At 70.2% G+C, this 57671-nt stretch carries 44 protein-coding genes and 1 pseudogene (2 of these 45 only partly in view); 24 read left to right on the forward strand and 21 right to left on the reverse strand.

The window, feature by feature from the left end:
• From ACH4TV_RS11460 to ACH4TV_RS11470, 3 genes are all read left to right on the forward strand, one after another.
• On the forward strand, positions 1-317 hold the end of the coding sequence (locus ACH4TV_RS11460; protein WP_398396730.1) for a cyclase family protein. 469 nt of this gene lie to the left of the window's left edge; only the last 317 of its 786 coding nucleotides appear in the window; the start codon falls outside the window, past its left edge; its stop codon occupies positions 315-317.
• Positions 314-1954 carry a thiamine pyrophosphate-binding protein gene (locus ACH4TV_RS11465; protein WP_398396731.1) on the forward strand — a complete coding sequence of 547 codons (1641 nt, stop codon included), beginning with the start codon at positions 314-316 and terminating at the stop codon, positions 1952-1954. Before ACH4TV_RS11460 ends, ACH4TV_RS11465 begins: the two co-directional genes overlap by 4 nt.
• A gap of 277 nt (positions 1955-2231) precedes the next feature.
• Positions 2232-6137, forward strand: a complete 3906-nt coding sequence (locus ACH4TV_RS11470; RefSeq protein WP_398397748.1) for a glycoside hydrolase family 2 TIM barrel-domain containing protein — start codon at positions 2232-2234, stop codon at positions 6135-6137.
• Positions 6138-6162: 25 nt separating this feature from the next.
• On the opposite strand, the gene ACH4TV_RS11475 is transcribed toward ACH4TV_RS11470, so the two are convergent.
• Positions 6163-7362, reverse strand: coding sequence for a CdaR family transcriptional regulator (locus tag ACH4TV_RS11475; protein ID WP_398396733.1), 1200 nt, complete (start codon positions 7360-7362; stop codon positions 6163-6165).
• A 208-nt stretch (positions 7363-7570) separates the two neighbouring features.
• Here ACH4TV_RS11475 and ACH4TV_RS11480 point away from each other — a divergent pair, with 208 nt between their 5' ends.
• From ACH4TV_RS11480 to ACH4TV_RS11495, 4 genes are read left to right on the forward strand one after another with little or no spacing between them, the layout of a single operon-like run.
• Positions 7571-8503 carry a substrate-binding periplasmic protein gene (locus tag ACH4TV_RS11480; protein WP_398396735.1) on the forward strand — a complete coding sequence of 311 codons (933 nt, stop codon included), beginning with the start codon at positions 7571-7573 and terminating at the stop codon, positions 8501-8503.
• A 9-nt stretch (positions 8504-8512) separates the two neighbouring features.
• On the forward strand, positions 8513-9277 hold the full coding sequence (locus tag ACH4TV_RS11485; protein ID WP_398396737.1) for an amino acid ABC transporter permease: 765 nt from the start codon (positions 8513-8515) through the stop codon (positions 9275-9277).
• Complete coding sequence (locus ACH4TV_RS11490) at positions 9274-10068, forward strand: amino acid ABC transporter ATP-binding protein (protein WP_398396739.1); 795 nt, start codon at positions 9274-9276, stop codon at positions 10066-10068. Before ACH4TV_RS11485 ends, ACH4TV_RS11490 begins: the two co-directional genes overlap by 4 nt.
• Positions 10065-11342: an NAD(P)/FAD-dependent oxidoreductase gene (locus ACH4TV_RS11495; RefSeq protein ID WP_398396741.1), complete on the forward strand. Its 1278-nt coding sequence runs from the start codon at positions 10065-10067 to the stop codon at positions 11340-11342. The genes ACH4TV_RS11490 and ACH4TV_RS11495 overlap by 4 nt, the downstream gene beginning before the upstream one ends.
• Positions 11343-11359: 17 nt before the next feature.
• Here ACH4TV_RS11495 and ACH4TV_RS11500 read toward each other — a convergent pair whose 3' ends face one another.
• Positions 11360-11764: a DUF5997 family protein gene (locus tag ACH4TV_RS11500; RefSeq protein WP_398396743.1), complete on the reverse strand. Its 405-nt coding sequence runs from the start codon at positions 11762-11764 to the stop codon at positions 11360-11362.
• Between the two features lie 58 nt (positions 11765-11822).
• Here ACH4TV_RS11500 and ACH4TV_RS11505 point away from each other — a divergent pair, with 58 nt between their 5' ends.
• Positions 11823-12614 (forward strand): LysR family substrate-binding domain-containing protein, encoded by a 792-nt coding sequence (locus ACH4TV_RS11505; RefSeq protein ID WP_398396745.1) that lies wholly within the window; start codon positions 11823-11825, stop codon positions 12612-12614.
• On the opposite strand, the gene ACH4TV_RS11510 is transcribed toward ACH4TV_RS11505, so the two are convergent.
• From ACH4TV_RS11510 to ACH4TV_RS11520, 3 genes are read right to left on the reverse strand one after another with little or no spacing between them, the layout of a single operon-like run.
• The gene (locus tag ACH4TV_RS11510; protein ID WP_398396747.1) at positions 12611-13288 is read right to left on the reverse strand and encodes a hypothetical protein; all 678 of its coding nucleotides are present in this window, start codon (positions 13286-13288) and stop codon (positions 12611-12613) included. The two genes, ACH4TV_RS11505 and ACH4TV_RS11510, sit on opposite strands and share 4 nt — an antisense overlap.
• Positions 13289-13312: 24 nt before the next feature.
• Positions 13313-14014, reverse strand: coding sequence for an HAD family hydrolase (locus ACH4TV_RS11515; protein WP_398396749.1), 702 nt, complete (start codon positions 14012-14014; stop codon positions 13313-13315).
• Positions 14015-14062: 48 nt separating this feature from the next.
• Positions 14063-14539 carry an Lrp/AsnC family transcriptional regulator gene (locus ACH4TV_RS11520; RefSeq protein WP_398396751.1) on the reverse strand — a complete coding sequence of 159 codons (477 nt, stop codon included), beginning with the start codon at positions 14537-14539 and terminating at the stop codon, positions 14063-14065.
• 204 nt (positions 14540-14743) lie between these two features.
• On the opposite strand from ACH4TV_RS11520, the gene ACH4TV_RS11525 reads away from it, so the two are divergent.
• Positions 14744-16255: an FUSC family protein gene (locus ACH4TV_RS11525; RefSeq protein WP_398396753.1), complete on the forward strand. Its 1512-nt coding sequence runs from the start codon at positions 14744-14746 to the stop codon at positions 16253-16255.
• Between the two features lie 84 nt (positions 16256-16339).
• Positions 16340-17362, forward strand: coding sequence for a lactonase family protein (locus tag ACH4TV_RS11530; RefSeq protein WP_398396755.1), 1023 nt, complete (start codon positions 16340-16342; stop codon positions 17360-17362).
• A 107-nt stretch (positions 17363-17469) separates the two neighbouring features.
• Here the strand turns inward: ACH4TV_RS11530 and ACH4TV_RS11535 are convergent, their stop codons facing one another.
• Positions 17470-18390, reverse strand: a complete 921-nt coding sequence (locus ACH4TV_RS11535) for a sirohydrochlorin chelatase (protein ID WP_398396757.1) — start codon at positions 18388-18390, stop codon at positions 17470-17472.
• Between the two features lie 379 nt (positions 18391-18769).
• Here ACH4TV_RS11535 and ACH4TV_RS11540 point away from each other — a divergent pair, with 379 nt between their 5' ends.
• The gene (locus ACH4TV_RS11540) at positions 18770-19447 is read left to right on the forward strand and encodes a uracil-DNA glycosylase (RefSeq protein WP_398396759.1); all 678 of its coding nucleotides are present in this window, start codon (positions 18770-18772) and stop codon (positions 19445-19447) included.
• 138 nt (positions 19448-19585) lie between these two features.
• Here ACH4TV_RS11540 and ACH4TV_RS11545 read toward each other — a convergent pair whose 3' ends face one another.
• Together ACH4TV_RS11545 and ACH4TV_RS11550 are read right to left on the reverse strand one after the other, a co-directional pair.
• Positions 19586-20644, reverse strand: coding sequence for a ricin-type beta-trefoil lectin domain protein (locus tag ACH4TV_RS11545; RefSeq protein WP_398396761.1), 1059 nt, complete (start codon positions 20642-20644; stop codon positions 19586-19588).
• A 90-nt stretch (positions 20645-20734) separates the two neighbouring features.
• Positions 20735-22966 carry an alpha-L-fucosidase gene (locus ACH4TV_RS11550; RefSeq protein WP_398396763.1) on the reverse strand — a complete coding sequence of 744 codons (2232 nt, stop codon included), beginning with the start codon at positions 22964-22966 and terminating at the stop codon, positions 20735-20737.
• Positions 22967-23521: 555 nt separating this feature from the next.
• Here ACH4TV_RS11550 and ACH4TV_RS11555 point away from each other — a divergent pair.
• From ACH4TV_RS11555 to ACH4TV_RS11565, 3 genes are all read left to right on the forward strand, one after another.
• Positions 23522-24244, forward strand: a complete 723-nt coding sequence (locus ACH4TV_RS11555) for a FadR/GntR family transcriptional regulator (protein ID WP_398396765.1) — start codon at positions 23522-23524, stop codon at positions 24242-24244.
• A 1089-nt stretch (positions 24245-25333) separates the two neighbouring features.
• On the forward strand, positions 25334-27349 hold the full coding sequence (locus tag ACH4TV_RS11560) for a glycosyl hydrolase (protein ID WP_398396767.1): 2016 nt from the start codon (positions 25334-25336) through the stop codon (positions 27347-27349).
• Between the two features lie 268 nt (positions 27350-27617).
• Complete coding sequence (locus tag ACH4TV_RS11565) at positions 27618-28181, forward strand: MBL fold metallo-hydrolase (protein ID WP_398396769.1); 564 nt, start codon at positions 27618-27620, stop codon at positions 28179-28181.
• 238 nt (positions 28182-28419) lie between these two features.
• On the opposite strand, the gene ACH4TV_RS11570 is transcribed toward ACH4TV_RS11565, so the two are convergent.
• The 3 genes from ACH4TV_RS11570 to ACH4TV_RS11580 form a co-directional block, all read right to left on the reverse strand.
• The gene (locus ACH4TV_RS11570; protein WP_398396771.1) at positions 28420-29385 is read right to left on the reverse strand and encodes a glycoside hydrolase family 6 protein; all 966 of its coding nucleotides are present in this window, start codon (positions 29383-29385) and stop codon (positions 28420-28422) included.
• A gap of 94 nt (positions 29386-29479) precedes the next feature.
• Positions 29480-31522, reverse strand: coding sequence for a non-reducing end alpha-L-arabinofuranosidase family hydrolase (locus tag ACH4TV_RS11575; RefSeq protein WP_398396773.1), 2043 nt, complete (start codon positions 31520-31522; stop codon positions 29480-29482).
• Positions 31523-31575: 53 nt separating this feature from the next.
• On the reverse strand, positions 31576-33210 hold the full coding sequence (locus ACH4TV_RS11580) for a glycoside hydrolase 43 family protein (RefSeq protein WP_398397750.1): 1635 nt from the start codon (positions 33208-33210) through the stop codon (positions 31576-31578).
• Positions 33211-33573: 363 nt separating this feature from the next.
• Here ACH4TV_RS11580 and ACH4TV_RS11585 point away from each other — a divergent pair.
• Positions 33574-34613, forward strand: a pseudogene (locus tag ACH4TV_RS11585) (hypothetical protein); the annotation flags it as partial.
• Between the two features lie 63 nt (positions 34614-34676).
• On the opposite strand, the gene ACH4TV_RS11590 reads toward ACH4TV_RS11585, so the two are convergent.
• From ACH4TV_RS11590 to ACH4TV_RS11600, 3 genes are all read right to left on the reverse strand, one after another.
• Entirely contained in the window at positions 34677-35657 is a 981-nt protein-coding gene (locus tag ACH4TV_RS11590; protein WP_398396775.1) for an HpcH/HpaI aldolase/citrate lyase family protein, read from the reverse strand.
• Positions 35647-36864, reverse strand: coding sequence for a CaiB/BaiF CoA transferase family protein (locus ACH4TV_RS11595; protein ID WP_398396777.1), 1218 nt, complete (start codon positions 36862-36864; stop codon positions 35647-35649). Before ACH4TV_RS11595 ends, ACH4TV_RS11590 begins: the two co-directional genes overlap by 11 nt.
• 123 nt (positions 36865-36987) lie before the next feature.
• Positions 36988-37914, reverse strand: coding sequence for a LysR substrate-binding domain-containing protein (locus tag ACH4TV_RS11600; protein ID WP_398396779.1), 927 nt, complete (start codon positions 37912-37914; stop codon positions 36988-36990).
• Between the two features lie 183 nt (positions 37915-38097).
• Here ACH4TV_RS11600 and ACH4TV_RS11605 point away from each other — a divergent pair, with 183 nt between their 5' ends.
• The 3 genes from ACH4TV_RS11605 (at position 38098) to ACH4TV_RS11615 (ending at position 42534) form a co-directional block, all read left to right on the forward strand.
• The gene (locus tag ACH4TV_RS11605; RefSeq protein WP_398396781.1) at positions 38098-39495 is read left to right on the forward strand and encodes a CitMHS family transporter; all 1398 of its coding nucleotides are present in this window, start codon (positions 38098-38100) and stop codon (positions 39493-39495) included.
• 177 nt (positions 39496-39672) lie between these two features.
• Positions 39673-41067: a prolyl oligopeptidase family serine peptidase gene (locus ACH4TV_RS11610; RefSeq protein WP_398396783.1), complete on the forward strand. Its 1395-nt coding sequence runs from the start codon at positions 39673-39675 to the stop codon at positions 41065-41067.
• A gap of 195 nt (positions 41068-41262) precedes the next feature.
• A complete protein-coding gene (locus tag ACH4TV_RS11615; protein ID WP_398396785.1) occupies positions 41263-42534 on the forward strand; it encodes a discoidin domain-containing protein in 1272 nt (423 codons plus the stop codon).
• A gap of 187 nt (positions 42535-42721) precedes the next feature.
• Here ACH4TV_RS11615 and ACH4TV_RS11620 read toward each other — a convergent pair whose 3' ends face one another.
• The gene (locus tag ACH4TV_RS11620; RefSeq protein WP_398396787.1) at positions 42722-43807 is read right to left on the reverse strand and encodes a WD40/YVTN/BNR-like repeat-containing protein; all 1086 of its coding nucleotides are present in this window, start codon (positions 43805-43807) and stop codon (positions 42722-42724) included.
• A 212-nt stretch (positions 43808-44019) separates the two neighbouring features.
• On the opposite strand from ACH4TV_RS11620, the gene ACH4TV_RS11625 reads away from it, so the two are divergent.
• Positions 44020-44586 carry a hypothetical protein gene (locus ACH4TV_RS11625; RefSeq protein WP_398396789.1) on the forward strand — a complete coding sequence of 189 codons (567 nt, stop codon included), beginning with the start codon at positions 44020-44022 and terminating at the stop codon, positions 44584-44586.
• Positions 44587-44675: 89 nt separating this feature from the next.
• Here ACH4TV_RS11625 and ACH4TV_RS11630 read toward each other — a convergent pair whose 3' ends face one another.
• Both ACH4TV_RS11630 and ACH4TV_RS11635 read right to left on the reverse strand, forming a co-directional pair.
• Entirely contained in the window at positions 44676-45458 is a 783-nt protein-coding gene (locus ACH4TV_RS11630; protein ID WP_398396790.1) for a pectate lyase, read from the reverse strand.
• 32 nt (positions 45459-45490) lie between these two features.
• The gene (locus ACH4TV_RS11635) at positions 45491-46471 is read right to left on the reverse strand and encodes a polysaccharide lyase family 1 protein (protein ID WP_398396792.1); all 981 of its coding nucleotides are present in this window, start codon (positions 46469-46471) and stop codon (positions 45491-45493) included.
• Between the two features lie 437 nt (positions 46472-46908).
• Between ACH4TV_RS11635 and ACH4TV_RS11640 the strand changes: the two genes are divergently transcribed.
• From ACH4TV_RS11640 to ACH4TV_RS11650, 3 genes are all read left to right on the forward strand, one after another.
• Positions 46909-48240, forward strand: a complete 1332-nt coding sequence (locus tag ACH4TV_RS11640) for a PHB depolymerase family esterase (protein ID WP_398396794.1) — start codon at positions 46909-46911, stop codon at positions 48238-48240.
• A gap of 196 nt (positions 48241-48436) precedes the next feature.
• Entirely contained in the window at positions 48437-49729 is a 1293-nt protein-coding gene (locus ACH4TV_RS11645; RefSeq protein WP_398397752.1) for an SGNH/GDSL hydrolase family protein, read from the forward strand.
• A 43-nt stretch (positions 49730-49772) separates the two neighbouring features.
• Positions 49773-52163 carry a SpoIIE family protein phosphatase gene (locus ACH4TV_RS11650; RefSeq protein ID WP_398396796.1) on the forward strand — a complete coding sequence of 797 codons (2391 nt, stop codon included), beginning with the start codon at positions 49773-49775 and terminating at the stop codon, positions 52161-52163.
• A gap of 260 nt (positions 52164-52423) precedes the next feature.
• Here the strand turns inward: ACH4TV_RS11650 and ACH4TV_RS11655 are convergent, their stop codons facing one another.
• Positions 52424-53503 (reverse strand): NADH:flavin oxidoreductase/NADH oxidase, encoded by a 1080-nt coding sequence (locus ACH4TV_RS11655; protein WP_398396797.1) that lies wholly within the window; start codon positions 53501-53503, stop codon positions 52424-52426.
• A gap of 122 nt (positions 53504-53625) precedes the next feature.
• On the opposite strand from ACH4TV_RS11655, the gene ACH4TV_RS11660 reads away from it, so the two are divergent.
• The gene (locus tag ACH4TV_RS11660) at positions 53626-53997 is read left to right on the forward strand and encodes an ArsR/SmtB family transcription factor (RefSeq protein ID WP_398396799.1); all 372 of its coding nucleotides are present in this window, start codon (positions 53626-53628) and stop codon (positions 53995-53997) included.
• Here the strand turns inward: ACH4TV_RS11660 and ACH4TV_RS11665 are convergent.
• Together ACH4TV_RS11665 and ACH4TV_RS11670 are read right to left on the reverse strand one after the other, a co-directional pair.
• The gene (locus tag ACH4TV_RS11665) at positions 53908-55314 is read right to left on the reverse strand and encodes a nucleobase:cation symporter-2 family protein (RefSeq protein ID WP_398396801.1); all 1407 of its coding nucleotides are present in this window, start codon (positions 55312-55314) and stop codon (positions 53908-53910) included. The two genes, ACH4TV_RS11660 and ACH4TV_RS11665, sit on opposite strands and share 90 nt — an antisense overlap.
• A gap of 160 nt (positions 55315-55474) precedes the next feature.
• Positions 55475-56839: an FAD-dependent oxidoreductase gene (locus ACH4TV_RS11670; RefSeq protein WP_398397754.1), complete on the reverse strand. Its 1365-nt coding sequence runs from the start codon at positions 56837-56839 to the stop codon at positions 55475-55477.
• Between the two features lie 194 nt (positions 56840-57033).
• Between ACH4TV_RS11670 and ACH4TV_RS11675 the strand changes: the two genes are divergently transcribed.
• Positions 57034-57507: a DUF6214 family protein gene (locus tag ACH4TV_RS11675; RefSeq protein ID WP_398396802.1), complete on the forward strand. Its 474-nt coding sequence runs from the start codon at positions 57034-57036 to the stop codon at positions 57505-57507.
• Positions 57508-57548: 41 nt separating this feature from the next.
• Here ACH4TV_RS11675 and ACH4TV_RS11680 read toward each other — a convergent pair whose 3' ends face one another.
• Positions 57549-57671 carry the end of a DUF305 domain-containing protein gene (locus ACH4TV_RS11680; RefSeq protein WP_398396804.1) on the reverse strand. 537 nt of this gene lie beyond the right edge of the window, so 123 of the gene's 660 nt are visible here — the last part of the coding sequence; the start codon falls outside the window, past its right edge; it ends in the stop codon at positions 57549-57551.

Raw genomic sequence — 57671 nt, forward strand, 5'->3', positions numbered from 1 at the left:
CGTTCCTCAACGCGGACGAGAACGGCCCGCACACCCCCGGTCTGTCGCCGGAGTGCGCCCGCTGGGTGGCCGAGGAGTCCCCGGTGCTCGGCCTCGGCGTCGAGACGGTGGGCACCGACGCCGGACGCGCGCACTCCTTCGACCCGGCGTTTCCCTGCCACTCCTATCTGATGGGCAGCGACAAGTACGGCCTGACCCAGTTGCAGAACCTGGGCGCCCTGCCGCCGACCGGCGCCGTCGTCGTCGCGGGACCGCTGCCCATCGTCACCGGGTCCGGGGCCCCGGCGCGTGTGCTCGCCCTGGTGGAGCGGTCATGAAGGTCGCGGAAGCGGTCGGACGGGCGCTGGCCGCGACGGGCGTCGACCATGTCTTCGGGGTGGTCGGTTCGGGGAACTTCCACCTGACCAACGCCCTGGTCGCGACGGGCGCGCGGTTCGTCGCCGCACGTCACGAGGGCGGCGCGGCGACGATGGCCGACGCGTACGCGCGAACGAGCGGCAAGGTGGCCGCGCTGAGCGTGCATCAGGGCCCGGGCCTGACCAACGCCGTCACCGGGATCGCCGAGGCCGCCAAGAGCCGCACCCCGCTCCTCGTCCTGGCGGCCGAGGTCACCGAGCCGAGGTCCAACTTCTACGTCGACCAGGCGGCCCTCGCGCAAGCAGTCGGCGCGGTTTCGACGCGGGTCACCTCGGCCGAGGACGCGGTCGACGTCACCTGCGCAGCTGTCCTCCGCGCCCTGCACGAACGGCGCACGGTCCTGCTCAACCTCCCCCTCCACGTCCAGACCCTGGACGTCCCCGACGGAGCCCTGGCACAGGCCGCGCCGCCGCCCGAACGCGAGCCGGTCGTCCCGTCGGCGGCCGACGTGACGGCGTTGGCGGACCTGCTCGGGCAGGCGCACCGACCGGTCTTCGTGGCCGGCCGGGGAGCACGCGACCCCGGCAGCCGCGACGCACTCCTGCAACTCGCCGAGCGGCACGGCGCGTTGCTCGCGACGTCGGCCGTCGCCCGCGGCCTCTTTCACGACAGCCCCTGGTCGCTCGACGTGTCCGGAGGCTTCGCGTCCCCGCTCGCGGCCGAACTGATCCGGGGCGCCGACCTGATCGTGGGCTGGGGCTGCGCGCTCAACATGTGGACCATGCGGCACGGCGCCCTGATCGGTCCCGAGGCGGCGGTCGTCCAGGTCGACGACGAGGCGTCGGCGCTCGGCGCCCACCGGGAGGTGCGGCTCGGCGTCACCGGCGACGTGGAACTCACGGCCCACCGCGTGCTCGACGCGGGCGGCGACGCGCGTCAGGGGTACCGGACGCCAGAGGTCGGCGCGGCGATCGCCGCCCGCGTGCGCATGCGGGACGTGCCGTACGAGGACACGGGCAGCCGGGAGCGGATCGATCCGCGCACGCTGAGCATCGCGCTCGACGACATCCTCCCCGCCGAGCGGGTGATCGGCGTGGACTCGGGCAACTTCATGGGCTACCCGAGCGCGTATCTGGCGGTGCCGGACCAGCACGGTTTCTGCTTCACCCAGGCGTTCCAGTCGATCGGCCTGGGCCTGGCGACCACGATCGGCGCGGCGCTGGCTCAGCCCGACCGGCTTCCGGTGGCCGCGCTCGGGGACGGTGGCGCACTGATGGGTGCCGCCGACCTGGACACGGTACGGCGGCTCGGGCTGCCGATGGTGGTCGTCGTGTACAACGACGACGCGTACGGAGCGGAGGTCCACCACTTCGGCCCCGACGGCCACCCGCTCGACACGGTGACGTTCCCGCCGACGGACATCGCCGCCGTGGCCCGGGGCTACGGCTTCGAGGCGGTCACCGTGCGTGCCCCCGCCGACCTGAAGGCCGTACGGGACTGGGTCGCCGGGCCGCGGTCCGCGCCCCTGCTCATCGACGCCAAGGTGGCCCGCGAGCACGGGTCCTGGTGGCTGGAGGAGGCGTTCCGGGGTCACTGAACGACATCGGAGCCATCAGGATCCAACAGAGTCCGACAGGATCATTGCTTCGACTGTGTGCGAAGTCCTAGGGTGAGCCTGGCTCGACGGCGCCCACTGTCACCAGCAGTTGTGTGCTGCCTCAATATCAACTCCCGCACGGTTAAGGTGAGTTGAGCCGCCACCGATGACCACGGCGCTGCCGGATCCCAGGTTCGGTTTGTCAACAGTATTGAACAGGACCTGACGCCACCCTCGGTCCGTGCAGCGCACTGTCGTACCGAGGAAGGCCACGGACATGCCGCATCCCCACGAGTCCTTCGCCGATGGACCGGCCCGCCCCCGGCAGGCCGTCAGCCGCCGTCGGCTCCTTGAGGGAGGGGCCGCCGTCCTCGGCGCGCTCGCCCTGTCCGGATCGTCCGCCGCACATCCGGCCGTCGCCGCGGACGCCCCGGACACCACTCCCGAGTGGAACGGCCAGATCGACGTCTTCCGCGTCGGCACCGAACCCGCGCACACCACGCTGATGCCGTACGCGAGCGTCGCCCAGGCCCTCGCCGCCGACCGCACCCGCTCCCCGTACCGGCTGAACCTCGACGGCACCTGGAAGTTCGCCTACGTCGACCGACCCGACGACCGGGACACCGACTTCTACCGCACCGACCTCGACGACCGTGCCTGGGACACCATCCCCGTCCCCTCCGCCTGGCAGCTGCACGGGTACGACAGCCCGATCTACATCAACATCGACTACCCCTGGTGGGGCCCCAACGGCCGGGGCGAGAACGCGCAGCCGCCGGTCGCCCCGACCGTCCACAACCCCGTGGGCCAGTACCGCCGCACTTTCACCCTCCCGCGCGACTGGTCGGGACGACGGACCTTCCTCCACTTCGAGGGCGTCAAGTCCGCCCACTACGTGTGGATCAACGGGCAGTTGGTCGGTTACCACGAGGACTCCTACGACCCCTCCGAGTACGACATCAGCCCGTACCTGAAGCCGGGCACCAACCAGATAGCCGTGGAGGTCTACCGCTACTCCGACGGCGACTGGCTGGAGGACCAGGACATGATCCGGCTGAGCGGCATCTTCCGCTCGGTCTACCTGTACTCCACACCTGCCGTCCGCCTGCGCGACTTCCGGATCGACACCCCGCTGAGCGACGACTACTCGGCGGCCGAACTGTCGGTCACCGCCAACGTGCGGGACTACGGCGGCAAGGGCGCCGGCCAGTACTCCGTCGAGACCCAGCTGTACGACGCGGGCGGGCACCCGGTGTGGCCCAGACCGCTCCAGCAGACGGTCGCGCTCGGCGCCGGCGAGGAGAAGTCCGTACAGGCCGCGAAGGCCGTGCCCGCGCCGCGCCTGTGGTCGGCCGAACACCCGAACCTCTACACCGCCGTGCTCCGCCTGCGGGATCCGGCCGGCAAGGTGATCGAGACCCTCTCCCACCGGGTCGGCCTGCGCGAGTTCGCGCTCAAGGACGGGCTGATGCGGATCAACGGCAAGCCGGTCTCCTTCCGGGGCACCAACCGGCACGAGATGCACCCGGTCCACGGCTCGGCGATCACCCGTGCGGACATGGTCGAGGACATCGGCATCATCAAGCGGCTGAACATCAACACCGTCCGCACCTCGCACTACCCCAACAACCCGCTGTGGCTGGAACTCTCCGACGAGTACGGCCTGTACATCGTGGACGAGACCAACCTCGAAACCCACGGCATCCGGGGTGAGTACCCCGGCAACCACTCCGAGTGGACCACCGCGTGCGTGGCCCGCGCCCAGAACATGGTCCACCGGGACAAGAACCATGCCTCGGTCGTCATCTGGTCGCTCGGCAACGAGGCGGGCGGCGGCACCACGTTCAACGCCATGTACGACTGGATCCGCTCCTACGACACCACCCGTGTCATCCAGTACGAGGGCGACGACCGCCCCGGGATCAGCGACATCCGCTCCGAGATGTACGACAGTCCCGCCCGCGTCGAGCAACGGGCGAAGGACACCAACGACACCCGGCCGTACGTGATGATCGAGTACTCCCACGGCATGGGGAACTCCAACGGGAACTTCAAGAAGTACTGGGATCTCGTGCGCCGATACCCCGTGCTCCAGGGCGGCTGGATCTGGGACTTCGCCGACCAGGCCCTCAGCTGGCCCACTCCGACGCGCAAAATGCTCACCGAGACCGGGCCCACCGCGCTCCAGGGCGAGGTCATCGCCCCCGCCGGCACCTTCACCCGTGACAAGGGTGTCTCCGGCGGCACCGTCTTCGCCCGCGACGAAAGCCTCGACCTCACCGGCTCCCTGACGCTGGAGGCGTGGATCACCCCGCACTTCCTCGGTGGCCACCAGCCCGTCATCGCCAAGGGCGACACCCAGTACGCCCTGAAGCAGTCGGACAGCGGCCTGGAGTTCTTCATCTACGGCGGCGGTCAGTGGGTCAGCGCGTACTGGGCGGTGCCCGACGACTGGACCGGTACGGAGCACCACGTCGCCGGTGTCTTCGACGCGACGGCCGGCACCCTGACCCTCCACGTCGACGGCGTGCCCCGGGTCACCAGGACCACCACCCGGCGGCCCAGCATCAACACCACGCCCCTGGCCCTGGCCACCGACGTCGACAACCCCACCCGGGAGTTCAGCGGCACCATCCGGCGGGCCCGGGTGTATGCCCGCGCGCTGAGCGCCGCCGAACTGGCCTCCGACAGCCGTGGCCCCGGCGACGACGGCGTACGGTTCTGGTTCGACGCCGCCGACGTCGGCCTCACCGAGAAGCGGTCCCGCGACAAGACGTTCCACGCCTACGGTGGCGACTGGGGCGACAACCCCAACGACGGGGCCTTCGCCGGGGACGGCATTGTCACCGCCGACCGCCGGCTCACCGGCAAGTCCGCCGAGGTCAAGCGGATCTACCAGGCCGTGCAGGCCACCGCCGGTGCCGCACCGGGCGCCGTCACGCTCACCAACGAGTACCTCTTCACCAACCTCCGTGAGTTCGACGGGCGTTGGGAGCTCGTGAGGGACGGAGAGGTTGTCCGGCGCGGCAAGCTGAGCCGTACGCAACTGGACGTGCCGCCGCTGTCCAGCAAGGACATCACCGTGCCGTTGACGCTCCCGAGCGACCCGGCGCCGGGCGCCGAGTACTTCCTCCAGCTGTCCTTCACCACCCGCGAGAGCACGGAGTGGGCCAGGTCCGGCTTCGAGGTGGCCCGGCTGCAACTCGCCCTCGACGCGGGCAGCCCCGCCGTCACACCTGTGCCGTTGGACCGCGTCCCGGCGCTGAGCCACGCCGATGGCGATGCCTCGGTCACCGTCAAGGGCAAGGGCTTCTCGGTCACCGTCGACAAGAAGACCGGCGTGATCACGTCCTACAAGGCGGGCGGCGCCCAGCTGATCTCCTCCGGGCCCACCCCGAACTTCTGGCGGGCCCCCACCGACAACGACCGGGGCAACGGACAGCACATCCGCAACCAGACGTGGCGCGACGCGGGCACGCGACGCACGGTCACGGGTGTCACCGTCCGCGCCCTGCGGGACCGGGCCGTCGAGATCAAGGTCGCCGGCACACTGCCCACGACGACGACATCGACGTACACCACCACCTACACCGTCTTCGGCAACGGTGAGATCAAGGTCGACAACACCCTGCACCCGGGGGCGAGTTCACTGCCGTACATCCCGGAGGTCGGCACCCTGCTCCTCCTGCCCGGCCGCCTGGAGAAGCTGCACTACTACGGCCGCGGCCCCGAGGAGAACCACTGGGACCGCAACAACTCCACCGACGTGGGCCTGTACTCCGGCACCGTCGACGGGCAGTGGAGCGGCTACCTGCGCCCGCAGGAGAACGGCAACAAGACCGACGTCCGCTGGTTCGCCCTCACCGACCGTCACGGCGTCGGCCTGCTCGTCTCCGCCGAACCGCTCCTGGAGGTCAACGCCTCGCACTTCACCCCGGAGGACCTGTCCGTCGGGGCCCGCCACGACTACCAGCTCACCCCGCGCGACGAGGTCGTCCTGCGGCTGAGCCACCGTCAGATGGGTGTCGGCGGAGACGACAGCTGGGGCGCGCACACCCACAACGAATACAAGCTGTTCGCCAACCGCGACTACGCGTACAGCTACCGGCTGCGCCCGCTGACGGACGTCGACGACGCGACGGAGATCTCCCGGCGGCCCACGGCCGGGGAGTTCGCCGAGTAGCGCGGCGTGCGGAAGGGCTGGGGCGTCACCTCTCGTCGGGGGTGGCGCCCTCGCCCAACTCGTCGGCCAGACAGGCGAGATACAGGGCCATGGTGGTCCGGTGCTCGCGCAGCGGACGGCCGGTGAGCTGCTCGATCTTGTTCATCCGGTAGACGACGGTGTTGCGGTGGATGTGCAGCGCCGTGGACGTCCGGACGAGGCTGAAGCCGCTCTCGCACCAGGCGGTGATCGTGTCGCGCAGCACCGGCCAGTCCGGCTGCGCCCGCAGGTTCGCGGCGGTCAGCCCGATCAGGCGGCGGCGGGCGGGCTGGTTCACCGCGGCCAGGACCTGGTGGACGCGCAGCTCGGCGATCAGGTGCACGGGAGAGCCGCCCGCCGCACGGGCGCCGAGGCGGAGCGCGTCGCGGGCGTCCTGCCAGGAGTCGCGCAGACCCGCGACGGAGACGGCCGGTTCACCGATCCCCGCGCGGGCGGCCAGACCGTCCTGCGCGGCGATGACGTCAGTGATGCGCCGGCAGTCGGCGGCCAGGGAGGCTACCCCGGCCCGGGCCGGCAGGCGGCGCAGTACTCCGATCCAGCCGGGAGCCATGGAGGCGACGATGTCCTGGGGGTCGGCGAAGACCTCACGGACCGTCCGCAGCAGCTCCGAGCGGACCAGCGCCATGTCCCGGGTGGGCCGCGCGCCCGGGCGTCGGGCACCCGCGTCGGGCACGCTCACTTCGATCGCCACCGCGACGCGCTGGAGCCGTAGGTCGAATCCCAGTTCGGCGGCCCGGAACACGAGGAAGTCGCCCTCCACCACCTGAGGGTCGTACGAGGCGATGTCGGCCAGCAGTGTCTCCGCCGCCCGCTCGGCGAGCAGCCGGGAGCGCAGCATCACGGACTCCCTGAGCAGGATCTCCGTCTGGCGCTTCACCAGCAGCCCGAACCGGCGTACCTGGGCGGGAGTTCCGGTGATGCCGACCGTCCCCACCGCCTGCCCGCCCGTGACCAGCGGCAACGTCACACCGGGGCGTACCCCGCGCAGTTGCTGGGCCTGCGAGGCGTTGTGCGTGGCGGGCTCCTGGGTGCGGACCACCTCGACCGACGCCTCGTGGAAACTGCCGACCCGGCTGCTGTCACCGCTGCCGATGACCATGCCGTCCGCGTCGGTGATCAGCACGTTGAAACCGATGACGGCGGAGGTGTCCCCGGCGATCTCCTGCGCGAGTGACGGGCTCAGCACGCTCGTTCCTCCCGCCGACGACTGGACGCAACGTACAGGAGAACGAACGAATCCAGCCACAACCTCGTACGGAGTGACCGGTGACGCACGGTGCCCGCCGTCCCTAGCGTATGGGCCTCACCACCTCCCGCCGGAGGCACAACGCGGTGAAACGGCGGGCTCCTCCCACTCCCCAGCTTCTCGGCACCGGTACGGAAGGCCCACGCCCATGACCCGTATACGCCCACTCGCCACCGCCCTGTCGGCGACCCTCCTGATGCTGACGGCCGCCGCCTGCGGCTCGGACGGCGACGACGCCCCGACGAACGTGTCCGCGAAGACCGCCGCACTGGGCACGCTCACGCCCGGTGTCATCAAGGTCGCCGTGCAGCCGTACGCCCCCTACACGACGGTCCAGGGGGACAAGATCGTCGGCCTGGACGGCGACATCCTCACCTACGTGGCCGAAAAGCTCGGCCTGGAGATCGAGCCCCAGGTGACCGACTTCGCCGGAATGCTCGCCGGGGTGCAGTCGCGCCGCGTGGACATCACCATCGGCGGCGTCGCCTGGTCCGCCGACCGCCAGAAACAGGGCCTGTTCACCGACCCGCCCTACTACTCGCCCCCGGCGATGGCCGTCCGCGACGGCAAGACGTACAAGACGGTCGCCGACCTGAAGGGCCTGGAACTGGGCACGGTCGAGGGCTATGTGTGGGTCAAGTCGATCCAGGCCGTCCCGGATGCCGAGCTGCACGCCTACCCCGACGCCAACGGCGTCTTCGACGACCTCGGCGCGGGCCGCGTCGACGTCGGCTTCCTCGACCCGCTGATCATCATCGCGGCCCAGAAGGAACGCCCCGACCTGAAGATCGACACGCAGTACCTGACACCGCCGACCGCCGCCGAGGTCAAGGCCGAGCCCGACTACCAGTACTTCCAGCCCTACCAGACCGGCTTCTACCTCCCGAAGAAGGCCACCAAGCTGGAAGCGGCGATCTCCGCGCAGATCGACGCCATGTACACCAACGGCGAGATGGCGAAACTCGTCCAGAAGTACGGCGGCGATCCCGAGCAGTTCCTCAAGCCCGCCGCCGACGTCGCCACCGCACGCCGGGGAGTGGACCGGCCCCAGGACTGGACCCCGCCGTCCATCGCCCAGTGAGGGGCTGACATGACCGACCTCTTTCAAGTCCCCTGGTCCGACTACCGATCCGACCTGCTAGACGCCCTCTGGCGCACCCTCTCCTACACGGTGGTGAGCTTCGTCGGCGCGGTGCTGCTCGGACTGGCGGTGGCGCTGCTGCGGCTGAGCAGGGCATGGCCGGCACGCGCTGTCGCCGCCCTCTACACCGAGCTGTTCAAGAACATCCCCCTGCTGGCCATCATCTTCCTCAGCTACTTCGGCCTGGCCTCGGCGGGCATCCGCCTGGACGTCTTCACCGCAGGCTGCCTCAGCCTGGTCGTCTTCTACGCCGCCTACCTCTCCGAGATCTTCCGCTCCGCGATCAGCGGCGTGCACACCGGGCAGACCGAGGCGGGGCAGGCACTGGGCCTGGGCAGGGTGGGCATCTTCGGCCACATCGTCCTGCCACAGGCCGTACGGCAGGCGCTGCCCGGCACCAACACCATGCTCGTCGACCTGCTGAAATCCACCTCGCTGCTCGTCACCGTCTCCGCCGCCGAACTGATGTCCGAAGGACGGCTCATCACCTCGTCGACCTTCCGGGCACTGGAGGTGTACCTGGTCATCTCGGCCATCTACTTCGCCCTCTGCTACCCGCTCTCCCAACTGCTCCTCCTCCTGGAACGCAAGGTAAGGGCGGGCGTCCCCCTCTCCCCGTGGCGACGACGGCGCCTGCGGGCGGCGCGCGCCCTGCTCGCCCAGGACGCACCCGGCGCCACCGCGGGCACCGACGTGAAGGCAGGCGCCGTATGACCGAGTCGATCGCCGCGCCGCCGACCAAGGCGTCAGCACGGCCCGAGGCAGTCGTACGGATCGACGGACTGCGCAAGTCCTTCGACGGCCGGCTTGTCCTCGACGACGTCCACCTGACCATCGACCGGGGACGCATCGTCAGCGTCATCGGCCAGAGCGGCGGCGGGAAGACCACCCTGATGCGCTGCGTCAACCTGCTCGAACAACCCGACCGGGGAACGATCGAGGTCGCCGGAGAAGTGGTCCACCAGGACGGCCGCACGGTCTGCCGCGACCTGCCGCGCCTTCGCCGCACCGTCGGCATGGTCTTCCAGCGCTTCAATCTCTTCCCCCACCTCACCGCCGTGGAGAACGTCGTCCTGGCCCAACGCAGGGCAGGCACACCCGAGTCGGAGGCATTGGAGCGAGCCGTCACCCTGCTGCGCCGGGTCGGTGTCGCCCACCGCGCCCTCGCCCTGCCCGACCAGCTCTCCGGTGGCGAACAGCAACGCGTCGCCATCGCAAGGGCGTTGGCCCTCAAACCCGAACTGCTCCTCTTCGACGAGCCCACGTCCTCCCTGGACCCCGAAGCCACCCGGGAAGTGCTGAGCGTGATGCGGGAACTCGCCGCGGACGGAATGACGATGATGCTGGTCACCCATGAACTGCCCTTCGCCCGCGAGGTGTCCGACCACGTCGTCTTCGTCGACGGCGGCCGGATCGTCGAGGAGGGCAGCCCCGAGAACGTGCTCGCCGCCCCCGCCCAGCCCCGCACCCGGGAGTTCCTCGCGTCGTACGGCTCCACGTCATGACCGCCGTACCGGACAGCCCCGTGGTCGTGGTGGGAGGCGGCGTCGTGGGGCTGTGCACCGCCCACTACCTGGCCGCGGCCGGCCTGCCGGTGGTGGTGGTCGAACGACGCGGCCTCGGCTCGGGGGCCTCCCGGGGCAACGCGGGCTGGGTCTGCCTCAGCCACTCGACCCCCGTCCCGGCCCCCGGCGTACTGCGTTACGCCCTGCGCTCGCTGGGACGACCCGACTCGCCCCTCTACCTACGACCGCTCCCGGACCCCGCGTTCGCCCGGTGGCTGTGGCGGTTCTGGCGCAGCAGCACACCGGCCGCGTTCCGACGCGGCTACGCGGCGATCGCCGAGCTGAACCGGCCCACCTTCGACCTCTTCGACGGCCTGCGTGAGGCAGGGGTGGCCACCACCCTGACCCGGCCCGGCATGGTCCACGCGTTTCTGTCCCCGGCCGAGGCCCGCCACCACCTCGCGGTCCAGCGGGAGATGGCGGACGGCCACTATCCGATGCCCGACGAGGTCACCACGGGCGCCGAGGCACATCTGCTCGACGAGGCGCTGTCGCCCCGGGTGCGCGCGGCCTACCTCGTCGAGGGGGAGGGGGTGGTCGACCCGGAGGCGTTCGCCCGAGGGCTCGGCGAGGCGCTGGGCGCGGCCGGGGTGAAGGTCCACGAGAACGCGGAGGTGACGGGGTTCAGGACCGGGGGAGGACGGGTCACCGCGCTGACCACCGACCAGGGCGACATCCCGTGCTCGACGGTGGTCGTCGCGGCCGGCATGCGCTCACCCGACCTGCTGCGCACCCTGGGGCACCGGCTGCCGCTCCAGGCGGGCAAGGGCTACAGCTTCTCCGTCGACCTGGACCGGGCACCCCGGCACCCCCTGTACTTCGGCGAGCGCAGGGCCGTCGCCTCACCGATCGGCGGCACCACGCGGATCGCCGGCACCATGGAGCTGAGCGGCAACAACAACCGGCTCGACTGGCGCAGGATCGTCGCCGTGGCACTGGCGAGCCGTCACTACCTGGGCCGCTGGTTCGACGACCCGGACGACCTGGTGAGCCTGATCCGCGACCCCTGGGTGGGCGGCCGCCCGTTCCTCCCCGACGGACTCCCGGTGATCGACCGCCTCCCCGGGTACGACAACGCCTTCGCGGCCACCGGCCACGGCATGCTCGGCGTCACCCTGGGCCCCGCCACGGGGCACGGACTCGCCGAGTACATCCGCACGGGCCGGCGCCCCGAGGCCCTGGCACCGTTCCGCTTCGACCGGCTCCGGCGCTGAGACAGGCTCCGCTCCGCCTACTTGCCCTGCTGAGCCCGCTTTTCCTGCTTCTCCTGCTGCAGCTCCTTGATACGCACCGCGTCCTTGCGGACGGCGGCCTGTACGGAGCGCTCGTGCTGGAGCCACTCGGGGTTGTCCTGCTTCAGCGCGTCGATCTGCTCGGTGGTGAGGGCCTCGGTGACCCCGCCCCGGGCGAGCCCCGCGATGGAGACGCTCAGCTTCGACGCGACCACCGGCCGGGGGTGCGGGCCGTCGCGGCGCAGATCCAGCAGCCAGGCCGGCGGGTCGGCCTGCAACGCGGTCAGCTCCGCGCGCGTGACGACACCCTCCTGGAACTCTGCGGGGGTGGCTTCGAGGTACACACCCAGCTTCTTCGCCGCGGTCGCGGGCTTCATGGTCTGGGAGGTCTGGTGCGTCGTCATGGTGTCAAGGGTATCGAGCGTATGAACCAGCGCCGACCACGGCAGGTAGCCTGGCGCGGTGACTGGCTCGGAAGATTCTGCCGCGTTCCGGCTCGCGTACGTCCCGGGAGTGATCCCCGCCAAATGGGTGCGGATCTGGAACGAGCGCCGGCCCGACACCCCCCTGACCCTGCTCCAGGCGTCCCCCGCCGAGGCGGGCGCCCTGCTGCTGGGCGGCGACGCCGACGCAGGCCTCGTACGCCTGCCGGTCGACCGTACGGTGCTCAGCGCGATCCCCCTCTACACCGAGACCACGGTGGTCGTGGCCCCCAAGGACCATGTCGTGACCGCGGTCGACGAGGTGACCGTCGAGGATCTCGCCGACGACGTCGTGCTGCACCCCCTCGACGACACCCTCGGCTGGGAGCGCCTCCCGGGCCGCCCCGCGATCGAGCGCCCCGCGACCACTGAGGACGCCGTCGAGCTGGTCGCGGCCGGCATCGGCCTCCTCCTCGTCCCCCAGTCCCTGGCTCGCCTCCACCACCGCAAGGACCTCACCTACCGCCCGGTGACCGACGCCCCCGAGTCCCAGGTCGCGCTGTCCTGGCCGGAGGACCGGACGACCGACCTGGTCGAGGACTTCATCGGCATCGTGCGCGGCCGGACCGTCAACAGCTCACGCGGACGCCGCCAGGAACCCCAGGCGGAGCAGCCGAAGAGCAAGAAGCGCTCCGGTACGGAGAGCACGGCACGCAAACCCGCCGCGGGCAGGTCCGCAGGCCGGGGCGCGGGCTCCGGGAAGGGCGGGGCGGCGGGCAAGGGCACCCGGTCCGGCGGCGCCCGGCAGGGCAAACCCCGCCGCAAGTCCTAAGGGCCGTCCGGGAGCACCGCGAAGCAGTCCTGGACGGGATCAGGGGCCGGCGACCCGGAGCCGGCGGTGATCTCGATGTCGTACAGGCCGGGCGCCAGCACCTCACGCGCCTCGTACCGCGCCGGTGCGACCTGGCGCAGAACCAGGGAGAGGGTCTCTGCGACCTCCCGGGTCACCGATGCCAGCAGCCGGTCCGGGGTCCGGGCGGCGCCCACGACCCGGGCGCGCAGCGTCGCCGGTGCCGAACCGGGATACGCGTCGTCGACCTCGCTGCTGATGGCCGGGGCCACCCGGGCGAGCGGGTCCGTCGGGCCACGCACGTCCTGGTCGCCGGGCAGCTGGAGACGCACCAGGAGGGGGAGGAGCCGGGAGGTCAGTACGCGCGGCGACTGGAGAGCGCTGTGCGCCTGCGGGACGAACCCGCAGCGGTCCTCCGGTGTCGCGGGCGGCATCGCCGAGACCCGGGGACCGTGCCGTCGCCAGGACCGGCGCTCGTGCACCGACGGGAAACCGCGGGTCAAGTCCCGTACCCCGGGCAGATACGGGAATCCGTCGGCGAGTGTGTCCGGCGCTCGCACCGAGCCCCGGTGCGGGGTGCCCAGGGTGGTCAGCGCCCGACAGTCGCGTCGGCCGCCCAGCACCGGGATGCGTACGGCGGTCTCCGGCCGGGCCACCTGTGGCCGAGGCTTCCACGACTACTACGGCTTCCCGGACCTCGCCGTGCGGACCAGCCAGTCGTAGGTCGCCCGGGCCGTGAACTCCGGCTGGCCGCCACGCAGCAGCAGTTCCGCCGTCGTGAACTCCGGGGCGTCGGCCTGGGTGGTGAGGTACGGGATCGCGATGCAGCGCATGCCGGCCGCGTGTGCGGCGGCGGAGCCCGGAGCGGCGTCCTCCAGGACCACGCAGTCCGCCGGGGCCGCGCCGAGGCGGTGCGCGGCCTCCAGGAAGACGTCCGGGGCGGGCTTGCCACGGGCGACCTCGTCGGAGGACACGACGGTCCGCAGATACGCGTCCAGGCCCGTGCCCGCCAGGATCGTCCCGATGGCCCGCAGCGAGGAACCCGAGGCCACCGCCATGGGCACCCCCTCGCCCGCCAGCAGCTCCACGAACTTCCGCATCTCCGGGTACACGGGCGTGGCAGTCCGGGCCAGCTCCAGATAGCGGCGGTTCTTCTCCGCGAGCAGCTCCTCGACCGGCGCGGACAGCCCGTACCGCTCCCTCCAGAGCGTGACCGTCTCCCGTGTGCTGATGCCCACGGACTCCTCCTGGTCGGCCCAGGTGAACCCCGTGACGCCGTACGCGGCGAGGGTCTGCCGGCTCGCCTCGTAGTAGTTCGGCTCGCTGTCCACGAGGGTTCCGTCGAGATCGAAGACGACCGCTGTGGTGCCGAGAGTGCTCATGGTCCCAGCATGCCAAGGGGCGGAGAGGGCGGAGAGGCAGGAGGGGGCTCAGCGGCTGGTCGTACGGCCGATCGACTCCACCAGCGGCAGCAGCCGGTGCGGGACCCGCTCGCGCAGGGCCACCTCCGTACGGGTGCGGACCACGCCCGGCACGCTGATCAGCGACTGGATCACATCCTCCAGGTGCCCGTTGTCGCGGGCCACGACCCGCGCGAGGAGATCACCGCCGCCGGCGATCGAGAACGCCTCGACGATCTCCGGCACGGCCGCCAGGGCGTCCCCGACCTCGTCGAGATGGCCCTGGGTGACCTCGATGTGCACGAAGGCGAGCACGGGGTGGCCGAGCGCGGCGGGGGAGAGCGAGGGAACCATGCCGGTGATCACGCCGTCCCGTTCGAGGCGGTCGAGCCGGGCCTGGAGGGTGCCGCGCGCGACGCCGAGGACACGGGCGTGCTCGCGCACACTCGTGCGGGGACGCTCCAGCAGCAGCCGCAGGATGCGGGTGTCCAGCTCGTCCACGGCCATGGTGTCCGACCTCCTCGTATGTGAGTGTGTATGGTCCGTTGGCTCGGCGGTGGACGCTCACCGACCGATATGTCTGTGCCAATGGATCAGCATATTCGACCGCACTTGAGCCAGTCGTGGCAGTGATGCTGCAATGGTCCCGTCGATGGCGCTGCGGACTCCGCGGCGCCTTTTTCATGCCGATTCCAGTGGGGCGGGACAGCAGTGCTGAAGAGGGTGTTCATGGCGCCGGACCCGGGCCGGACACGGCTGCGCTTCGCCGCGCGGGCCGTGCTCGGCATCGGTCTGGCCGTCACCGTCTGCGGCCTCGCCGGGCACTCGCTCACCGGGGCCGTGACCGGCGGACTCGCCGCGATGCTCGCCCTGTTCACGGTCACCGACGCCACCGTGCGCGGCCAGCTCGTCACCACCGCGCTGCTGCCCGCCGTCGGCCTCCCGGTCCTCGCCGCCGCGGCCGGGCTGCACGACCACCCCGTCGCCCGCGGGCTGGTCCTCCTCGCCGTCGTCGGGGCGGGCGTGTACGCGCGCCGGTGGGGCCCTCGCGGTCACAGCCTGGGCGTCTTCGCGTTCATGACCTTCTTCGTCGCCCAGTTCCTGCAGGCGGGGCCGCAGCAGCTGCCCGAGCTGTACGCAGCCGTCCTCCTGTCCGTCCTCACCGCCTCGGCGGTGCGCTTCGTACTGTGGTGCTACGAGCGCCGCACAACTCCGGTGCCAGGCCCGGTCGCCCCGACCGGCGAACGGGGCCTGGCCCGCGCCACCACACGTCAGGCCGTCCAGGCGACGGCCGCCGCCGGTTTCGCGCTCGTCGTGGGCCAGCTGGTGTCCGGGGAGCGCTGGTACTGGGCCGTCGGCGCCACCTGGTGGATCTTCGTGAACACCACCTCGCGCGGAGAGACCCTGGTCCGCGGTTTCCGCCGCGTCCTCGGCACGGTGCTGGGCATCGGGCTCGGTCTCGCCGTCGCGGTCCCGGTGGCGGGGGCCGTCGTCCCGACCGCGGTGCTCGTCGCCGTATGCGTGTTCGGCATCTTCTACTCGGCCGCCGTGTCGTACACGTGGATGATGCTCTCGGTCACCCTGCTCGCCGAACTTCTGTACGGGCTCCTGGGCGTCCTCGACCCGGCGCTGCTCGCCGTGCGGCTCGCGGAGACCGGCGTCGGCGTGCTGGGCGCGTTGCTGGCCGTGCTGTTCGTCCTGCCGATCACCACGCACGCCACCACCGACGCCTGGATCCAGCGCGCCCTGCGCTGCGTCCACGCCTGCACCGCGGAGGCCACCGCCCGGCTCGCCGGCGTACCGGACCTCGGTGCGTCCCCCGAACCGGCGCCGCGCGTGGCCGAACTGGAGCTGCTGCTGGGGCGCGTCCGGCTCTCGGTGGCGCCGCTCGTGCATCCGCTCAACCCGATGCGCGCCCGTAAGCGCCGGGCCCGCCGGGTACTCGCGCTCCTCGACGACTGCGCCCGCGAGATCCGCGGCCTGGCCGCCGTGGCCACCGACCCGGAGGCCTCCCACGACGCCCGCCTGCCCGCTGCCTGCCGACGCGTCGAGTCCGCGGTGCAGGCACTCACAGAGGGCCGCCCCACCGCCGTCACGGCCCCCGCGGACCGGGCCCACGCCACCGAACCCGCCCTCGCCCACCTGCACGGTCTGGAACGGGCCCTGGCCGAGCTGGCCAAGCCGCTGCGCGGCCCGTCGGTCTCCCCGCTCGTCGGATCCTGAGACTCCGACGTACACCCAGCCCATTGGTCTAGACCGATAGGGTACGGTCGCCCCGGACGATCAGGCGACCGAGAGGGGACGGCAGTGGGCCGACGGAGAGCGTTCATCGGCTCGTTCACGACGGCGGGGGGCCCGGGTGTCCTCGTCGCCGCCGTGGACGACGACAGCGGTGCCCTGACCGTGCTCGGCGCGGCGGACGACGTACCCGACCCGTCGTATCTCGCGCTCGCCGCCGACGGGAACACGCTCTACGCGGTCAGCGAGACGACTGAGGGCGCGGTGGCCGCCTACCGCGTGAACGGCGACAAGCCCGAACTCACCGGCCCGCCCGTGCCGGTCGGCAGCGGGCCCACCCATCTGGGCCTCTTCGCCGGGCACATCCTGACCGCCGACTACGGTTCCGGCAGCATCACCGCGGTGCCCGTCCACGCCGACGGCACCCTCGCCGCCGCCGCGTCCGACGTGCTCCGGCACACCGGCTCCGGCCTGCACCCGGCGCGCCAGCGGGGGCCGCACGCCCACCAGGTGCAGCCTGACCCGAGCGGCCGGTGGGCCGTCGGCGTCGACCTGGGCACGGACTCGGTACGTGTGTGCGCCCTGCGCGACGGGACCCTCGAACCGCACCGGGAGACCGCCCTGCGGCCCGGCTGCGGCCCGCGCCACCTGGCCTTCCACCCGGAGGGCCCGTACGCGTACGTACTGAACGAACTCGCGCCGACGCTCACCGTCTGCCGCTGGGACGCCGCCGAGGGCCTGTTGACGCCCCTGTGCGAGACGCCGGTGCTGCCGGACAGCCCGGACGGCGACGCCTACCCGTCGGGCATCGTCGTCTCGCCCGACGGCCGCTTCGTGTGGACCGCGACGCGCGGCCAGGACGTCGTGTCCGTGCTCGCCGTCGACGGCGGCGGAGCGGCCCTGCGGCTCGTGGACACGGTGCCGTGCGGCGGCCACTGGCCCCGCGCGCTCGCCGCCTCGGACGGATTCCTGTACGCGGCGAACGAACGCTCCGGAGACGTCACCTGGTTCGCCCTCGACCCCGACACCGGTGTCCCCCGCGAGGCCGGCTCGGTCGCCGTCCCGGCGGCGTCCTGTGTGATCTTCGGCTGAGCACGCGTCGCTCCGTACGCCGGCAACGCCGAGGGCCCGCTCCTCTGCCAGGAGCGGGCCCTTCGGCGTACCAAGTGCTACGTCGTCCTGCGGTGCTGCTGCCCGGGTCAGCGGACCGGGGCGCCCTGCACCTGCTGCGGAGCGATGCCCAGCGCCGTCGTGTACTTGGCCAGCGCCAGCTTGCCGATGGCCGGGTACGGGCCGAGCGCGTCGGAGGAGGCACAGCCGGCCTCCTGGGCCGCGGCCTCCAGCAGACCGGCGTCGATCTCCGGGCCGATCAGATACGGGGCGAGCGCGAGGTTCTGCGAGCCGGAGGCGCGCAGCTGCTCGGCGATGGCCGCGATCGAGCCGTCCTGGTCGAGGGCCGCCGCCATCACCGGAACGGCGAGACGCGCGGCGAGCAGCATGCCCGTGATGCCGGCCGCCTGCACGGCCTCCTCGCCGCCCACGGAAGCCAGGATGATGCCGTCCGCGGCGGTCGCCACGGTGAACAGCCGGGCCCGGTCGGCGCGCGCGAGGCCCGCCTCGGACAGCCGTACGTGCAGCCCCTCGGCGAGCAACGGGTGCGGGCCGAGGACATCGGTCAGTTCGGCCGCGATACGGCTCTCCATGACCGCCTGACGGACCTGGCGCAGCAGCGCGCCGTCCGGGCCGGCGAGCAGCGGCACGACCACGGCCACGGGCCCCTCGGGCTGCTTGGCGTCCACACCGGCGGCGAGGGCCTGCTCGTAACGGGCCGTGCGCTCCTGCGCGGTGTGCGCGAGGACGGACTGGAGCGTGGGGAACTCCGCGTCGTCACCGTCGAGATACCCGATGCGGGCATCGAGACCGGGGAGCTCCGAGCGGGCGATGCTCACGACCTCCTCGGCGAGGCTGCGCGTGGCGGCGCTGGGCGTGCCCGGGACCGCGAGGACGAGCGCGGGCGCACCCTCGGGAGCCGCCAGAGGCTCGGGGCGGCGGTGCCGCCCCGACTGGCGGGGGCGCGGCATTCGTACTGGCAGGCCGGCGGGCCCAGTGGGGGAGCTCATGGCGCCGCATGTTACTGGCTTATTGGGCTCCCCTGTTCGGGGAGGGTGCAGGTGAGCGGTATCCGTCCGCTTTTGTCTGATGAGTTACGTACGGATCAGAAGTGGTCAGAGTGTGATGACTTCACTGCCCGGTGAGGAGACAGCCGGTCGCCCCGGTGCTTCGGTGCTGGTCAACCGCGCGCGGCCGGCAAGGCCCGGTGGGATGAACGGACTTGCCCGCCAGGGGCACGATCGTTTCCTGTCCGGCAATTGGGCATCAAGCTCGTATGACGGTCATTCGGGGTCGCACGGAGGAAGAGTAGCGCCGAGAACGGTGCCCGTGTGCGGGGGCGTCTGTGTTTGTGCCGGGGTATGGCGCGTGCCAGTAGAGTGGCGCGCCGTGGCACCACGACCTTTGCATGAACTTGTTGAAGCGGGCTGGGCGAAGGCTCTTGAGCCTGCGGCCGAACGCATTGCCGCCATGGGGGACTTCCTCCGGGCCGAGATAGCTGCGGGCCGGACCTACCTGCCGGCCGGAGCGAATGTCCTGCGGGCCTTCCAGCAGCCCTTCGACGACGTCCGCGTCCTGATCGTCGGCCAGGATCCCTACCCGACACCGGGGATGGCCATCGGGTTGAGTTTCGCGGTGGCGCCCGAGGTGCGTTCGTTGCCGGGCAGCCTGGAGAACATCTTCCGAGAACTCCACACGGACTTGGGGCTGTCCAGGCCGTCGAACGGCGATCTGACGCCGTGGACCGAGCAGGGTGTGCTGCTGCTCAACAGGGCGTTGACGACGGCGCCCCGCAAGCCGGCGGCGCATCGTGGCCAGGGGTGGGAGGAGGTCACCGAGCAGGCGATCCGCGCGCTGGTGACTCGCGGTACGCCGCTGGTGTCGGTGCTGTGGGGCAGGGATGCCCGCAATCTGCGGCCGTTGCTCGGGGATCTTCCTGCGATCGAGTCCGCGCACCCGTCTCCGATGTCGGCGGACCGGGGCTTCTTCGGTTCGCGGCCGTTCAGCAGGGCCAACGACCTGCTCATCAAGCAGGGTGCCCAGCCGGTGGACTGGCAACTGCCATAGGCCACGACCCGCGAGGGCGGCTGCGCCGCGCCGACCACTGACTCCGGACCAGGGCGGGCGCTCTGCAGCCGGCGGTGTCCGCCACCGGTGTTCTCCAGGACCCGAGCCCGGAAAGGGCTCGGGTCCCGGGAGCGCGGGTCACCCGGTGGTCAGAGTGGTCCACTTCTGATTGGAGCCGCCGTGGCAGTCCCACAGTTGGAGCTGTGTGCCGTCGGTCGTGGAGAAGCCCGGAATGTCGAGGCAGCGGCCGGAGGCGGGGTTGCGGTAGCCGCCGTTGTAGGGCTCCCAGATCTGGTTGGAGCCGCCGTGGCAGGCCCAGAGCTGCACCTTGGTGCCGTTGGCCGTGCCGAAGCCGGCGGCTTCGAGGCACTTGCCCATGGAGCGCAGGGTGCCGTCGGTGTAGGCGGACCAGTACTGGTTGATGCTGTCGCCACAGCTCCAGATCTGGACGGCGGTCCCGTCGACGGTGCCGAAGCCGCTGACGTCGATGCACTTGCCGCCCATGTCGGACCGCACGCGTGCGGGGGCGGGGTTCCTCAGCCACCCGGCGCTGTCCGCGGACTGGATGCCGTTGTGGAAGGCGTCGGCCAGGTCGGCCGTGGTCAGGCTGCTCATGTCCACGTATGCGACGTGCTTGCCCGCGGCCTGTGCCTCGCTCACGATCTGGGGGATGGCCTGGTTGTACGCGGCACGGTACTGCTCCTCCGAGCCGCTGGTGGACACGACCAGGGAGGCCACGAGGACGGTCGCGTCGGGGACGTCGGCGGTGATCTGGTGGACCAGCGACTTCAGCCGGTCGGCAGCGGTGGAGACCTGATAGTTCCCGGCCAGGTCGTTGGTGCCGATCATCAGCGTCACCACGTTGGGCCGGTAACGGGTCAGCGAGGCGTCGGCGAGGGCGGAGATCTGGTCGATGCGGTATCCGGAGTGGCCTTGGTTGTCGGGGTCGGACATCGAACCGCCCCGCAACGTGCCGACGAAGTCCAGCGGATGGCCGTCCGTCGCGAGCTTGTCCCACAACGGACCCCGGTAGCCGTTGCCCGTGCTGCTTCCCACGCCCCAGGTGATGGAGTCACCCAACGGCATGATCCGCAAGGGCGTGGTCGAGGCGGCGGAGGCAGGTATCACACCAGCCGCCGTCACCCCGAGCGCGGCAGCGACGAGCGTGACCAGGGCCGGAAGCCAAGGCTTTCTCATGCAGGCGTCCTCTTCTGCATGTGAATGCTCAATCAACGGGGCTGAACGCCGTTCCGTCAGCAGTCCGGCCGTAGCGCCTGCCCGTGCCGGCTACAGCGCGGTGAACGTCCACAGCAGGTTGGTGCTGCTGCTGTACGTCCACTGCTTGGTGCCGGCACCCGAGGCGACGTTGCCGCCGCCGTCGAGGACCAGGCCGGTGGTGCGGTTGGCGATCGAGTAGCGGTCACCGCCCCGATGGGTGATGGTCCACTGCTGGTTGGTGCCACCGTTCCAGGGAGCCTGTCGGGCGGCGGAGCCATTGACGGTGGCGCCCCAGCCGTCGGCGACCATGCCGTTGGTGCGGTTGACCAGCCTGTAGTAGCCGTCTCCGACCTGCTCCGCCTGCCACTGGAGGTTGGTGTTGCCGTTCCAGGTCCACTGCTTGAGGTCGGAGCCGGAGGCGACGTTGCCGCCGCTGTCCAGGGCGAGGCCGTTGGTGGCGTTGGTGATCCGGAAGTACGTCGCCGGGTTGAACTGGACCTTCAGCGACGTGATCCGGTCGTTGTTGCCGGTGACCCTGAGGTCGGGGTTGTCGGCGGTGAACGTCCAGGAGGTGCCGGTGAAGTTGTCTCCGGAGTAGCCGATCACCCGGTGACCGGGGGCCGGCCGGAGGGAGGAGAGGGTGCCCGGGCCCGGACCGGCTGCGGTCAGATCGGCCGCGGTGTGGTCGCCGAGGGCGAGCACGGCGTAGTCGCCGCTGTAGTTGACGTCCGTGAAGGCGATGGCGCCGGCCAGTGGCCGCAGACCGGGGATCGTGCCGGAGAAGGCGAGCTTCAGGACGTAGGCGTTCGCACTGTACGGCGCGGAGGACGGCAGGGTGACCGTGAGGCCGGAGGCGTTCTGGGCCGGCGTGGGCAGGTCGATGTAGGTGCCGGCGGCGGAGCCGAGAAGCTTCACCGAGGTCAGCGACGAGAGGTCGATCCGGTCCGGACTGAGGGTCTTGATCGTGAGCGAACTGCCGGGCCAGCCCAGGACGGTGGCGTACAGGACGTTTTCGGCCTTGTTGCGGGTGAACCGGATGTCCTGCGCGGTGCCTGCCGTGGGCCTGGTGAAGGAGCCGCCGCCCATCTTCGTCGGGCCTTCTCCGTACGCGGTCCAGGCGCGGGTCGCGTACACCGACTCGCCGAAGCGCTTCAGATGGTCGCCGATGGCGAGCAGGATGTCCTTCTGCGCCTGAGGGATGGTGCCATCGGCCATCGGCGCGATGTTGAGCAGCATGTTGCCGTTCTTGCTGACCCGGTCGATGAACGAGTGCAGCATCTGCTGGGTGGTGTAGTAGCCGATGCCCTGGGTGTAGCACCAGCTGCTGCTGGAGATGCTGTCGTCGGTCAGCCAGTACGGGGTGGTGAGATCGGCCGGGCCGCCGCGTTCGTAGTCGAAGACCTCGCCCTTGCCGTTCATGCCGTCCTTGTACGTGGCGACGACCTCGCGGCCCCAGGTGATTGCCTGGTTGTAGTAGTACGCAAGGAAGTTCAGGCGCTGTTGCTCGTCGACGGCGTCCAGATTGAAGTCCTGCCACAGGATGTCGGGCTGGGCACGGTCGATGACCTCCTTGAGCTTGTCGAACCAGAGCTGGTTCTCCGCGGCCGAACCCATCTGCCCGTAGAGCTTCTTGAGACTGCTGTCCGTCTGCGCGGGGGCGAATTCGTAGAAGCCGGTGAAGTTGTACGCGTGGTGCATGGCCACCAGCAGCTTCAGGCCCTTGGCGCGGATGGCTGTGGAGAACAGCCGCAGCAGGTCGAGACCGGGGCCCTTGTTGACCGAGTTCCACTCGTTGACCCGGCTGTCCCACATGGAGAAGCCGTCATGATGCTCGGCGACCGGGCCGGCGAACCTGGCGCCGGCGTCGGCGAACAGCTGCACCCACTCCTCGGGGTCGAACTTCCCGCCGGCCGACTTCAGCTTCGGGGCGAACTCCACGGTGTTGCCCGCCAGGTCCCGCGCTCCGTTGATGAAGTTGTGGTACGGCCACGCGGATGGCTGGCCGTAGGTCGCGATGTGGTGCTGGTTGGCGTTGTTGCCCGCCTCGTACATGTTGCGCGGGTACCACTCGTTGCCGAAGGCGGGAACACTGAAGACACCCCAGTGGAAGTAGATCCCGAACTTCGCGTCCTGGAACCACTCCGGAGCCGGCGGGTGCTGGTCGACCGAGTTCCAGTCGGGCGTGTAGGCGCTGGGCGCCGCCTCGGCGGCACCGGCACCGAACACACCTCCGGCCGCAGCGGCGGCGACCACGCAGGTTGCGGAGGCCAGTAACTGGCGTCTGTTGATCGAGTTCGACATGGACACATCCCTGATGCGGAAGGGGACAGAGGGAATGCAGGGCCACGCATGAAGGTCGGCCATGTCGCCCTGGGATGTCAACCAGCGTGCAGGGATGAATGACACCGCATGGTTGAGCTATTTGCGATACTTGCCCCACTTTTTATGGGTATTGCGCGTACATAGAAATGCACAGACATGCCATGTCTGGCACGCCCATGGCCGGCACGACCACGACCACGACCACGACCGTCAAAGGAATGGATCTGTCACTGGAGTCCGCCCTGGGCCTCGAGCCCGGCGTCACGGCCTGTCTCGTGGTGCGCCCTGGGTCCCTCCAGGAGTACGCCGGCTCCGGTCGCTCGGGCTCGGGCGATCGCCGCGGTCTGTGCGGCGTCCCGCACACGCATCCCCGTATCATCGGCGTCACCCTCGACATGCGGACTCCGGAACAGGTCGGACCCAACGTGGAACTCCATGGTCAGCAAGTCCCGGACGGCCTCTGGGACGATCTCCGCGCTCAGGGGCTGATCAGGTCGGACGTGCTCACGGGGCGCGGTGGGGGAGGGAGGGGCGGTGTCTCTGACGGACAAGGCCATCGAGCAGATCCGTGAGCTGATCCGGACCGGTGCCCTGGCGCCGGGCTCCAAACTGCCACCGGAGCAGGACCTGGCCGCCCAGCTGGGACTGTCCCGCAACCTCGCCCGGGAAGCGGTCAAGGCGCTGGCCGTCGCGCGGGTCCTGGAGGTGCGGCGGGGCGACGGCACGTATGTGACCAGCCTTCAGCCGAGCCTGCTCCTGGAGGGTCTCGGCGGCGCCGTCGAACTCCTGCAGGGCGACTCGGTCGCGCTGCAGGACCTCATGGAGGTACGGCGGCTCCTCGAACCGATCGCCACGGCCCTTGCCGCGACCCGCATCTCGGACGCCCAACTGAGCGAGGTGGAGCGGCACTTGGACGCCATGCGCGAGGCCCGCGACGACGTCGCACAGCTCAATGCCCATGACGCGGCCTTCCACCGCGCCGTAGTCTCCGCCACGGGCAACGAGAGCCTCCTCACCCTCCTGGAAGGCATCTCCGGCCGTACCCTGCGCGCCCGCATCTGGCGCGGTCTGGTCGACGACAAGGCCGCGGGCCGCACTCTCGCCGAGCACGAGGCGATCTTCAACGCGCTGTCCTCCCGTGACGCCGCCCTCAGCCAGGCCGCCGCACTGCTGCACGTGAGCAACACCGAGCAGTGGCTGAGGGAGCACCTGCGCTCAGGCGAACCGCTCTTCCTCGGGACGACAGCGCGGAAGTGACGGGCGGACGCTGCCCGCCACGGTGCCCTGCAACCAGGGCCCGCCGGCTCGACGCGCTCGGGATGACAGCGCCCCCACTGCCCTGGCCCCCACCACACTGGCGACTGCGTCTCTCCGACCGCGCATCACACCACCTCCGCCAAGACGCTGCCCGCCTCCCGGCTGTGCACCGCTTTCGACCCGGCCTCGGCCCGGCGGACACTGCCTGACCTGCAACCCGCGCCACGGACCGACCCAGCAGCGGCCCAACTCCGGCCGTCGGCAGTTGCGCCGGCGCCGACGGAACGTGCTGCTGCCCCTGTCGACCGATACCGCCGCCGTGAGCAGCGCTCCGACCGTCAAGGCGGCAAGTGCCGCCGTTCTCACGCGAACTGTGGATCCCACTCGCGTTCCCCCGGCCGACGGTGGCCGGCCTCGTCATGACTGGTCGAGATAGAGCCAAGCTCTTTCCTTTTTCCTCAACTTCTAGTCAAATGGCGTCACTTGAATCACACGCGTGTCGTGCGTTGCGGATGTCCCTGACCAGGACCCTCTTTCCGCAGCCGACCGCGTCGCTGGAAGGGCCCCCGCAAGTGACCAACAGACCCTGGATGTTCAGGGCGGCGACAACCGGTGTCGCCCTTGCCGTCGTGGACTGGGTCAAGGTTCCCTCCGACGAAGCCCGTTAGGGCAACAATGCCTGCGGTCGGACCCACTGCCTCAGCGTTTGGAACGTGGTCAGCGACGGTCCGAACGCCTGGGCCGCCGGCCACCGCGGACGGCTCGCCCCTCTCCTCGGACACTCCGACCTCAGAAGCCAGTAGTGGCGGGCCGGGTTCACCGCTCCGCGTCGCAGACTCGCGAGTGCAAGACGGCTCGTCCCTCCGGAATGAGACGGCTGTACGACGGCCGACCGAGCAGGCCGTCTGTCCAGCACAACCTGAGCGTCGCGCCGGCCCGGCATGCGACAACGGCGCCCTCCGCCATGCGCGATGACGCGCGGCGCCGCCGACGGGAGGCTCCCGGCTCACGGCACCCCCCCCAGCGCGGCGCACCCGCCCTCGGTGGGCCACCCTTCTGCCCGAGATCGCACGTCAAAAGGAGACGTACATGTCCAGCTCTCCCCTGGAGCGTCGCACCTTCGTCCTCCTCGCTGCCGCCGTCGCCGTGGCAGCCGGCGCCCGAACACCGATGGCCGCCGCGGCGACCTCCCCCTCGGTGCCCACTGGTGTGCCGGCGCGGGTCCGGATCGTCGACGACAGGGCAACTCCCGCCACCCGCTCGCTGTTCGCGTACCTGAAGCGGCAGCAGGGCAGGGGAATCCTGTTCGGTCATCAGCACGACCTCACCTACGGCTTCACCTTCACCACTCCCGACGGCAAGGCGTCCGATACCAGGGCGGCGGTGGGCGACTACCCCGCGGTCTTCGGCTGGGACACCCTCGTCCTCGACGGCGACGAACGCCCCGGCACCCAGGACGGAACCGAAGCCGAGAACATCGCCGCACTCAGCCGGTGCATCAAGCAGGGGGACGCACGCGGCGGGATCAACACCCTCACCGCCCACATGCCGAACTTTGTCACCGGCGAGGACTTCTACGACACAACGGGCCGAGTGGTCGGCCAGATCCTTCCCGGAGGCGCGAAGCACGCGGACTTCAATGCCTTCCTCGACCGCATCGCGAAGGCGGTCAAGGGCGCGCGGCGTTCGGACGGCACCTTGATCCCGGTGATCCTCCGCCCCTTCCACGAGAACAACGGAGGCTGGTTCTGGTGGGGCGCAGGCCACACCACCTCGGGCGAGTTCATCGAGCTGTTCCGCTACACCGTCGAGTACCTGCGTGACACCAGAGGCGTCCACAACCTGCTCTACGCCTACTCGCCCAACTCGAGTTTCGGAGGCGCCCCGACCGGCTACCTGAAGACCTACCCGGGCGACCGGTTCGTCGACATCCTCGGCTACGACTCCTACGACGAAGCCGCCGGACCGACCGCCTGGCTGGACGGTCTGGTGAGGGACCTGGCGATGGTGGTCCAGCTGGCGAACGAGCGAGGCAAGGTGCCGGCCTTCACCGAGTTCGGGGAGAGCGGTACCGAGGTCCGCGACCCGCAGTGGTTCACCCAACTGCTGCAGGCCGTCAAGGCGGACCCGTCGGCCCGTCAGATGACGTACATGCTCACCTGGGCCAACTTCGGAGGCACCAAGCGCGCTTATGTGCCGTACCCCGGCCACGCCCTGCTGCCGGACTTCGTCAAGTACCACCAGGACCCCTACGCCCTGTTCGCCGCAGATCTCCGGGGGGTGTACTCCGCTCGCACCACCGCGGTCAGGAACGCCCCGTTCATGCACCTCGTGACCCCCACGGACCGACAGCGCGTGACGGCCTCCAAGACCACCCTCCGGGTACGCGTCACGCCCGCGCGGGCGAGCCGGGTCACCTACTCCGTGAACGGCGGACGCGCCAGACCGCTGCGCCTCGACCCCGACGGCTTCTACTCAGGCGACTGGTCGATCGACCCGGCCTTGCGGAACAACCGTTCGGTTGCCCTCAGCGTGAGCGCGCGGGTGCACGGCGAGACGCTCACCGACTCGGCCGTGGTCCTCCTCGGCGAGGTCGCACCGCTGCCTGCAGGTTGGGTCGACGACTTCGAGGGATACGCCGGAGACGACGCCGCCCTGAGCGAGGCGTACACCCATACCAACTCCCACACCATCGCACTGTCGCCCGACCACAAGTCCTCGGGCTCCTACGGACTGGCCTACGCGTACGACTTCACCGGCTCCGAGTACACCGGCATAGGCAGGTCGGTCGTCGCGGACTGGTCCGCTTTCACGTCCCTGGCGCTGTGGCTGCGGGGCGACGGTTCCGAAAACGCCGGGGCGTTCGAGATCGTCGCTGACGGAGTCCCATTCCAGTACCGGTTCCCGCTGGCCGACACGAACGGACAGGAGATGAGGACACCCTTCAGCGAGTTCGGGCCCGCTCCCTGGGACACCGCACACACCGGAGCCGTGCTCGACGCGGCTCGTCTGGCCAAGGTGACGGCGTTCAATCTGTACCTCGGCCGTGGCAGCGGCACGGCTACCAAGGGTGTGGTGTACGTCGACAACATCAGGGCCGAATGACACACCCGGCGCAGGTTCAACGCGCTGGAGAGCTTCCTTCTCGGTTCGGCCCTCGACCTTGTCGCGCCGCCGGTGATGGTCTCCGACGTGACCCGCCAGACCGTCCCCCACCTCAGCGCCGTACTCGACGACACCCCCACCGACCACCGCCGGGCCGAGCTAGCGTTCGACATCGGTCTCCGGGCCTGCTCACCGGCTTCCGAGCGCTCTTTCCCCGGTGACCGGCTCGTACGGCCCCACACCGCACCCGTCCCCCGAGGAGCCACTCATGACCGCTGCCTTCCACGTCCTGACCACCGGCTACGCCGACACGCGGGTGGCCGGCACCGTCACCCTGCTCGTCGACGGCCGGACGGTCGCGATCGCCGATCCCGGCATGGTCGCGGACCGCCGACTCATCCTGGACCCGCTCGCGCACCATGGACTGAACCCCGAAGACGTCACCGACGTGATCTTCAGCCACCACCATCCGGATCACACGCTGAACGCGGCCCTGTTCCCCCGCGCCCGCTTCCACGATCACATGGCCATCTACCAGAACGACATCTGGGAGGACCGCGATGCCGACGGATATCAGCTGTCGCCGTCGATCACGCTCATGACGACCCCCGGCCACACCGCCGAGGACGTCAGCACCCTGGTCACGGCCGCCGAGGGCCTGGTGGTCCTGACCCATCTGTGGTGGACCGCCGAGGGACCCGCCGACGACCCCTTCGCGCCCGACCGCGAACAGCTGCGGGCGGCCAGGGAGAAGGTCCTGGCCCTCGGCCCGGCGCTGATCGTGCCAGGACACGGGGCACCCTTCGTGCCGTCGGCGTCGACGCCCGTCTGATGAGTTCTGCCCATCGTCAGGCTTCCGTCGTCCGAAGACAGCCCCTGAGATGCGGCGATGGCTACTGTCCGGTACCGCTTGCTCGGCGTCGTTGACCTGCACACCTTCCTGCGCCCACTCGACTCCGACGTGCTGGGCTGGTCCCGGTACGACGGGACCAGCCGGCCCCGTCCGACGACCGGTGACAGCGATGAGCCGCCCTACCCCGGTACCGGAACTGCGCCCGAGCGGACCCGGATCAGGAGCCGTAGATCATCTTGTAGGCGACCTCGGGGAGGAACTGTCCGGCCGAGGAGCCGCTGCCGGCGCCGCAGTTGCCGTCGGACTCACCCGGGACCTTGATCCACAGGAGCATCTCGGCGCCTCCCCCCAGCTGGGTGGGCGTGCCGATCCGGCGTCCTGAGGGGTTGCACCACTGGCCGTTGGAGCCGTTTCCGTTGCGGCTGGTGTCCACGACGAACGGCTTGGTATAGCCGTACCGCGCGCTCAGTTCACTGTTGACGGCGTTGCCGTACGCGGTGTTCTCGCCCGTGGTCAGGTAGTTGGAGATGTTGAGTGAGAAGCCGTGCGCCTGTCGCAGGCCTGCTTCGTGGAGGCGCCGGGCCATGGTCGCCGCGCTCGCCCAGGCCGGGTTGCCGGAGTCGAGATAGACCCAGGTGTTGGGGGCCTGGCGGTTGAACTCGGCGAGGGCGCCGGTGAGCATGGCCTTGCGTTCGTCGATCTGGGCCTGGTTCATGCAGCCGTAGTCCCCGAGGGAGTCCGGTTCGAGGAGGACGACGGCCGGGCGGCCCGCGATCCCGCCCGCGAACTGGGCGATCCAGTTCGCGTAGGCGGACGGCGAGGAGGCTCCGCCCGCGGAGTGCCCGCCGCAGTAGTCGCGGTTGTAGATGTTGTAGGCGACCAGGAGGGGCAGCTTGTCCCGGGCGTCCGCGGCGCCCACGTACGCGCCGGCGGCGGTGCCGATGGTGCCGCTCCAGGAGCCGAACCAGCGGGCCGTCGGGGTGTTGGCGATGGAGGCGTTGATCGCGGACGTTCGGCCGTCGCCGGGGTTGGCGGCGGTCCACCGCTTCGCGCTGGAGTCGGGGTCCGCGTAGAACCCGCTGGTCATGGTCGTCAGGTCCGCCGCGTGGGCGGACGGTGCGGTGGCGAGCGCCAGTGGCAGCGAGGAGAGTGCTGCTGCCAGGGCGAGCAGTCTGCGGCGCATGACGGTACCTCGGTTCTCTGACAGGGATGCGTCCGATGGTCGGCGGTGCGGTGGGGAGCGCTCCCATCGGAAGCGCTCTCCACCGCACGGCCGGTCAGCAGGTCGAGTTGGTCTGGGTCAGAAGGCCGAGCCGCCACGGGAGGAGGTTGTAGTCGCCGCCCGCGTTGGGGTCCATGCCCTGGTAGAGGTACTGGAGCCGACAGGAGGGGATGGTGAGTGTCTGGTCGTAGCCGGCGCGGATCAACTCGCCGTGACTGATGTCCCGGGTCCAGGCGCCTGCGGGGAAGCTGACGTTGTTCGCCCGGGCGAAGGGATTGCTCTCGGATACGGCGAGCTGCGTCCAGGAGCCGCCGAGGCTGGTGGCGGTCCAGGAACGGAAGTAGCGCCGCCCGTCGGAACCGATGGCCTCGACGAGGAGCAGGTACTGGTTGCTGCCTTGCACCTTGTACACGTTGCTCGCCTCGAAGAGGGCGAATTTGGAGTCCTTCAGCGCGATGACGGTGTTGGTGAAGCCGTTGGGGAACTGGCCGACGGTTGTCTGGGAGCGGTACAGGTGTCCGTTGTCGTCGGAGGAGAACAGGTAGCAGTTGGCGCTGTCGCAGATCACCCACATGTCGACCCAGTAGCCGTTGCCGATGTTCTGCTTGATGATGTCGGGCATCGACGAGTAGAAGTTGCGTGGTGCGCTCCACCCGTTCGGGTTGCTGATGTCTGGGTTGGTGGAGTAGGAGGCGTTGCCGGTCTGGTAGACGAGGTACCACAGGCGTTGCGGTGCGTTGTAGAAGACTTGCGGCGCGGCCCGGTAGCCGGCGCCGATGGCGCTGCGGTCCAGGTAGTGGTGCGTGGCCGAGCCGGCCTGGGACCAGTCGGTGAAGTTCAGGTAGACCAGGTTGTATCCGGAGGCGCTCGCGGTACTGGCGAACACGTGGTACCTGCCGTTGTACTGGACGACCGTCGGATCCTTGACGGCGGCGATGTTGTGCGTCGCGTCGGACTTCGGCCCGATCATGGCGCCGCTGGAGCTCCACGAGTACCTGCTGGGCAGGGCGGCGGCGTCGGGGGCACCGCGGGTGGTGGCGGGCGTGCCGCCCAGTGCCGTCAGCGCCGCGTTGTACGCCGGCTTCTTGTTGCCGCCCCGGTCGAACAGCAGCGGGTTCTCGTTGCCGCGCCAGGAGTCACTGTCGCGGATGCCCCAGACGGTGATGCCGGTGCAGCGCGCTACGTTCATACAGGCCTTGACCGTGTTCGCGTACGCGTTCGGCGACGCCTGCGCGATGTCCAGTTCGGTGATCTGGACGTCCACGCCGAGTGCGGCGAAGCTCGACACCGTCGTCTGGAAGCTGCCGGGGGGACCGCCGGCGCCGAAGTGGGCCTGGAGGCCGACGCAGTCGATGGGTACGCCGCGCGCCTTGAAGTCGCGCACCATGCGGTAGACGCCCTGGGTCTTGGCGGCGTTCCAGTCCTCGATGTTGTAGTCGTTGTAGCAGAGCTTGGCCCCTGGGTCGGCCGTCCGGGCCGTGCGGAACGCCTCTTCCAGGAAGCCGTTGCCCAGCACGTCCCGGAAGACCGAGCTGCGGAGCTGACCGCTGCCGCCGTCAGTGAATGCCTCGTTCACCACGTCCCAGGAGTGGATCTTTCCCCGGTAGCGGTTCGCCACGGTGGTGATGTGGTTGTTCATCACACTGCGCAGGGTGTTCGCGTCCCTGATGGAGCTGACCCAGCCGGGCAGTTGGGAGTGCCACACCAGGGTGTGGCCACGCATGCGCTGACCCTGGGACGTCGCGCGGTTGACGATCTGGTCGGCGGGGCCGAAGGTGAAGCGACCGCGGGACGGCTCGGTCGCGTCCCACTTCAACTCGTTCTCGGGCGTGACCGAGTTGAACTCACGGCCAAGGATGCCGGTGTACGTACCGTCGCCGAGCCGGCCTGCGGCCACGGCGGTTCCGAAGTACCGTCCGGACTGGGCCGCCTGGGCACCCAGGGTGGAGGCCCGAACGGTGTCGGACGCGCCGGTCGCGCGGGTCGTGCCGGGTGCGTCGGACGCGCCGGTCGCGGTCCCGGGTGTTGCCAGGACGGTCGCGGCCAGCAGGCCCAGGACCGAGGTTCGGCGACAGCCGAGCCGTTTCAGCGGGTTCATCGTTCTCCTCGTGAGGTGGGCGGGGGGTTGCGTGGTGCGATCGGTGGACCTCCTCAGGGCGTGGTCAGCTCGAACCGGGTGACGCGGACGGCGCCGCCGAGTGTCTGGGTGGCGTGGTTGAAGAGGGCGAATCGGTAACCCATGAAGAAACGCCAGTCGTTGCCCAGGGAGAAGGCGGGGCCGAGGCGGGTGAAGGTGATGCCGTCGGCGCTGTAGGAGAAGGTTCCGGGGCGTCCGGTGCCGGGGCGGATGTCTGCGTTCGCGCGCAGCCAGATGCGGCTGCCGGACGCCGTCGCGCTCGCGACCTCGGTGCCGGTGTTGGTGGTGTTCCAGTTGGTGTCCATGGTCAGCGTGTTGACCATCACCACCCGCGTCGTACCGCCGTCGCGCTTGAGCCCGATCCATGCGGAGGAGTCCCGCAGCAGTGCGAGTCCGGCCCGGTCGCCGTCCCGCATCGCCAAGAAGTCGAGCTGGATGGTGGCGGTGGAAGTGGGGCCCTGGATGCGGTGGGTGAGGGTGTTGCGCGCCCAGTACAGGTCGTTGGTGACCGTGGCGGTCCGCAGGGTCAGGCCGTTGTTCACCGACCACTTGGTGTTGTCCGGGTTGTGGTTCCACTCCCACTTCGGCTTGAGGGTCGTGCCGTCGAAGGTGTCGACGCCGGTCATGGGGGTGACCTGGCGGGGCGGAGTGGGCACGGTCGGGTTGGGATACGAGGTGCCCCATGCGCCGTTGACGAGTTGCACGACGGGCCAGCCGTCCGCCGTCCAGGTGACCGGTGCCAGGGCGGGCATCCGGCCGCCGGGGTAGGCGTCGACGAAGGCCAGGTAGTACCAGGCGCCGTTCTGTGTCTGCACCAGCCCGCCCTGGTGCGGGACTCCGCCGCCGGGGATGGGCCCGCGCAGGTCGAGGAGGACCTGCCGCATCGTGTACGGACCGAAGGGGCCGCTCGACGACTTCAGGATGTACTGGCCGTTCGCGGGACGGGTCAGGAAGATGTAGTACTGCCCGTTGATCTTGTAGAAGCGCGCACCCTCCAGGGTGCCCACGCTCGACGGTGTCGTGAACACCTGCTGGGTACGGACCTGGTCGCGGCCGTCGGGCGAGAGCTGGGCCACGCTGATGGTGGTGTTCCCGTACGCCACGTACAGGGTGTCGTCGCTGTCGACGAGCAGCCCCGCGTCGTAGTACGGCGTGCCGATCGTCGTAAGTCGGCTCCACGGACCCTCGACGGCGGTGGCCGTGTAGACGTACGTCCTGGCGAAGTCGATCTGGCCGAGCCAGTAGAACGTCCTGTTGCTCGGCCGGTAGGCGAGCGACGACGCCCATATCCCTCTGACGTAGCCGCGTGCACCGTTCAGGTCGTACTTGGCGCCGAAGTCGAGGGCGGGCACCGAGTGACCGGCGATCTCCCAGTTCACCAGGTCGTACGAGCGCAGGACGGGGGCGCCCGGCGAGTAGTGCATGGTCGAGGCCGAGGCGTAGAAGGTGGCACCGACACGGATGACGTCGATGTCCGCGAAGTCCTGCCAGATCACCGGGTTCGTGAAGGCCGCCGCGGCCGCGGGGGGCGGCCCTTGGGCGGAGGCGGTGCCGGCGGCCGCTGTCGGAGGAAGCAGGGTGCCGGCGGTCAGGCCGGTGGCGGCCGTCAGTGCGCGGCGACGGGACAGAGTGTGATGAGTCCATGACATTTGCACGGTTGGCGTTCTCCTTCTGGAGCCCAGCCGTTGGCGGCTGGAGTTGTCCGGAGGGTGCCCTGCTGGTTCGCGCGGAGCGGCTGCTCTGTATACGAGATATCGAACGCGGATCGGCTTGCCGAGCATTCTGGATGATAGGGGGCCCGTGAATCCCGTCAATACCTCTCGCATGAATCGTCAGTGTCTTCGAAACATTCGAAGACATGTGATCCCATGTCGCCGCAGGCCAGTTGCCCAGGATGGGGGTAGATGCGCCACCTTCTGTGCGCCGGATGGCCGGATCGTGGAGGCAGTGCAGTGATGGGTGTTGACATGTTCGGCGGCCTCCCTAGCATCCGTGAGGCCCTTGGATTCCGAATGGCTCGCGAAATTTCGAGCCCATCTCTCCGGTGCGGCAAGGCCCCCGCCCTGACGAGCGGAACGCACACGATCCAGAGCGGCGGCAAGAGCCGCACCTTCATCCTGCGCATCCCGGACGGATACGACCGTAACCGCGCCCACCGGCTGGTCTTCGGGTTGCACTGGCTGGGCGGCGCGGCCACCGACGTCGCCACAGGCCGCACCGTGGAGACGGGCACGTGGGCCTACTACGGGCTCCAGCGACTGGCGAACAACAGCGCCATCTTTGTCGCGCCCCAGGGCCTCAACAACGGCTGGGCCAAGGCCGGCGGGGAGGACGTCACCCTCGTCGACGACATTCTCAGGCGCGTCGAGACGGACCTGTGCGTCGACACGACCCAGCGCTTCGCCCTGGGATTCAGCTACGGCGCCGCCATGTCGTACGCACTCGCGTGTTCCCGGGCGACGGTCTTCCGCGCGGTCGCGGTCCAGAGCGGAGGACAGCTCAGCGGATGCAGTGGCGGTACCCAGCCCATCGCCTACCTCGGGGTGCACGGCCTCAGGGACAACGTCCTCGGCATCTCCGGCGGCCGGGCGATGCGGGACAGGTTTGTCAGGAACAACGTCTGCACCGCACAGAACCCGCCCGACCCGGCGCAGGGCAGCCTGACGCACCGGGTCACCACCTGCTTGAGGTGCTCGGCCGGGCATCCGGTCGCCTGGGCCGCGTTCGACGAAGGGCATATCGCCGCGCCGCAGGACGGAGCCGCAGGTGACAGCGGCTCCAGGACCTGGCTGCCCGCAGAGGTTTCGACGAAGGGCATATCGCCGCGCCGCAGGACGGAGCCGCAGGTGACAGCGGCTCCAGGACCTGGCTGCCCGCAGAGGTGTGGAAGTTCTTCACCCAGTTCCAGACCTCCAACCCGCCGCCGGGGACGGCGGCCTGCCGGGTCACCGCCACCGTCAGCGCCGGGAACACCGGCCTGTCGTCGAACCTCAGTGTCACCAACACCGGCACCACCGCGATCGACGGCTGGTCCCTCGTCCTCACCCTGCCGCCCGCCCGCCCGCCGCCCGCCGTCGGCGATCAGAGGACGCTGAACGTCACGGGCCCGCGGCCTCTACGCGGAACTCGTACTACGCGCCACGCGAGCCCGCGCCCTGTGTCGTTCCAGAACGAGGCGGGCCGTACGGGCCATGGCCTCGTCGACCATCTCACCCTGGAAGGTCACGGCACCCGTCCCGTCCCTCTGTGCCGCCTCGACCGCCGCGATCAGCTCTGCGTAGCGGGCGAGTTCGGCGGAGCTGGGAGAGAACACCTCGTTGATCACGGGGACATGGGAGGGATGGATCGCCATCATGCCCTCGTAGCCGAGGGAGCGGTTCTGTTCGGCGAAGGCGCGCAGCCCCGGCAGGTCGGTGATGCGCGTCCACAATCCGCTGACCGGGCACGGCACTCCGGCCGCCCTGGCGTCCAGCAGCACGCGGGAGCGCAGCGCCACCGTTTCGGTACCCTCTGGGCTCCAGCGGTAGCCGACGGCGCGTTCCACGTCGCCGCCGGGGGCGCTGAGAGCGCACAAGTAGGCGATGCGCGAGGCGGCTCGGGCGATGTCGTAGGCCTCGCGCAGGCCGCGCGCCGTCTCCAGCAGAGGCACCAGGGCGATGTGTCCCGGCGGCAGCCCCTGTTCCTGTTCGCACCAGCCCAGCAGCCGGTCGGCAAGCTTCACGTCCTGGGCGCAGCGGACCTTGGGCAGGACGACACCGGCGAGCCCGGGCCGTACGACCGCCCGCAGTTCCTCGGCCCCCGCCCAGTCTTCCAGCGGGTTGACACGGACGAACAGCGCCATCTGTCCCGCCTGCTCGGCCGACGCGGCGGCGGCCCGTGCGACGGCGTCGGCCACCTGCGCGCGGGCGGCGAGCTTGCCCGCGGTGGGCACCGCGTCCTCCAGGTCGAGGACGGCCGCGTCGGCGCCCGCCGCCCGGGCCTTGGGCAGCCAGTCGGTTCTGGTGCCGGGGACGAAGAGCAGGGAGCGCAGCGGGGGCCGGCCGACCGCTCCCGCGTCCACCTCGGCAGGGCTCTCCGGAGACGCCTCAGATGACATCGCTCTTCTCCAGGTCGGCCAGCTCTTCCGCGCCGAGTCCGAGCCACTGCCCGTAGACCAGGTGGTTGTCCTGCCCGAGGGCGGGCCCCGTCCGCCAGATCTGCCCGGGGCGCTGCCGGAAGTGCGGGATCACCGCCTGCATACGCACCGGACCGAGGTCGGGGTCGTCGACGGTGACGATGTCCTCGCGTTCGGCGTACACGGGGTCGGCGGCGATGTCCGCGGCGTCGAACACCCGTGAGGCCACGACCTCGGTACGGGCGAACTCCTCCAGGCACTCGGCGGTGTCGCGCTCCGCCACCCAGTTCCGCAGGCCCTCGTCCAACTGTTCGCGCCGGTCGTACTGTTGCTGGGCCGTGATGAACTCTGTCTCGGGAAGCCCCAGCAGGCGGGCGATGTTGTGGACCGAGCGCAGCGTCGCGGAGGTCACCGTGATCCACTCGCCGTCGCGGGAGCGGTAGGTGTTGATCACGGCCCCCGGGGCGACCGCCAACTGGTTGCCGGAGCGTTCCGGTACTCGTCCCAACTGGTCGTGGACGATGACCTGCCACTCGACCAGACGGAACAGGGACTCGAAGAGAGCGAGGTCGATCCACTCGCCGTCGAACCCGGGGTCGTGGTCGCGGCGGTGGAGGGCGGCGAGGACGGCGTAGGCGCCCATCAGACCGGTCACGGCGTCGCCGTGCGAGAAGCCGGTGTGCACGGGCGGGCCGTCGGGAAAGCCGGTCAGGTGGACGACACCGCTGCGTGCCTCACCCACCTTGCCGAAGCCGGGGGCGTCCGCCTGTGACGAGGTGGCGCCGAAGCCGGAGATCTGCAGCAGCACGGCCCGGGGGTTGATCCGGTGCACGGAGTCCCAGTCGAGTCCCCAGCTGCGCAGGCGTCCCGCGCGCAGGGTGACGATGACCACGTCCGCCCAGGCGACCAGCCGGTGGGCGACGCGTCGGCCGGCCTCGTGGTGCAGATCGAGGGTGACGGAGCGTTTGTTGCGGCCGGCGACCTTGAACCACAGGGGAACACCGTCACGTTGGGGCCCCATGGCGCGGGCCGCGTCCCCGGCGCCGGGGGGTTCTACGTGTACGACGTCGGCCCCTTGGTCGGCGAGCATCGAGCCCGCCAGCGGACCGGCGACCACATGGGCGAACTCGACCACTTTCAGGCCGTGCAACTGCCCGCTTCCGGTGGTGTTCCGCTCGTCGTCCGACACCGATGCGCTCCTTTGGCTGTCCGTTGTTTTTCAGACTGCCGGAGCGGAGAAATGCCTGTCGAGCAACAGAAGGCCATCAATCAATGCGAAAAACGCATGAATGAGGGAGGTCGGTGCGCGGGCTCAAGCCCACGAAACCCCGGGCGGAAGTGGACGCCTCTGGAGGCGGAACTCTTCGAGTGCCTCCAGGAACCGCTCCGTCACGGTCGGGAGCGTTCGTCGAGCGCGCAGCGCGATGTCCAGGCGCCGGTCCACCACGGGGTCCACCAGAGGACGGCAGACGACGGGTCCGGCACCCATGAGCGGGAGCACGAGGGCGGGCATCGCCGATACCCCGAGGCCGGCGGTCACCAGTCCGCCCACGGTCGCGATACTGCCCGCCTCGGCCGCCGGTGGCGCGTGCGCGTCGATCTGGGCGAACGCCGCGTCGGTGAGCCGGCGCACGCTCGAGTCGCGTCCGACGGCCAGGAACGGCTGACGAGCCAGGTCGTCCCAGGCGATCTCGTGGCGGTCGGCGAGCGGGTGGCCTTCCGGCAGCACCGCGAGGAAGCGGTCCCGGACCAGAGGGCGGTGCTCCAACTGCTCCGGCGGGCTGCCGACGGTGGTGATCGCGAAGTCGGCGTCGCCGGACAGGACCCGGTCCAGTACCGACCGCTCCAGGCCATCGAGGAGTCGTACCGCCACCTGTGGCCGCCGCTCGCGGAAGTCGGAGATCACCTGCGGCAGAAGCACCGCGGCGACGGAGGGGAGGGTGGCCACGGCGACCGTTCCCAACTCGCCGAGCAGGTATCGCCTGAGCTCCTTCATGCCTGCCCGGTGAGCGGTGACGATCTGCTCGGCGACACGCAGGGCCTCGACGCCCGCCGCGGTCAACTGCACGTTACGGGTGTCTCGTTCGAGGAGTTGCACGCCGAGCTGTCGCTCCAGATCCGCGACCGCGCGGCTGAGCGAGGACTGGGACACGTGCATCTCCGCGGCGGCCGCGGTGAAGCTCGTGGCCCGGGCGACGGCCGCGTATGCCGCCAGTTGACGCAGGGTGGTGGCCTCCATGGCCGACGAGCATAGGACTCGCCCGCTCGGATTGATGCGCTTATCGCATGGACAGATCTCGGTTTGATGCTGGACACCGATCCGCCGGTGCTTCGAAACTCTCGCGTAACACCTCGGCCTGCCCCAGCCCAGCTCCCGCCCACCGCCGCCGAGGGCCGTCTCCCCGAGAAAGCGAGCGCCGCCATGCTGGCAGCTCTGGGCTTCGCCACGATCGCCGTCCTACTGCTGCTCACCATGACCAAACGCGCCTCGGTACTCGTCGCTCTGATCCTGCTTCCGGTGCTGGCAGCGCTCATCGGTGGTTTCGCGGGTGATCTGGGCGAGTTGATTCTCGGTGGGCTGTCCAAGGTGGCTCCCACCGGCATCATGATCGCCTTCGCGGTCCTGTACTTCAGCCTGATGGTGGACGCCGGGCTCTTCGACCCCCTGATCCGCGGCCTGTTGCGCGTGGCGCGTGGCGACCCGTTGCGGATAACCGTCGCCACAGCCGTCCTCACCCTGTGCGTGGCCCTGGACGGTGACGGTGCCTCCACCTTCCTCATCACCGTCTCCGCACTGCTGCCGGTCTACAAGAGACTCGGTATGAACCCCCTTGTCCTGTCCGGCGTCGTCTGCCTGGGTGCGGGCGTGATGAACATGGTCCCCTGGGGTGGCCCGACGGTACGCGCCATGGCGGCACTGAAGCTGGACAGTTCCGAGGTCTTCAACCCCGTGCTGCCCGCGATGGGCTTCGGTGTCGTCTGGGTGCTGGTGGCCTCGTACGTGCTCGGCCGCCGGGAGCGCAACCGTCTTGCCGCGCTGTCCCCGCAGGGTCCGGCCACGGACGTGCGCGAGGGCGAGGACGAGCGGGACGACCGTGAACCCGCCGCTTCGACGACGACTGGCGGGGAGCGTCAGGCCCTCCGGGCTCCCGGGGACGGGCCCGGCACCGTCCGGGTCCCGCCGCTGCCGCGGACCTGGCGGACCTGGCTGAACATTTTCAATCTCCTGCTCACCATTGCCCTCGTGGTCTGCCTGATCCAGGAAGTGCTGCCGCTTCCGGTGCTGTTCGTCCTCGGGTTCGCGATCGCCCTGCTGGTCAACCACCCCACCTGGGAACAGCAACAGGCGCTGCTCGACAAGCACGCCAAGAGCGTGGTCCTCGTCACCACGATGATCTTCGCGGCCGGCGTCCTCACCGGGATCCTCACCGGCACCAGGATGATCGACGAGATGGCCGAGACACTCGTCTCCGTCGTCCCCGACTCCTTCGGCTCGCACCTGCCCGTGGCCGTGGCCGTCACCGGCATGCCGCTGAGCCTGGTCTTCACCCCGGACGCCTACTACTTCGGCGTACTGCCCGTACTCGCCGAGACCGCGCAGGGCTTCGGCACGGACCCGGCCGAGGTCGCCAGGGCCGCCATTCTCGGCCAGATGACCACGGGGTTCCCGCTCAGTCCGCTCACCGCGTCCACGTTCATCCTGGTCGGCATGAGCGGTGTGTCGCTCGGTGAACACCAGCGCTTCATCTTCCGCTGGGCCTTCGCCACCACCCTGGTCATGACCGCCGGCGCCCTGCTGACCGGTGCGTTCCCCCTGTGACCGGTGTCGCGGGCCTGCGGGGAGTCCCCGCAGGCCGCGGGCTCCCGGCAGCCACCGCACGTGCCGCTCAGGCCTCCAACGCGCCGCCCGCTTCAGGGAGTCCGGAGTACGGCGAACACCTCCACACACTCCAGGCACCCGATCCGGGTGCCCCACGGCCTACCGAGACGAGGACCCATGAGACCGATCAGCAGACGTACGGCGCTCGCAGTCACAGCAGGTGCGGTCGCGGCGCCGGCCGTGAGCACGGCACCCGCCGTGGCCGCCGACACCACGACAGCCACATCTGAAAGACGGCAGGTGACCTCCGGGCGCAATCCGGTCCTGCGAACGGACCTCGTCACGCGGGTGACGCCGAGGAACAACTGGCTGGTGACAGCCGTCGCCCTCCAGTACTCGCATCGCATCGACTTACGCGGCGGGGTGATCCCGCCCTCGGCCTTCCAGGTGAAGGCCACTGTGGGCGGGCAGACAGCGGCGCGCACGGTGACCCGGGTCTACTCCAGCACCATCGCCGAAGTGGACGACCGGTCTCGCCCAGGACGGCCGGGGGACCGCCTGATCATCGAACTCGACCCGAACGACTCCAACGCACGGGCCGCGGTCACCGATCCCCTTCCGCTCGACCGCGCCTACTCCGTCAGACAGCTGGTGGACGTGCACACCCCGGAAGGTGACCCAGTGCTCAGGGCCGGTCCGTTCGCGAGCCGGAACGACGACGTCATCACTCCCGTGGTCGACGACTTCGCCGCCGGTTCCTTCACCGACTCCGCGGGTTTCGAGCTGGACTTCCGGCTGTACCAGCCCGAGGGATTCGTACGGAACCCGCAGACGCGCACGCGGTACCCACTCGTCGTCACCCTGCATGGCGGTGGTGAAGTCGCGGACAACAACATGACCCAACTCACCTCCAACCGGATCGCGGTCACGTTCGCCAAACCGGAACGACAGCGCCGCGACCCCGCGTTCGTCCTCTCTCCGCAGATCCCCCTGCCCCGTCCCATGGACGGACCCGACGGCACGGACTGGACCGACGCCAAGGTCCAGGCCGCTCTGATCGAACTCATCGACACCTTCGTGAGCGAACACTCCCGAAACGTGGACACAGCCCGGCTCTATCTCGTCGGCCTGTCCTCGGGTGGGCGGGGTATCTACAGCCTGCTGGCGAAGCGACCCGACGTGTTCGCGGCTGCCCTGCCCACGGCCGGCTGGGGCGACTCGGCCACCATGGACAGGATCACGCACATCCCGATCTGGGCCGACCACTCCGTCGACGACCCGATCGTCCCCTACCGGGAGGGCCGGTTCGGCAAACCCGGCACCTGGACACTGATGAACGCGCTGGAGACCGCCGGCGCACGGGTCACCCGTGGGGAGTGGGCCAACGATCTACCGAAGGCGCAGTTCGAGGTCCGGTCCCGGGAGCTCCTACGGCAGGCCCGGGCCACGCGCAGTCACGTACTGTTCACGAGCTACCCGCCCGGAACGACACCGGTGAACCCCCACCTCGCATGGGCCCAGACGTATGAGAACGACGTGGTCATCGACTGGCTCTTCGCACAGTCCCGGTAGCCGCCGCACGCGGCGCCCTTCCCCTTTCTTCCGCACTGTGAGAGGTCACCTACCGGCGAATCCGGCGGCCCTCACAGCGCGGGCGCACCCCGCTGTCCGGTTACCGCGCTCTCACCGCTATCCGGAGGTAAAGCAATGCGTCCATCCCGTCGTTCCCTTCACACGGCCACGCCGTTACGGACCCGACGCCGTGCCATGACGGCACTGATCTCCCTGGCAACCACCATCGCCCTGGCGCTCACCCTGCTGACAGCCGCCGCCCCGCCGGCGGCCGCCGCCGACCTGCTGTCCCAGGGCAAACCCGCGACCTCCTCGTCCACCCAGAACACGTCCACTCCCGCGTCGGCGGCGGTGGACGGCAACACCGGGACGCGCTGGTCGAGCACGTTCAGCGATCCGCAGTGGCTGAGCATTGATCTGGGCGCCACTGCCGCCATCAGCCAGGTCGTGCTGCGCTGGGAGGCCGCGTACGCCCGCGCGTTCCAGATCCAGACCTCCGACAACGGCACCGCCTGGACCACCGTCCACTCGACCACGACCAGCACCGGCGGCGTACAGACCCTCGACGTGAACGGCAACGGCCGGTACGTCCGCTTCCAGGGCACCCAGCGCGGCACCGCCTACGGCTACTCGCTGTGGGAGTTCCAGGTGTACGGCTCCGGTGGCGGCGCCCCTCCGGGCAACGACATCCCGGACCCGACGACTGCCTCCCTGGAGGCCACCAACGGGCCGCTGACCACCGCCACCTACACCGTTCCCAGCCCAATCGGGTACGGCTCCGGCACGGTCACCTACCCCACCGGCAGTGGCTCGCACCCGGGCGTCGTACTGATGCCCGGCTATCAGGGCACACAGCAGAACCTGCAGTGGCTCGCACCCCGCCTCGCCTCCTGGGGCTTCGTCGTCATCAACGTCGGCACCAACACACTCACCGACGATCCCGCATCGCGCGGCCGCCAGATCACCGCCGCCGGCACCCAGTTGCTCGCGCTCGGCAACTCTGCCGGCAACCCGATATCGGGGAAGGTCAACGGCACGCTCGGGGCGGTCGGTCACTCGATGGGCGGCGGTGGCGTGATGGCGGCCCTCAGGGACGACTCGCGCTTCCGGGCGGGCGTGCCCACGGCCCCGTACTACCCGAACGTGAACTTCTCCGCAGTCACCGACCCCACGTTCTTCCTGACCTGTCAGAGTGACCCCGTCGCCCACGGCAACACCTACGCGGTGCCCTGGTACAACTCCATGTCCCAGGCCGAGAAGCTCTATGTCGAGGTTCCGGGCGACCATCTGTGCCCGATGACGGGCTCGGGCAACAAGGCCAAGCAGGGCAAGTGGATCGTTTCGTTCCTCAGTCTCTGGCTGCGTGCCGACACCCGCTTCAGCCCGTTCCTGTGCGGTCCCGTACGTGACGCCGACAAGAACGACACCTCCCTGGTCACGCGCTGGATGGACACCTGCCTGTTCTGATCGGCTCGCTCGGAGCGCTCCGCGGCCCGCCGACGCAGCGCTCCGAGGTTCGGCCTGGCCTGACGGCGCTGAGGTTCCGACGGGCGCGTGCGTCCATCGGAGCCTCAGCGCAGATCCGCAGCCAGCGGGCCAAGCCCCTCCTCCGGTGCATACGGCCCCCTACCGTTCCGCCGGCTGGTCCTGAGCCTCAGTCGATCACCGCGGCCCGCACGCACAGCACGTCCGGCAGATGGGACAGCAACTGCCGCCAGCTGTCGCCGTCGTCCGCCGAGGCGTACACCTCGCCGTTGCGGTTGCCGAAGTACACGCCCGCCGGGTCCGCGCCGTCCGTACACAGGGCGTCGCGCAGCACCGTGCCGTAGTGGTCCTCCTGGGGCAGACCGGCGGACAGGGGCTCCCAGCTCTTGCCCGCGTCCGCCGTGCGGAAGACGCGGCAGCGGTGGTCGGCGGGCACGCGGTCCGCGTCCGCGTTGATCGGGAAGACGTACGCCGTGTCGCCGCGGTGCGGATGGGTCGCCGCCGCGAAACCGAACGTCGAGGGGAGGCCGGCGCCGATGTCCGTCCAGTGCCCGCCCGCGTCGTCGCTCCGGTACACACCCCAGTGGTTCTGGAGGTAGAGCCGGTCCGGGTTGACGGAGTCCTTCGCGATCTTGTGCACGCACTGGCCGAACTCCGGGTTCGGATCCGGCATGAACACCGCGGAGACACCGGAGTTGGACGGGTCCCAGCTCGCGCCGCCGTCAGCGGTGCGGAACACCCCGGCCGCCGAGACGGCGACGGTCACCGCGCTCGGGTCGCGCCCGTCGGTGATGATCGTGTGCAGTCCCTCACCGCCGCCGCCCGGTGCCCATCGGGAGCGGGTGGGGTGCTCCCACAGGGGACGGACCAGCTCGAAGGACTCGCCGCGGTCCTCGGAGCGGTACAGCGCCGCCGGTTCCGTGCCCGCGTACACCACGTCCGGCTCCGCCGCGGCCGGATGGAGCTGCCAGACGCGCTCCAGCGAGGCGCCCGTGTCCGCAGGAAACTTGACCGCGGGCTGCGCCGGTTCGGTCCAGGTCCCGCCCAGGTCGTCGGAGTGGAACACCGACGGTCCCCAGTGGGCGCTGTCGCCTCCGACGAGCAGCCTCGGGGTGTCGCGCCGGGTGTCGATCGCGACCGAGTACACGGCCTGCGCGTTGAAGGAAGGGCTCTCGTCGAACTCCCACGTGCCACCGCGCCGGTGCCCGATGAAAAGGCCTTTGCGCGTGCCGACCGTGAGCAGTACCTCGGCCATGCCGATCACCTCCGGGACGTCTTTGTCTCAGTCACCGGCCAGTCTGCACCTCACCACTGACAGTCACCTCTGGAGACGGCGTCACCGCAGGTCAGCACGGTTTGTCGGCCGGATGTGACGGACACCTCGGGGGAGCCGTGAGCAGCAGCGGGACAGCGCGCGTATGGGAGGACGGCAGGCATGTCCGTGTGCGCGTGAGGAGGATGCCTTCGATGGCGGCATTCCGTGGTCCGAGGGTGTGGCTGTGGCGTTGGCGGCGCAATCCGCTGAGGCGCCCCGTGGATGCCGTGGAGGGGTGGGTCGTCCTGGCCACCTGGGCACTCACCGTCCTCACCGGAGTCTTCGTCGGCCTGGCGGCGACCCACTCCGTCGAACAGGGGCTGGCCAGAGAGCGCGCCGAGTGGCGCCCCGTCACGGCGCTGGTCGTCGAGGACGCGCCCGGCACCGTCGGCAGCGAGAAGGTGTGGGCGAAGGTCCGCTGGACGGCGGAGGACGGCACCCCGCACACGGGCCAGGCCAGGGTCGCGGCCGGCACCACCGCCGGCGGCCCGGCCACCGTCTGGACGGACCCGCAGGGCCGCCTGGTGACGAAGCCCGCCACCGAGTCCGAGGCCCGCCTCAGGGCCGCGGTGGTCGGCGCCCTGGCCGGAGCGAGCGGCGCGACCGTCCCGTACGTCGGCTGGCGCCTCCTCAGCGGCCGACTGGAACGGCGGCGCATGGAGGAGTGGGAGGAGGCGTGGGAGCGCTTCGACCCGATGTGGGGGCGCAACACGCGCTGACACGCACGCTTCGTCGGGTGAAGAGCGGCGGCCGTACGAAGCGCCTTGCGGGGGACGCTTCGTACGGCCGCCTCACCTACCGTGGGGGCTTACCTGTAGGTGATGTCCGAGGTGCTGTAGAGGCAGTTCGTGCTGTCGGGTCCCGTGCCGACCGCGGTGTTGTTGTTGTACTTCTGGCAGGGGATGACCTTGCGGCTGGAGTCGTTCAGGATCGTGATGCCCCTGAGCGTCGCCACGTCGTTCCGGTTGGTGTTGATGCCGACGAGCCGCGCGGTGGAGCCCGTGCCGGTCACCTCGATGTTGCTGAGGTTCACCTTGCGCGTGTACTGCGTGGAGCAGTCGCCGCAGGAGCGGTAGAGCGTCTTGAACTCGCTGACGGCGAAGTTGGAGATGTTCAGGGTGCCGCCCCCGTTGTGCTGGAACACCTTGTCGGCGGCCTTCTTCGCGCCACCGCCGGTCACGGTGTAGGTCGAACCGCCGCGGAAGGTCGCGGCGTCCTCGCCGACGTCCTCCCACCAGACGTTCTGCAGGGTGCAGTTGCCCTCGCAGTGGATGCCGTCGGCGCCGGGCGCGCCGATGATGACGTTCTTCAGTGTCGCGCCGGCCGCGAGCTTGAAGATCGGGTCCTGGCCCTCCTCCTGGCCGTCGCCGGCCAGCGCGCCGCTCCCGTAGTACCGGACCATGCCGCCGTCCCGGACGCCGGACACGCTGATGGTCGAGCTCACTCCCTGGCTGTTGGAGGGCGTCGGCCAGGTCGCCGCGCTCGCCGTGGGTACGTTGAATGTCATGATCATGACACCAGAGAGGCCGAGTGCGGTTAACGAGCCGGTGAGTGCGCGCCCGCGGACGCGCGAGGGTGCTGCAGAAGTCATGTCCCGATTCCTTCTGTGTGGTGAGGGGGTGGTCAGAGCTTTCCGGCGCCCGCACCGCTGGTCACCGAGGCGACTACGGTCGAGGCCGGCTCTGCGGTGTAGCTGTATGGAGCGGTGGTGAACGTGCCGACCCGCGAGACCTCTGTGGCGGCTCCGCCGAGGTCGTTGCCGCGCAGGTTGGCGTATCCGTCGACGTCACTGCTGCGGTTCGTGGTGACCGCGACCTTCGTCGTACGGAAGACGTTGTTCTCGACGAGCATCTGGGCGCCCATGCGGGAGTGCACGGCGGTATCGGCGCCCTGGACGTAGTTGTCGTAGAAGTGGCCCGTGCCGAACCGCAGGCTGGGGATGCGCGAGAAGATGTTGCTGAAGTGGTTGTGGTGGTACGTCACCTTCAGGTGACCGGTGTCCTCGGACGCGTTGTTGTCGCTGTGACCGACGAGCGAGCCCTTGAAGTGGTCCTTGAAGGTGTTCCAGGACACCGTCACGTTGTCGGAACCGTGGTTGATGTCCAGCAGACCGTCGTAGTAGTCCTTGTCGTGCGTGCGGTCCGCCGAGAAGGAGTTGTGGTCGATCCACACCTTCGTGGACTCCTGGACGGTCACACCGTCGGAGGGTGCCAGCGGCTTGCTGATGTTGAGGTTGCGGACGACGATGTTGGTCTCCTCCTTGATCCGGAGACCGCCGCCGGTGAACCCGGAGGCCGAACCGACCCCCAGGACCGTGGTGTTGGAGCCGAGGTCGACCTGACCGCTCAGCGTGATCAGACCGTTCACCCTGACGACCTTGGCCGCGTTGCCCGTGACGGCCGCCGTGAAGGCGGCGAGCGTTGTCACGGTGACCGGGGTGGCGCTGCCGCCGCCGGTCGTTCCGGCGCCGAATCCGATGGGCGCGTTCTCGGCCGCTCCGGCCGGATGGGGGACGGCCAGAACGGCGACGGCCGCGAGAGCGGTGGTCACGGCCGCCACCGCTGCGGATCTTTGCGGCTGTGATCGTGGGGGGTGTGTACGCATGCGGGTGCGTCCCTTCAGAAGGGCTTCCCGATCGCGGGGGGACGATCAGGTATGTGAATGTCGTTCGCCATGTTGTTCAGCGGGGCGAGCTGGTGAAGCCGGCGAGGGAGCCCGGGTGGGGGACGGTAACGCTTCAGGGAGTGCACTTTCCCTGTGGGTGTGCGTTTCCGGGGTCGCCTCGTCGAATGCGGATCGACATCGATGGGTCACATCGATGAACGGAAGGTAGGGGGTAAGCGCTTTCTGGTCAACGCTTTGCGCGCGATACGTTGCGACCGGGTCCGCAAGTGCTGGTCAGCGAATGTTTTCGACGTGTGGGAGCGCTTCCATGGCAGCCATGCTCATGTCACGATGCGATCGGGCTGCCCCGCGAAACGGGACTTCGACTTCCGCCACGCGATATCCCACGAGAGCCGTGATCAGGAAGGGACAAGGACGTGTCCACCACTGTCGGCAACACCGCGAGGAGACCGCTCCGTTCGGTGCTCGTCGCACTGCTCGGAGGCCTGCTGCCGTTACTCGCGGCAACGCTCCTCACCGCGCCTTCGGCGTCCGCCCGTACCCAAACGCCTGCTGCGGCCCCCGTCGCGGCCGCCGCGCTCACCGAGGTGACGAACTTCGGGGCCAACCCGAGCAACCTCCAGATGTACGTCTACGTGCCGGACACCGTCACCGCGCGCCCGGCGGTTCTGGTAGCCGTGCACTGGTGTACCGGCTCCGGCCCGGTGTTCTACTCCAACACCGAGTACGCCTCGCTGGCCGACCGCTACGGGTTCATCGTGGTCTACCCGTCCGTCACCCGCGCCAGCAAGTGCTTCGACGTCTCCTCGCCGCAGGCGCTCACCCGAGGCGGTGGCAGCGACCCGGTGGGCATCAAGTCCATGGTCGACTGGGTCACCCGCACCTACGACGCCGACACCAGCAGGGTCTTCGCCACCGGGGTCTCCTCCGGCGCGATGATGACCAACGTCCTGCTCGGCGACTACCCGGACGTGTTCGCGGGCGGATCGGCCTTCGCGGGCGTCCCGTTCGGCTGCTTCGCCACCACCAACGGCTCGGAGTGGAACAGCGACTGCGCCAACGGCACGGTGATCCACACCCCGCAGGAGTGGGGCGACCTGGTGCGGGGCGCCTACCCCGGCTACACCGGACCGCGGCCGCGTATGCAGCTCTGGCACGGCACCGAGGACGACACCCTGCGCTACCCCAACTTCGGGGAGATGATCAAGCAGTGGACCAATGTGCAGGGTCTCCCTCAGACGCCGACCACGACCGACTCGCCCCAGTCCGGCTGGACCCGCACCCGCTACGGCGCCACCGGTGACAAGGCACCCGTGGAAGCCATCAGCCTCCAGGGCGTCGGCCACAACCTGATCACCACCGGCATGGCCGCCCGCGCGATCACCTTCTTCGGCCTGGACAGCGGCGGCACCGTGCCCCAACCACCGGCCGGCCCCTGCAAGGTGGCCGTCACGGCCAACGCCTGGAACACCGGACTGACCGCGTCCGTGACCATCACCAATACGAGCACGACGGCAGTGAACGGCTGGAAACTGGGCTTCACCCTGCCCTCCGGCCAGACCATCACCTCCGGCTGGAGCGCCACCTACGCGCCGGCCTCCGGCGCCGTGACCGCCACCAACGTCAGCTACAACGCCGCCATCGCGCCGGGCGCGAGCGTCGGCATCGGCTACCAGGCGAGCCACACCGGCAACAGTGCGGCGCCGTCCGGATTCACGCTCAACGGGACGGCCTGCACGGCTGGTTGAGCCCTGTCCCGCCGGGTGCGTGCCACGAGCGCGCACCCGGTACCCTCGCCCCGAGTGATCCAAAGACGACGTCAAGTGATCCAAGGACGACGTCCGGACAGTCCAGCCAGAGGAAGGCACCCGGCCCGTGAACCCGCCCCGCCTCACGCAGTCGTCCCGGCCCCCGCGCCCGTCCGGAAAAGCACCGCTCGCCTATATGATCGCGGCCTGCGTGTTCGTGCTGGCCGTCGTCGTGGCGTCCTCCGCCGTGGTGGCCCTGGTCAGAAGCCCGCAGCCGACGGTCGCCGACCCCGGCCGGTCCGCCACGAAGTGGGTCAACACCTGGACGTCGATGCCGCAGCTCACCGAGCCCGGCAACCTGCCGCCCGCGCCCTTCACCGGGGAGCGCGCCACCCTCGTCGACACCACCCTGCGCCAGACCGTGCGCGTCTCCACCGGCGGCGAGCGCGTCCGGCTGCGCTTCTCCAACGCCTTCGGCACCACCCCGCTGCCGCTGACCGCCGTGACGGTGGCCCTCCCGCTGGACGGCCGGGCCGGGGTCGGCGCCGTCGAACCCGGCACCCTGCGCGACGTGACGTTCGCCGGACGCCGGTCCACCACCGTCCCCGCCGGCGCCCAGGTGGTCTCCGACCCGCTGGACTTCGCCCTGCGCCCCGCGACCAACCTGACCGTGACGACGTACCTCGCGAATGGCCAGGCGTCTCTCGCGCTCACCTCGCACCCGGGCTCGCGCACCACCTCGTACCTGCGCAACGGAGACGGTACGACCGAGCAGGATCTGACCGGGGCCACCCCGGTCAACCACTGGTATCTCCTCAGTGACGTCGAGGTGCTCTCCCGGCCGGACACGCGTGCCGTCGCCGTGCTGGGCGACTCGCTGTCCGACGGCCGGGGCTCCACGACCAACGGCAACAACCGCTGGCCCGACCAGCTCCTGGACCGGCTGCGGGGCATTCCGGGCGGCGACCGGATCGCCGTGCTCAACCAGGCCGCGGGCGGCAACCGGATCCTCAACGACGGCCTCGGACCCAACGCCCTCGCCCGGCTCGACCGGGACATCCTGGCGCACAGCGGGGTCTCCTGGATGATCGTCTTCGAGGGCGTCAACGACATCGGCACCGCCGAGGCCACCCCGGCCGCCCAGCAGCGCGTCACCGACGACCTCATCGCCGCCTACCGCCAGATCGCCGTCCGCGCCCACGCCCAGGGCATCCGCGTCTACGGCGCGACCCTGACACCCTTCGGCGGCAGCACGCCGTACGACGATCCGGCGGGGCTGCGCGAGGCGACCAGGCAGACCCTGAACGACTGGATCCGTACCGCGGGCGCCTTCGACGCCGTCGTCGACTTCGACCGGGCGGTCCGCGACCCGGCCGACCCGGGACGGCTGCGCGCGGACCTGAACGACGGGGACTGGCTGCACATGAACCCCGAGGGGTATCGGACGCTGGCCGCCGCCGTTCCCGTGTCCTGGTTCGGGAAGAGCTGATCCCGGGTTGTTGACAGTCACCAGTGCCCTCATTCTTGGGCATATGGTGAATGGGCCGCGCGACGAAGAGCGGGTGGTCCCGGCCGGTGACGCCCTGGCGGTGATCGACGCGCGCGGCACCCTCACGGGCTGGAGCGAGGGCGCCCGCCGGCTCACCGGATTCACCGCCGCCGAGGCCACCGGCCGCCCGGCGGCGGACCTGGTGGCCGACGACCCGCGCACGGCCTGGCGAGAGCTGCGGGCCTCCGGCGCCGCCGTCGTGGCCGTACGGCACCGGGACGGGCGGCGCGTGGAACTGGCGCTTCGACTGTGTCCGGTGCAGGGGGAGCGGCGGGCGTACGTCGTCACCGCGGCGCCCGACGACGCGGGGCGGGCGCTGGGCGAACTGGCCTTCCGGCAGGCGTCCATGTCGATGTCCGTGTTCGACACCGAGCAGCGCTACCTGCGGATGAACGACGTGGCCTGCGCGGTCATGGGACAGTCCGAGGCCGAGTTCCTGCACCGCTATTTTCCGGACACGGTCGAGGACGCCGAGCACAGCCGGGGCTTCCTGCGCCACCTGGAGATCGTGACGGAGACCGGGCGGCCGGTGCACTACGAGAGCTGGACCCGGTCGCCCTCGGGGCGGCGCATGCACGCATGGACCACCGAGATGTGGCCGCTACGGGATCCGGCCGACGAGGTGCTCGGCGTCGCGCTCGCCGCCTTCGACAGCAGTGAGCAGTACTGGGCGAGGCAGCGGCTGGCCATGCTGAACGAGGCCGCCGCAGGCATCGGCACCCGCCTCGACGTCGTCCGTACCGCCCGGGAACTCGCCGAACTGGTGGTGCCCCGGCTCGCCGACTTCGCCAGCGTCGACCTGCTCGACTCGGTGCTCCAGGGCGACGAGCCGGCTGTCGGGCAGGTGGAGGCCGGTGTGGAGCTGCGCCGGGTCGCCCACCACTCCCTCACCGCCGGGGTGCCGGAGGCGGCGATCGGCCTCGGCGTGGCGGACGTCTACCCGCCGTACTCGCCGCCCGCCCGCGCGCTCGCCACCGGCCTGCCCGTCCTCGCCCGCACCGGCGACCCGGACCTCGACCGGTGGTTCGCCCGGCACACGGCCCGCGCCGCGAAACTGCGCACCACGAACGGCACGGACACCCATGACCTCGCGCTGATGGCCGTACCGCTGATGGCGCGCGGTACGACGCTCGGTGTGGCCGTGTTCGTGCGAGTGCTGACCCCCGAGAAGCCCGACGTGTTCGACGAGGACGACGTCTCACTGGCCCGGGAACTGGCCAGCCGCGCGGCCGTGTGCGTGGACAACGCCCGCCGCTACACCCGCGAGCGCACCACCGCGCTGGCCCTCCAGCGCAGCCTGCTGCCCCAGACGGTGGGCGGCCAGGCGGCCGTCGAGTTCGCCTCCCGCTATCTGCCCGCGCTGTCCCAGGCGGGCGTCGGCGGCGACTGGTTCGACGTGATCCCGCTGTCCGGGACCCGGGTCGCGCTGGTCGTCGGGGACGTCGTCGGCCACGGCCTCCACGCCTCGGTGACGATGGGCAGACTCCGTACGGCGGTCTGGACACTGTCCGACGTCGAGCTGCCCCCGGACGAACTCCTGACCCACCTCGACGACCTGGTCGGCCACCTCGGGACCGACGAGAGCGGCGAGTCCGGCGAGATCGGCGCGACCTGTCTGTACGCGGTCTACGACCCGGTGTCCCGGCACTGCACGCTGGCCGCCGCCGGGCACCCGCCGCCGGTCCTGCTGTACCCGGACGGCAGGGTCGAGGTGGTCGAGGTGAGCGCGGGTCCCATGCTCGGCGTCGGCGGGCTCCCGTTCGAGGCGACCGAGCTGGAGCTGCCCGAGGGCACCGTGCTCGCCCTCTACACGGACGGTCTGGTCGAGGCCCGCGACCGCGACCTCGACACCGGAACAGCCGCTCTGTGCGCGGCACTTGAGGTACCGGCCGACAGCCTGGAGGACGTCTGCGACACGGTGCTCGGCGCCCTGCTCCCCGAGACACCGGGCGACGACGTCGCCCTGCTGGTCGCCCGCACCCGCGCCCTGGACGCCGAACAGGTCGCGGTCTGGGACCTGCCCGCCGACCCCGCCGTGGTCGCCACCGCCCGCAAGCACGTCACCGACCAGCTGACGCGCTGGGGCCTGGACGAGGCGGCCTTCGTCACCGAGCTGGTGGTGAGCGAACTGGTCACCAACGCCATCCGCTACGGCGGTTCCCCGATCCAGCTGCGCGTCATCCGTGACCGCGCCCTCATCTGCGAGGTCTCCGACGCCAGCAGCACCTCGCCGCATCTGCGCCGGGCCCGCACCTACGACGAGGGCGGACGCGGCCTCCTCCTGGTCGCCCAGCTCACCGACCGCTGGGGCACCCGCCCGACGGGCACCGGCAAGACCATCTGGGCGGAGCAGGCCCTCCCGCCAACTGTGTGAGCGGCCAAGGGACTTAGACCGACCGGCAATTGGAGGGTGGGAGAAGGAGCGGGGGCGATGGGGGTCCCCCGCGCGAGCGAAGCCGAGCGTGGGGGAGCGTGCAGCTGCAAGGCGGAGGAGGGAGTGATGGCGGAGCCATCGCGACCGACGACAACGCGGCTGGGGGTCCCCCCACGCCCTTAAGGCAGTGGGGGAGTGCGTGCCAGACCCCGCGACGCCGCCCTCCAATTGCCGGTCGGTCTTAGGGGTCTCAGCGGGACTCAGACGGACCGGTGGTACTGGTCCGGCACATGCACCTCGCCGCCCAGTTCACGGGCCGCCTGCCGGGCCCACGACGGGCTGCGCAGCAGCTCACGGCCGAGGAGCACCGCGTCGGCCTCGCCGTTGGCCAGGATCTTCTCGGCCTGCTCGACGTCGGTGATCATCCCCACGGCGGCCACGGGCAGCGAGGTCTCGGCCTTCACCCGGGCGGCGAACGGCACCTGGTAGCCGGGACCGGTCGGGATACGTACGCCGGAGACGTTGCCGCCGGTGGAGACGTCGAGGAGATCGACGCCGTGCGCGTGCAGTTCGGCGGCGAAGCGGACGGTGTCGTCGGCGCTCCAGCCGCCCTCTTCCAGCCAGTCGGTCGCCGAGACGCGGAAGAACAGCGGCTTGTCGTCCGGCCACACCTCCCGTACGGCGTCGACGACTTCGAGCGCGAAGCGGACCCGGTTCTCGTACGAGCCGCCGTAGGCGTCGGTGCGGTGGTTGGAGTGCGGGGACAGGAAGCCGTTGATCAGATAGCCGTGGGCACCGTGGATCTCGGCGACCTCGAACCCCGCGTCGAGGGCGCGGCGGGCCGCGTCGGCGAACTGGACGACGATGTCCCGGATCTGATCGACCGTCAGCTCGACGGGGGCCTGGTGCTCCTCGTCGAACGGCAGCGGGCTCGCGCCGAGCGGCTGCCAGCCGAGCGCGTCCGGGCCGATCGGCGCGCCACCCTTCCAGGGCAGACCGGTGGACGCCTTCCGGCCGGCGTGGGCGAGCTGAATGGCCGGCACGGTTCCCTGGGAGGCCAGGAAACGGGTGATCCGGCGAAACGCCTCGACCTGCGTGTCGTTCCAGATGCCGAGGTCGTACGGGGTGATCCGGCCCTCCGGGCTGACGCCGGTCGCCTCGACGAGGATCAGACCCGTGCCGCCCGCCGCGCGGGCCGCGTAGTGCGCGAAGTGCCAGTCGTTCGGGGCGCCGGTCTCCGGGCCCTCGGGCGCCGCGGAGTACTGGCACATCGGGGGCATCCACACCCGGTTGGGGATGGTCAGGTCGCGCAGGCGGTAGGGCTCGAAGAGCGCGCTCACGGCGGACTCCATTCGTGACGGGGGTCGCTGGACGACTCGTACGATAGGCATCGTAGTACGGCGAATGTCAAACTACGAGAGTTCTCGTACAATGGGATTTCCCCAGACGAAGCGGAGCCGTCGTGACCACCGAGGCAGCCCCCGGCGCCAGCAGCCGTGACCTTCCGCACCCGGCGTGCGAGGAGATCCGGCTGGAGGGTGTGCTCCACGCGCTCTCCGATCCGATGCGGCTCCAGATCGTGCGAGAGCTCGCCGCCGTGAGCGACGAGCTCTCCTGTTCGCAATTCGACCTGCCCGTGACCAAGTCCACGACCACGCACCACTTCCGGGTGCTGCGCGAGAGCGGGGTGATCCGGCAGGTCTACCGGGGCACGGCCAAATTGAACGGCCTGCGCCGGGACGACCTAGACGACCTCTTTCCGGGGCTTCTCGACAGCGTCCTGACCGCCGCCGGCAACCAGGCCGACCGCCTCGGCGGGGTCGCCGTCGGCTGAACCGGCCTTGCCCGCAAGGTGGTTGAAGAGCAGGTTCAGTACGATCGCCGTCAGACAGCCTGCGCTGATGCCGCTGTTCATCACCGTCTGGAACCAGTCCGGGAACTTCGCGTACACCGTCGGCACACCGACCGGCAGCATGCCCACGGCCACCGAGACCGCCACGACCGTCAGGTTGTGGTTGTCCTTGAACTCGACCCCGGCCAGCGTGCGCAGCCCGCTCGCGGCGACCGTCCCGAACATCACCAGACCCGCGCCGCCCAGCACCGGCGCCGGTATGGCGGCGACGACCGCGCCCAGCTTGGGCAGCAGGCCCAGCAGCACGAGGATGCCGCCCGCGACGGCGACGACCCAGCGGCTGCGCACCCGGGTCATCCCGACGAGGCCGACGTTCTGCGCATACGCCGTGTACGGGAAGGTGTTGAAGACGCCGCCGAGGACGGTGGAGAAACCGTCGGCGCGCAGTCCGTCGGCGAGGGAACGCGGCTCGACCTTCCGGCCGGTCATCTCGCCGACCGCGATCAGGTCACCGGTCGTCTCCGTCATCGTCACCAGCGCCACGACCAGCATGGAGATGATCGCCGACGCCTCGAAGGCGGGCGCCCCGAAGTGGAACGGCGTGCTGATCCCGACCCAGTCGGCGCCCCCGACCCCGTCGAAGTCCGTGAACCCGAAGGGAACGGCCACCGCGAGCCCGACCATGATGCCGATCAGTACCGCGATCCGGCTCAGGAACACCGGCGCGAACCGCTGCACCCCGAGCACCACGGCCAGCACGAAGGCCGCCAGCGCCAGGTTCTTCGGCTCGCCGAACTCCGTCGAACCCACCCCGCCGGCTGCCCAGTTGCCCGCCACCGGCAGCAGCGACAGGCCGATGATCAGGATCACCGTGCCGGTCACGAGCGGTGGGAAGAACCGCAGCAGCCGCCCGAACACCGGCGCCAGCAGCACGATCGCGAGCCCCGCGACGATCACCGAACCGTAGATCGCGGGCAGCCCGCCGCCCGTCGTACCGATGAGGACCATCGGCGACACGGCCGCGAAGGTGCAGCCCTGCATGATCGGCAACCGGACACCGAAGCGCCAGAAGCCCACGCACTGGATGAGCGTCGCGATCCCGCACACCAGCAGGTCGGCGGTGATGAGGTAGGCCAGGTCGGCGGGCGACAGCTTCATGGCGCCGCCCACGATCAGCGGGACGGCCACGGCTCCCGCGTACATCGCGAGCACGTGCTGGAGGCCGAAGGCGGCGAGTTGGCGTACAGGTGGGATCTCGTCCACGGGGTGTACGGGTGGGGGTGGTGCTGTCGTGGCCATGGGTGCTCCAGGGGCGGCGGCGGGTGAGCGACAGGACGAGACCGTAAGGGGCTTGAACAGTTTGTTGATTTCTGAGCTGTTGCCGGTGTGTGTCCTGCCCATCGAGGTGCGATTGAGTCTGCGGGCCCGGTGGGGGCTGGTCGCGCAGTTCCCCGCGCCCCTAAAGGGCGCTGCCGCGCCCATCCACGGTCCGCGCCGCCCTCAGTAGCGAGTCCCAGTCGGGTAGCTTCACGACGCTCCGCCCGAGCGTGGCGCCCAGCTCTGCCTCGGCGCGCTCGATGGCCTGCCAGCCCGCCCATTCCACCGGCTCGAATCCGGCCGCGCGCAGTACGGTCAGCGGGTCCTCGGGCCTCTTCTGGCGTACGAGCACGGCGGCGTCCGCGAGCAGGGAGGTCGCCGTCTCCTTGGCGCAGGGGCGGTTGGTGCCGATGACGCCGGTGGGGCCGCGCTTGATCCAGCCGGCCACGTACTCGCCGGGGGAGGGCCTGCCGTCGCGCAGGACGCGGCCCGCGAGATGCGGCACCGTGCCGCGGGCCGCGTCGAACGGCAGCCCGTCGAGGGGGACCCCGCGATAGCCGACCGAGCGGAGCACGAGCTGCGCCTCGATGTCCTCGTACCGGCCCGTGCCCGTGACACCGCCGGTCCCGTCCGGCACCGTCCGCTCGAAACGCACCGCGCCCACCCGGCCCCCGGCGGCGAGCACCTCGACCGGGCGGCAGAAGAAGCGCAGCCGGATGCGACGCGCGCTGTCCCTGGGCGGCGAGGCGGCCCAGCCGCGCAGCGCCTCCACGTTGCGTCGTTGCGCGGCGGGCAGGGCGGACGGGTCGGTGTACGCCGGGTCGAGCGCCAACTCGGCCTCGTCCACGACCACCTGGGTGTCCGGCAGGGAGCCCAGCTCGCGCAACTCCTTGGTGGTGAAACGGGCCTGCGAGGGGCCGCGCCGGCCCACCATGTGGATGTCGGACACCCGGCTCGCGGCCAACGCGGTGAGCGCCGCCTGCGGCATGTCGGTGGGGCTCAGCTCGGCCGGGCCGCGGGCCAGCATCCGGGCGACGTCCACCGCCACGTTGCCGACGCCGATCACCACGGCCGCTCGCGCCGCACGGACGAAGCCGTCGTCGACGGCGTCCGGATGGGCGCTGTACCAGGCCACGAACTCCGTCGCCGACCAGCTGCCCGGCAGCTCCTCGCCGGGAATCCCCAGGTGGCGGTCGGTGGCGGCGCCCACGCAGTACACCACCGCGTGGTACAGCTCCCGCAGCCGGGAGGCCGGCAGCCCGCCGGGACCGGGGCCGATCCGGACACCGCCCAGGAAACGCACCCGCTCGTGCTCCAGGACCGCACGCAGGTTGTTCTGCAGCGACTTGATCTTCTCGTGGTCCGGCGCCACTCCGTACCGGACCAGACCGTACGGGGCCGGCAGCCGGTCCAGGACGTCGACCAGCACCTCCGGGTCCTGCTGGACCAGACTCTGGGCGGTGTAGACCCCGCTGGGGCCCGAACCCACGACGGCGACACGCAGCACGGCGGAACTCCTCACGGCGGAACCCCTTTTTGCTGACACCTTCAGGATCGCACCGCCGGTGCTGCGCTGACAGGGTGCCGGGCGGGGAAGGCGTGCGTGTCCGTTCGTGGCGAATGTGATGATGCGGTTACGTTCCGTATGTGCTAGAAGCATCCTTTCTTCATCTTTCCGGACGCTGCCCGACGGAGGGCTCGGTGTCGGTGCGGCCCGCCTGGGAAGTGCAGGAGCACGAGGGCCCGGCGACGACGGCATGGTTCGACGTCCGGCTGGCCTTCACGGACGGCGCCCACGTCGACGTACTCGCCGTCGTCGGTGAAGCGGGCGTCTCCATCGAGGACGTACGGGCCCAGCCGGCGCTCTCTCTCGACGACCTGGCGGCGCTCGCGGACTGGATCGAGGGGCCACTGTTCGAGGCGTGCGGGGACGGGCCCGTCGAGGCGGGCGAGGCCGACGCGTGTCTGCGGCCGCGTCGCGCCCGGCCCGCCTGGCCGCGTGGCATCGAGGGGCGGTGGCTGGTCGCGGAGGAGTACCGGGCGGCCCAGGAAGAGGGCGCCGACCCCGTTCTCGCGGTGATGTGCGCGACCGGACGCAGCCGCCGCCGATCCCTCAGGCTGATCTCGCAGGCCCGCGACGCAGGCTTCCTGACACCTCGTCATGCCCGGCGCTGAGCAAGGGTTTCAGGGTCCCCAAGGCTCAACTCGGCGTTCGCCTACGGCATTTCGCGCATCCTATTGATCTCGGTCGTCTGCTGTGCGATCACGTCGTCGGCCATCTCCTCGATCCGGACGTTGTTGCCCTGCCCCTTCACGTCCGTGGCCATGGTGACGGCGCC

Source organism: Streptomyces sp. NPDC020898 (assembly GCF_044333925.1).
In the GTDB taxonomy this organism is placed as follows: Bacteria; Actinomycetota; Actinomycetes; order Streptomycetales; family Streptomycetaceae; genus Streptomyces.

Excerpts from the sequence above, each read along its gene's own strand:
- ACH4TV_RS11520 (WP_398396751.1), bottom strand. The coding sequence starts at position 14,539 with ATGGCCGTGGACGAGCTGGACACCCGCATCCTGCGGCTGCTGCTGGAG.
- ACH4TV_RS11535 (WP_398396757.1), bottom strand. The coding sequence starts at position 18,390 with ATGAGCTCCCCCACTGGGCCCGCCGGCCTGCCAGTACGAATGCCGCGC.
- ACH4TV_RS11605 (WP_398396781.1), top strand. The coding sequence starts at position 38,098 with ATGCTGGCAGCTCTGGGCTTCGCCACGATCGCCGTCCTACTGCTGCTC.
- ACH4TV_RS11575 (WP_398396773.1), bottom strand. The coding sequence starts at position 31,522 with ATGAACCCGCTGAAACGGCTCGGCTGTCGCCGAACCTCGGTCCTGGGC.
- ACH4TV_RS11665 (WP_398396801.1), bottom strand. The coding sequence starts at position 55,314 with ATGGCCACGACAGCACCACCCCCACCCGTACACCCCGTGGACGAGATC.
- ACH4TV_RS11570 (WP_398396771.1), bottom strand. The coding sequence starts at position 29,385 with ATGCGCCGCAGACTGCTCGCCCTGGCAGCAGCACTCTCCTCGCTGCCA.
- ACH4TV_RS11615 (WP_398396785.1), top strand. The coding sequence starts at position 41,263 with ATGACGGCACTGATCTCCCTGGCAACCACCATCGCCCTGGCGCTCACC.
- ACH4TV_RS11470 (WP_398397748.1), top strand. The coding sequence starts at position 2,232 with ATGCCGCATCCCCACGAGTCCTTCGCCGATGGACCGGCCCGCCCCCGG.
- ACH4TV_RS11650 (WP_398396796.1), top strand. The coding sequence starts at position 49,773 with ATGGTGAATGGGCCGCGCGACGAAGAGCGGGTGGTCCCGGCCGGTGAC.
- ACH4TV_RS11480 (WP_398396735.1), top strand. The coding sequence starts at position 7,571 with ATGACCCGTATACGCCCACTCGCCACCGCCCTGTCGGCGACCCTCCTG.
- ACH4TV_RS11560 (WP_398396767.1), top strand. The coding sequence starts at position 25,334 with ATGTCCAGCTCTCCCCTGGAGCGTCGCACCTTCGTCCTCCTCGCTGCC.
- ACH4TV_RS11495 (WP_398396741.1), top strand. The coding sequence starts at position 10,065 with ATGACCGCCGTACCGGACAGCCCCGTGGTCGTGGTGGGAGGCGGCGTC.
- ACH4TV_RS11600 (WP_398396779.1), bottom strand. The coding sequence starts at position 37,914 with ATGGAGGCCACCACCCTGCGTCAACTGGCGGCATACGCGGCCGTCGCC.
- ACH4TV_RS11630 (WP_398396790.1), bottom strand. The coding sequence starts at position 45,458 with ATGACTTCTGCAGCACCCTCGCGCGTCCGCGGGCGCGCACTCACCGGC.
- ACH4TV_RS11500 (WP_398396743.1), bottom strand. The coding sequence starts at position 11,764 with ATGACGACGCACCAGACCTCCCAGACCATGAAGCCCGCGACCGCGGCG.
- ACH4TV_RS11545 (WP_398396761.1), bottom strand. The coding sequence starts at position 20,644 with ATGAGAAAGCCTTGGCTTCCGGCCCTGGTCACGCTCGTCGCTGCCGCG.
- ACH4TV_RS11565 (WP_398396769.1), top strand. The coding sequence starts at position 27,618 with ATGACCGCTGCCTTCCACGTCCTGACCACCGGCTACGCCGACACGCGG.
- ACH4TV_RS11490 (WP_398396739.1), top strand. The coding sequence starts at position 9,274 with ATGACCGAGTCGATCGCCGCGCCGCCGACCAAGGCGTCAGCACGGCCC.
- ACH4TV_RS11580 (WP_398397750.1), bottom strand. The coding sequence starts at position 33,210 with ATGTCATGGACTCATCACACTCTGTCCCGTCGCCGCGCACTGACGGCC.
- ACH4TV_RS11485 (WP_398396737.1), top strand. The coding sequence starts at position 8,513 with ATGACCGACCTCTTTCAAGTCCCCTGGTCCGACTACCGATCCGACCTG.
- ACH4TV_RS11620 (WP_398396787.1), bottom strand. The coding sequence starts at position 43,807 with ATGGCCGAGGTACTGCTCACGGTCGGCACGCGCAAAGGCCTTTTCATC.
- ACH4TV_RS11610 (WP_398396783.1), top strand. The coding sequence starts at position 39,673 with ATGAGACCGATCAGCAGACGTACGGCGCTCGCAGTCACAGCAGGTGCG.
- ACH4TV_RS11645 (WP_398397752.1), top strand. The coding sequence starts at position 48,437 with ATGATCGCGGCCTGCGTGTTCGTGCTGGCCGTCGTCGTGGCGTCCTCC.
- ACH4TV_RS11590 (WP_398396775.1), bottom strand. The coding sequence starts at position 35,657 with ATGTCATCTGAGGCGTCTCCGGAGAGCCCTGCCGAGGTGGACGCGGGA.
- ACH4TV_RS11465 (WP_398396731.1), top strand. The coding sequence starts at position 314 with ATGAAGGTCGCGGAAGCGGTCGGACGGGCGCTGGCCGCGACGGGCGTC.
- ACH4TV_RS11635 (WP_398396792.1), bottom strand. The coding sequence starts at position 46,471 with ATGCGTACACACCCCCCACGATCACAGCCGCAAAGATCCGCAGCGGTG.
- ACH4TV_RS11625 (WP_398396789.1), top strand. The coding sequence starts at position 44,020 with ATGGCGGCATTCCGTGGTCCGAGGGTGTGGCTGTGGCGTTGGCGGCGC.
- ACH4TV_RS11515 (WP_398396749.1), bottom strand. The coding sequence starts at position 14,014 with ATGAGCACTCTCGGCACCACAGCGGTCGTCTTCGATCTCGACGGAACC.
- ACH4TV_RS11550 (WP_398396763.1), bottom strand. The coding sequence starts at position 22,966 with ATGTCGAACTCGATCAACAGACGCCAGTTACTGGCCTCCGCAACCTGC.